The sequence below is a fragment of the Synechococcus sp. Tobar12-5m-g genome (genome assembly GCF_024345415.1).
Classification (GTDB): domain Bacteria; phylum Cyanobacteriota; class Cyanobacteriia; order PCC-6307; family Cyanobiaceae; genus Regnicoccus.
In genome coordinates this window covers 165,065-212,398 of the sequence record NZ_JAGQBB010000002.1, presented here as the reverse complement: position 1 = coordinate 212,398, position 47,334 = coordinate 165,065, and the positions used below count along the sequence as shown (strand labels likewise).

The 47,334-nt window shown below is 68.4% G+C and carries 48 protein-coding genes, 3 pseudogenes and 1 riboswitch (1 of these 52 running past the window's edge); of the genes and pseudogenes, 25 read left to right on the top strand and 26 right to left on the bottom strand.

What is annotated here, in order from left to right; translation table 11 throughout:
* The 5 genes and pseudogenes from KBY66_RS02885 to nadA form a co-directional block, all read right to left on the bottom strand.
* Positions 1-358, bottom strand: a pseudogene (locus KBY66_RS02885) (IS3 family transposase); the annotation flags it as partial.
* Between the two features lie 56 nt (positions 359-414).
* Positions 415-924, bottom strand: a complete 510-nt coding sequence (locus KBY66_RS02880) for a tyrosine-type recombinase/integrase (RefSeq protein ID WP_255087628.1) — start codon at positions 922-924, stop codon at positions 415-417.
* A 38-nt stretch (positions 925-962) separates the two neighbouring features.
* A pseudogene (locus KBY66_RS02875) lies at positions 963-1,052 on the bottom strand (phage integrase N-terminal SAM-like domain-containing protein); the annotation flags it as partial.
* Between the two features lie 183 nt (positions 1,053-1,235).
* Positions 1,236-2,291, bottom strand: coding sequence for a ligase-associated DNA damage response exonuclease (locus tag KBY66_RS02870; RefSeq protein ID WP_255087652.1), 1,056 nt, complete (start codon positions 2,289-2,291; stop codon positions 1,236-1,238).
* 31 nt (positions 2,292-2,322) lie between these two features.
* Complete coding sequence (gene nadA, locus KBY66_RS02865) at positions 2,323-3,285, bottom strand: quinolinate synthase NadA (protein WP_255087627.1); 963 nt, start codon at positions 3,283-3,285, stop codon at positions 2,323-2,325.
* A gap of 55 nt (positions 3,286-3,340) precedes the next feature.
* Here nadA and KBY66_RS02860 point away from each other — a divergent pair, with 55 nt between their 5' ends.
* The 3 genes from KBY66_RS02860 to KBY66_RS02850 all read left to right on the top strand — a co-directional run bounded on the left by KBY66_RS02860 (position 3,341) and on the right by KBY66_RS02850 (position 6,552).
* Positions 3,341-4,192 (top strand): TIGR04168 family protein, encoded by an 852-nt coding sequence (locus tag KBY66_RS02860; protein WP_255087626.1) that lies wholly within the window; start codon positions 3,341-3,343, stop codon positions 4,190-4,192.
* Complete coding sequence (locus KBY66_RS02855; RefSeq protein ID WP_255087625.1) at positions 4,186-5,256, top strand: hypothetical protein; 1,071 nt, start codon at positions 4,186-4,188, stop codon at positions 5,254-5,256. Before KBY66_RS02860 ends, KBY66_RS02855 begins: the two co-directional genes overlap by 7 nt.
* 537 nt (positions 5,257-5,793) lie before the next feature.
* Positions 5,794-6,552: a glycoside hydrolase family 104 protein gene (locus KBY66_RS02850; RefSeq protein WP_255087624.1), complete on the top strand. Its 759-nt coding sequence runs from the start codon at positions 5,794-5,796 to the stop codon at positions 6,550-6,552.
* A 28-nt stretch (positions 6,553-6,580) separates the two neighbouring features.
* Here KBY66_RS02850 and KBY66_RS02845 read toward each other — a convergent pair whose 3' ends face one another.
* The gene (locus KBY66_RS02845; protein WP_255087623.1) at positions 6,581-7,438 is read right to left on the bottom strand and encodes a TPM domain-containing protein; all 858 of its coding nucleotides are present in this window, start codon (positions 7,436-7,438) and stop codon (positions 6,581-6,583) included.
* Positions 7,439-7,485: 47 nt separating this feature from the next.
* Here KBY66_RS02845 and KBY66_RS02840 point away from each other — a divergent pair, with 47 nt between their 5' ends.
* Together KBY66_RS02840 and KBY66_RS02835 are read left to right on the top strand one after the other, a co-directional pair.
* Complete coding sequence (locus tag KBY66_RS02840; RefSeq protein WP_255087622.1) at positions 7,486-8,742, top strand: class I SAM-dependent methyltransferase; 1,257 nt, start codon at positions 7,486-7,488, stop codon at positions 8,740-8,742.
* 37 nt (positions 8,743-8,779) lie between these two features.
* Entirely contained in the window at positions 8,780-10,219 is a 1,440-nt protein-coding gene (locus tag KBY66_RS02835) for an NAD(P)/FAD-dependent oxidoreductase (RefSeq protein WP_255087621.1), read from the top strand.
* Between the two features lie 4 nt (positions 10,220-10,223).
* Here KBY66_RS02835 and KBY66_RS02830 read toward each other — a convergent pair whose 3' ends face one another.
* A complete protein-coding gene (locus tag KBY66_RS02830) occupies positions 10,224-10,961 on the bottom strand; it encodes a metallophosphoesterase family protein (RefSeq protein ID WP_255087620.1) in 738 nt (245 codons plus the stop codon).
* Positions 10,928-11,098: a hypothetical protein gene (locus KBY66_RS02825; RefSeq protein WP_255087619.1), complete on the bottom strand. Its 171-nt coding sequence runs from the start codon at positions 11,096-11,098 to the stop codon at positions 10,928-10,930. Before KBY66_RS02825 ends, KBY66_RS02830 begins: the two co-directional genes overlap by 34 nt.
* 87 nt (positions 11,099-11,185) lie before the next feature.
* Between KBY66_RS02825 and KBY66_RS02820 the strand changes: the two genes are divergently transcribed.
* The 4 genes from KBY66_RS02820 (at position 11,186) to KBY66_RS02805 (ending at position 13,087) form a co-directional block, all read left to right on the top strand.
* The gene (locus KBY66_RS02820) at positions 11,186-11,695 is read left to right on the top strand and encodes a DUF1993 family protein (RefSeq protein WP_255087618.1); all 510 of its coding nucleotides are present in this window, start codon (positions 11,186-11,188) and stop codon (positions 11,693-11,695) included.
* A 52-nt stretch (positions 11,696-11,747) separates the two neighbouring features.
* Positions 11,748-11,978, top strand: coding sequence for a chlorophyll a/b-binding protein (locus KBY66_RS02815; RefSeq protein WP_255087617.1), 231 nt, complete (start codon positions 11,748-11,750; stop codon positions 11,976-11,978).
* A gap of 31 nt (positions 11,979-12,009) precedes the next feature.
* The gene (locus KBY66_RS02810; protein ID WP_255087616.1) at positions 12,010-12,327 is read left to right on the top strand and encodes an L-rhamnose isomerase; all 318 of its coding nucleotides are present in this window, start codon (positions 12,010-12,012) and stop codon (positions 12,325-12,327) included.
* Between the two features lie 79 nt (positions 12,328-12,406).
* Positions 12,407-13,087, top strand: a complete 681-nt coding sequence (locus tag KBY66_RS02805) for a DoxX family protein (RefSeq protein ID WP_255087615.1) — start codon at positions 12,407-12,409, stop codon at positions 13,085-13,087.
* Between the two features lie 9 nt (positions 13,088-13,096).
* Here the strand turns inward: KBY66_RS02805 and KBY66_RS02800 are convergent, their stop codons facing one another.
* Positions 13,097-14,692, bottom strand: a complete 1,596-nt coding sequence (locus tag KBY66_RS02800; protein ID WP_255087614.1) for a B12-binding domain-containing radical SAM protein — start codon at positions 14,690-14,692, stop codon at positions 13,097-13,099.
* 766 nt (positions 14,693-15,458) lie between these two features.
* Here KBY66_RS02800 and KBY66_RS02795 point away from each other — a divergent pair.
* From KBY66_RS02795 to KBY66_RS02775, 5 genes are all read left to right on the top strand, one after another.
* The gene (locus KBY66_RS02795; protein ID WP_255087613.1) at positions 15,459-16,640 is read left to right on the top strand and encodes a CobW family GTP-binding protein; all 1,182 of its coding nucleotides are present in this window, start codon (positions 15,459-15,461) and stop codon (positions 16,638-16,640) included.
* Between the two features lie 7 nt (positions 16,641-16,647).
* Positions 16,648-16,839: riboswitch (cobalamin riboswitch) on the top strand.
* Positions 16,840-16,866: 27 nt separating this feature from the next.
* Positions 16,867-17,523 (top strand): HupE/UreJ family protein, encoded by a 657-nt coding sequence (locus KBY66_RS02790; RefSeq protein WP_255087612.1) that lies wholly within the window; start codon positions 16,867-16,869, stop codon positions 17,521-17,523.
* 76 nt (positions 17,524-17,599) lie between these two features.
* Positions 17,600-17,749: a hypothetical protein gene (locus tag KBY66_RS02785; RefSeq protein WP_255087611.1), complete on the top strand. Its 150-nt coding sequence runs from the start codon at positions 17,600-17,602 to the stop codon at positions 17,747-17,749.
* 154 nt (positions 17,750-17,903) lie between these two features.
* Positions 17,904-18,959 carry an extracellular solute-binding protein gene (locus KBY66_RS02780; protein WP_255087610.1) on the top strand — a complete coding sequence of 352 codons (1,056 nt, stop codon included), beginning with the start codon at positions 17,904-17,906 and terminating at the stop codon, positions 18,957-18,959.
* 9 nt (positions 18,960-18,968) lie between these two features.
* The gene (locus KBY66_RS02775; protein WP_255087609.1) at positions 18,969-20,549 is read left to right on the top strand and encodes an ABC transporter permease; all 1,581 of its coding nucleotides are present in this window, start codon (positions 18,969-18,971) and stop codon (positions 20,547-20,549) included.
* Here the strand turns inward: KBY66_RS02775 and KBY66_RS02770 are convergent.
* From KBY66_RS02770 to KBY66_RS02720, 11 genes and pseudogenes are all read right to left on the bottom strand, one after another.
* A complete protein-coding gene (locus tag KBY66_RS02770) occupies positions 20,529-22,700 on the bottom strand; it encodes a PhoX family protein (protein WP_255087608.1) in 2,172 nt (723 codons plus the stop codon). The genes KBY66_RS02775 and KBY66_RS02770 overlap by 21 nt on opposite strands.
* Positions 22,697-23,740: an esterase-like activity of phytase family protein gene (locus KBY66_RS02765; protein WP_255087607.1), complete on the bottom strand. Its 1,044-nt coding sequence runs from the start codon at positions 23,738-23,740 to the stop codon at positions 22,697-22,699. The genes KBY66_RS02770 and KBY66_RS02765 overlap by 4 nt, the downstream gene beginning before the upstream one ends.
* A gap of 13 nt (positions 23,741-23,753) precedes the next feature.
* Complete coding sequence (locus tag KBY66_RS02760; protein ID WP_255087606.1) at positions 23,754-24,350, bottom strand: Crp/Fnr family transcriptional regulator; 597 nt, start codon at positions 24,348-24,350, stop codon at positions 23,754-23,756.
* 215 nt (positions 24,351-24,565) lie between these two features.
* A complete protein-coding gene (locus tag KBY66_RS02755; RefSeq protein ID WP_255087605.1) occupies positions 24,566-26,683 on the bottom strand; it encodes a glycogen debranching N-terminal domain-containing protein in 2,118 nt (705 codons plus the stop codon).
* Positions 26,676-27,407 carry a glycosyltransferase family 4 protein gene (locus tag KBY66_RS02750; protein WP_255087651.1) on the bottom strand — a complete coding sequence of 244 codons (732 nt, stop codon included), beginning with the start codon at positions 27,405-27,407 and terminating at the stop codon, positions 26,676-26,678. The genes KBY66_RS02755 and KBY66_RS02750 overlap by 8 nt, the downstream gene beginning before the upstream one ends.
* Positions 27,408-27,461: 54 nt before the next feature.
* A pseudogene (locus KBY66_RS02745) lies at positions 27,462-27,758 on the bottom strand (glycosyltransferase); the annotation flags it as partial.
* Positions 27,759-27,895: 137 nt separating this feature from the next.
* Positions 27,896-28,375: a Fur family transcriptional regulator gene (locus KBY66_RS02740; RefSeq protein WP_255087604.1), complete on the bottom strand. Its 480-nt coding sequence runs from the start codon at positions 28,373-28,375 to the stop codon at positions 27,896-27,898.
* A 74-nt stretch (positions 28,376-28,449) separates the two neighbouring features.
* Positions 28,450-29,457: a lysylphosphatidylglycerol synthase domain-containing protein gene (locus KBY66_RS02735; RefSeq protein ID WP_255087603.1), complete on the bottom strand. Its 1,008-nt coding sequence runs from the start codon at positions 29,455-29,457 to the stop codon at positions 28,450-28,452.
* Positions 29,457-30,689 (bottom strand): nickel pincer cofactor biosynthesis protein LarC, encoded by a 1,233-nt coding sequence (larC, locus tag KBY66_RS02730; RefSeq protein WP_255087602.1) that lies wholly within the window; start codon positions 30,687-30,689, stop codon positions 29,457-29,459. Before larC ends, KBY66_RS02735 begins: the two co-directional genes overlap by 1 nt.
* A 4-nt stretch (positions 30,690-30,693) precedes the next feature.
* The gene (locus tag KBY66_RS02725; protein ID WP_399224693.1) at positions 30,694-31,383 is read right to left on the bottom strand and encodes a hypothetical protein; all 690 of its coding nucleotides are present in this window, start codon (positions 31,381-31,383) and stop codon (positions 30,694-30,696) included.
* A gap of 9 nt (positions 31,384-31,392) precedes the next feature.
* Entirely contained in the window at positions 31,393-32,184 is a 792-nt protein-coding gene (locus KBY66_RS02720) for a hypothetical protein (protein ID WP_255087649.1), read from the bottom strand.
* Positions 32,185-32,267: 83 nt separating this feature from the next.
* Here KBY66_RS02720 and KBY66_RS02715 point away from each other — a divergent pair, with 83 nt between their 5' ends.
* A complete protein-coding gene (locus KBY66_RS02715; RefSeq protein ID WP_255087601.1) occupies positions 32,268-33,155 on the top strand; it encodes a tetratricopeptide repeat protein in 888 nt (295 codons plus the stop codon).
* On the opposite strand, the gene KBY66_RS02710 is transcribed toward KBY66_RS02715, so the two are convergent.
* Positions 33,085-33,417 (bottom strand): hypothetical protein, encoded by a 333-nt coding sequence (locus KBY66_RS02710; protein WP_255087600.1) that lies wholly within the window; start codon positions 33,415-33,417, stop codon positions 33,085-33,087. The genes KBY66_RS02715 and KBY66_RS02710 overlap by 71 nt on opposite strands.
* A 63-nt stretch (positions 33,418-33,480) precedes the next feature.
* Here KBY66_RS02710 and xth point away from each other — a divergent pair, with 63 nt between their 5' ends.
* Together xth and KBY66_RS02700 are read left to right on the top strand one after the other, a co-directional pair.
* Positions 33,481-34,323 (top strand): exodeoxyribonuclease III, encoded by an 843-nt coding sequence (xth, locus tag KBY66_RS02705; RefSeq protein WP_255087599.1) that lies wholly within the window; start codon positions 33,481-33,483, stop codon positions 34,321-34,323.
* A 53-nt stretch (positions 34,324-34,376) separates the two neighbouring features.
* Positions 34,377-34,892, top strand: coding sequence for a hypothetical protein (locus tag KBY66_RS02700; RefSeq protein WP_255087598.1), 516 nt, complete (start codon positions 34,377-34,379; stop codon positions 34,890-34,892).
* A 39-nt stretch (positions 34,893-34,931) separates the two neighbouring features.
* Here the strand turns inward: KBY66_RS02700 and grrA are convergent, their stop codons facing one another.
* Genes grrA through KBY66_RS02685 form a run of 3 tightly spaced genes read right to left on the bottom strand, consistent with a single transcriptional unit; the run spans position 34,932 to position 37,895 of the window.
* Entirely contained in the window at positions 34,932-35,348 is a 417-nt protein-coding gene (gene grrA / locus KBY66_RS02695) for a GrrA/OscA1 family cyclophane-containing rSAM-modified RiPP (RefSeq protein ID WP_255087597.1), read from the bottom strand.
* Positions 35,345-36,316 carry an extracellular substrate binding-like orphan protein GrrP gene (grrP, locus tag KBY66_RS02690; RefSeq protein ID WP_255087596.1) on the bottom strand — a complete coding sequence of 324 codons (972 nt, stop codon included), beginning with the start codon at positions 36,314-36,316 and terminating at the stop codon, positions 35,345-35,347. The genes grrA and grrP overlap by 4 nt, the downstream gene beginning before the upstream one ends.
* A 31-nt stretch (positions 36,317-36,347) precedes the next feature.
* Positions 36,348-37,895 carry an FAD-linked oxidase C-terminal domain-containing protein gene (locus KBY66_RS02685; protein ID WP_255087594.1) on the bottom strand — a complete coding sequence of 516 codons (1,548 nt, stop codon included), beginning with the start codon at positions 37,893-37,895 and terminating at the stop codon, positions 36,348-36,350.
* A 162-nt stretch (positions 37,896-38,057) separates the two neighbouring features.
* On the opposite strand from KBY66_RS02685, the gene hemL reads away from it, so the two are divergent.
* Genes hemL through KBY66_RS02655 form a run of 6 tightly spaced genes read left to right on the top strand, consistent with a single transcriptional unit; the run spans position 38,058 to position 43,916 of the window.
* The gene (gene hemL, locus KBY66_RS02680; protein ID WP_255087648.1) at positions 38,058-39,344 is read left to right on the top strand and encodes a glutamate-1-semialdehyde 2,1-aminomutase; all 1,287 of its coding nucleotides are present in this window, start codon (positions 38,058-38,060) and stop codon (positions 39,342-39,344) included.
* A gap of 5 nt (positions 39,345-39,349) precedes the next feature.
* Positions 39,350-40,585: an ABC transporter substrate-binding protein gene (locus KBY66_RS02675; RefSeq protein WP_255087593.1), complete on the top strand. Its 1,236-nt coding sequence runs from the start codon at positions 39,350-39,352 to the stop codon at positions 40,583-40,585.
* A 22-nt stretch (positions 40,586-40,607) separates the two neighbouring features.
* The gene (locus KBY66_RS02670) at positions 40,608-41,540 is read left to right on the top strand and encodes a branched-chain amino acid ABC transporter permease (protein WP_255087591.1); all 933 of its coding nucleotides are present in this window, start codon (positions 40,608-40,610) and stop codon (positions 41,538-41,540) included.
* Positions 41,537-42,424, top strand: coding sequence for a branched-chain amino acid ABC transporter permease (locus KBY66_RS02665; protein ID WP_255087590.1), 888 nt, complete (start codon positions 41,537-41,539; stop codon positions 42,422-42,424). Before KBY66_RS02670 ends, KBY66_RS02665 begins: the two co-directional genes overlap by 4 nt.
* The gene (locus KBY66_RS02660) at positions 42,421-43,203 is read left to right on the top strand and encodes an ABC transporter ATP-binding protein (RefSeq protein ID WP_255087589.1); all 783 of its coding nucleotides are present in this window, start codon (positions 42,421-42,423) and stop codon (positions 43,201-43,203) included. The genes KBY66_RS02665 and KBY66_RS02660 overlap by 4 nt, the downstream gene beginning before the upstream one ends.
* Positions 43,200-43,916, top strand: a complete 717-nt coding sequence (locus tag KBY66_RS02655; RefSeq protein WP_255087588.1) for an ABC transporter ATP-binding protein — start codon at positions 43,200-43,202, stop codon at positions 43,914-43,916. Before KBY66_RS02660 ends, KBY66_RS02655 begins: the two co-directional genes overlap by 4 nt.
* A 1-nt stretch (position 43,917) precedes the next feature.
* Here KBY66_RS02655 and KBY66_RS02650 read toward each other — a convergent pair whose 3' ends face one another.
* Entirely contained in the window at positions 43,918-44,409 is a 492-nt protein-coding gene (locus tag KBY66_RS02650) for an Rrf2 family transcriptional regulator (protein WP_255087587.1), read from the bottom strand.
* Positions 44,409-45,971 (bottom strand): UbiD family decarboxylase, encoded by a 1,563-nt coding sequence (locus tag KBY66_RS02645; protein ID WP_255087586.1) that lies wholly within the window; start codon positions 45,969-45,971, stop codon positions 44,409-44,411. Before KBY66_RS02645 ends, KBY66_RS02650 begins: the two co-directional genes overlap by 1 nt.
* A gap of 54 nt (positions 45,972-46,025) precedes the next feature.
* Between KBY66_RS02645 and KBY66_RS02640 the strand changes: the two genes are divergently transcribed.
* Positions 46,026-46,784 (top strand): 2-phosphosulfolactate phosphatase family protein, encoded by a 759-nt coding sequence (locus tag KBY66_RS02640; protein WP_399224686.1) that lies wholly within the window; start codon positions 46,026-46,028, stop codon positions 46,782-46,784.
* A 71-nt stretch (positions 46,785-46,855) separates the two neighbouring features.
* A protein-coding gene (locus tag KBY66_RS02635) for a carbon-nitrogen hydrolase family protein (RefSeq protein ID WP_255087584.1) crosses the window boundary here: on the top strand, positions 46,856-47,334 show its 5' portion. 340 nt of this gene lie beyond the right edge of the window; only the first 479 of its 819 coding nucleotides appear in the window; it begins with the start codon at positions 46,856-46,858; its stop codon lies off the right edge, out of view.

Sequence of the window (47,334 nt, the reverse complement as noted above, 5' to 3'; positions counted from 1 at the left end):
TGAGAGCTTTGATCTCCCGCTGGTCCTGGGCGCGGAGCTTCTCGAGCTCCTTCTGCTCTTTCAAGGTGAGCACTGGCTTTTCATTGGCATCCTGGGCGGCCTGCCGCCAACGGCTCACCTGCTCAGGGAACAGCCCGCGCTCGCGGCAGTAGGCGCTGAGCTCGGTGGCGTTCAGCCCTGCCGTCTCCAGTACCACCGTGAACTTGTCGGCAGCGCTCCAGCCTTCTGGTTCCTTCTCGGATGCCGGCACCACTTCCCCCTGCAACCGCCAGGTCTTCCTCCATTTGTAGAGGGTGATCATGTGGATGCCCAGCTCCTCGGAAATCCTGGCCACGCTCTGCCTGTGCGGCGGGCTCATCCGCCTTCTCACATCAGCCTTGACGGCCTCGCTGTAGCGACGCATCGGTCATCTCCTCAAGCCCCCGGGTGTACGGATGAAAGGGGTGACATCTTTCCTGAACCCGGGGGCTGCACGGCTTTCTGCACCACCGTCGGGTCAAGGTGATGGCGACCTTCCTGGTCAGTCCTGGGATCTCGCCACCGGCGTGCTTGTGGGAACACCCACTGCCTTGCCCATTCCCGATCGGCTCTCGGATCCTTCCTGGCCAGAGCTCCGGGCAGCACCACCCGACCCCAGCCCGCCTCCACGGCGGCCCGGTGCAACTGGCGCAGCTCCTCCAGCTGGCACTGCAGCGGAGAAACCATGTTCTGTGGCAGCAGTGTGACCCGATCCTTGCCCCCCTTGCCGTCTCGAACCAGCAGTTCACGACGCCCGAAGTCCAGATCTTTCACCCTCAGCCGCAATGCTTCCATGAGCCGGAGCCCACTGCCATAGAGCAAACCCACCACCAAGGTTGGAGTCCCCTCCCGCTGCTCCCTCTCTGCCCTGACCACGCCCTCCAGTTCCACGTCATGCTGCAGCACTCGCGGTAGAGGAAGAGCAGCGACGCCAGGGCCTGGTTCTGGGTGGAACCGCTCACCTTCATCTCCACGGCCAGGTGGGTGAGAAACGCCTGCACTTCCGTTGAGCCCATCGAGCGCGGATGGCGCAGACCGTGGAAGAGCAGGAACCGCCTAAGCCACAGGACAGAGCTCCTCCTGGTCGCACTGCACGAGACCAGGAGGCTGCGATTCGGTGGCCATGGGATTCCGGGAAGGGGATGCTTTGAGGGTTTCCGCTTCGGACCACATTGAGCATGCTGAGTTCGGCAGCAGAACCTGAACGACTCTCCCCTTCACACCAGTCCCACAGGCCCGTCAATCCCTGCTCCGGCTGTCTCCCCGTCATCGCTGAACTCCCCCTCTCCCGCCAGCTCCGCCGCAAATCCGCCAGCCAGCGGATCGGCGCTGATCCCCTCCACCTCCCGCAGGTAGCGGGCCAGCACATCACCCTGGCCGTGGGTCACGTACACCTGCTGGGCCTGGCTCTGGCGCACGGTGGCGAGCAGGCCGTCCCAGTCCGCATGGTCGCTGAGCACGAAGCCCCGCTCGTAACCGTGCCGCCGCCGGGCGCCGCGCACCGCCATCCAGCCGCTCACGAAGCCGGTCTGGGGCGACTTGAACCGCTTCATCCACACCGAGCGGTGGGCCGAGGGCGGCGCCAGCACCAGCCGGCCCGCCAGCGGCTCGCTGCGGGGCAGCTCGCTCACGGGCCGCGTCGGCAGCATGGCGATCCCCTGCTGCCGGTAGGGGGCCATCAGGGTCTGCACGGCGCCGTGCAGCAGCACCTCGTCGGCCAGGCCCAACTGGCGCAGCTCCGCCAGCAGCCGCTGGGCCTTGCCGAAGGCGTAGCAGAACAGGATCGAGGTCCGCTCCGGCGCCGCCTTCCACCAGGCGGCGATCTCGGCCGCCACCTCCTGGCCCGGCCGCCAGCGGTACACCGGCAAGCCGAAGGTGGCTTCGGTGATCAGCACGTCGGCGGGCACGCTCTGGAATGGTTCGCAGCTGGGGTCGGGGTCGCGTTTGTAGTCGCCGCTGATCAGCCAGGTTTCGTCGCCGGCGCTGATGCGCACCTGGGCTGAACCCAGCACATGGCCGGCGCTGTGGAACGACACGGTGGCCTCGCCGATCTGAAGCTCCTGGCCGTAGGGCACGTCCTGCAGCGCAATCCCCTGGCCCAGGCGCTGGCGCAGCACCCCTTCGCTGCTGGCCACCGCCCAGTATTCGCCGCTGCCGGGGCGGGCATGGTCGGCGTGGGCGTGGGTGATCAGGGCGCGGGGCACCGGTCGCCAGGGGTCGATCCAGGCGCCGGCGGCCGGGCAGTAGAGCCCTTTGGGTGTGAGTTGAATCAGACCGCCTGGCGGGAGCAATGGCGGACCCGGATCAGGCGCTCATCGCCAGCATCCGCTGGATCGGGGCAAGGGCCCGCACGCGAATCTCCTCGTCGAGCTCGATCGCCGGCTCCAGGGTGGCAAGGCAACGCCACAGCTTCTCGAGCGTGTTCAGCCGCATGTACGGACAGGCGTTGCAGCTGCAGCCGTCCTGCCCGGGCACCTCATGGAAGGTTTTCTGGGGCAGCTTCCGGCGCATCTGGTGAAGGATGCCTGGCTCGGTGAGCACGATGAACGCGCTGGCCTCGCTGGTGTCGGCGCGCTGCAGCAGCTTGCTGGTGGAGCCGATGAAGTCGGCCAGATCCAGCAGGTTGGGCAGGCATTCCGGGTGGGCGATCACCTCGGCGCCGGGATGCTCCAGCTTCAGGGCCATCACGGCCTGCTCGCTGAAGGTTTCGTGCACGATGCAGCTGCCGGGCCAGAGGGTGAGCTCGCGGCCGCTCTGCTGGGCCACCCAGCGGCCCAGGTTCTGATCGGGAGCAAACAGGATCGGCCGGTCCGCCGGAAGCTGCTGCACCAGGCTCACGGCGTTGCTGCTGGTGCAGATCAGGTCGCTCTGGGCCTTCACGGCCGCCGAGCAGTTGATGTAGCTCACCACGATGTGGTCGGGGTGCTGGGCGCGGAAGGCAGCGAAGCCGTCTTCGGGGCAGGCATCGGCCAGGGAGCAGCCCGCCTCCAGGTCCGGCAGCAGCACGGTTTTGCCTGGGTTGAGGATCTTGGCGGTTTCGGCCATGAAATGGACGCCGCAGAACACGATCACCTCGGCGTCGGTGGCGGCGGCCTGGCGGGAGAGGTCGAGCGAATCGCCGATGAAATCGGCAATGTCCTGAATTTCAGCGTTCTGGTAGTAGTGCGCCAGGATCACGGCGTTGCGCTCCCGGCGCAGGGCGTCGATGGCCTGCGGCAGGGCGTGCCGGGGCGGAGCTGACAGGGTTCGGGTAGCCGCGAAAACCAACCGGATGCTCAGTTGAGGCAGGATGCCACCAGCCTAGGGATTCGACACGGCCCAGATGCGCATTGCCATTGCCGGGGATCTGCACGGGCAGTGGGATCGGGCCGATGTGGCTCTGCTGGGCATCCTGGCTCCCGATGCGGTGCTGGTGGTGGGGGACCTGAGCGATGGCCAGGAGCGGATCGCCGCCAGCCTGGCCGGCGTCGAGCAGCCCCTGGCCTGCATCCTCGGTAACCACGACACCGGCAAGGACGACAGTGGCCGCAAGCTGCAGCGGCAGATCGACCTGCTCGGCGAACGCCACTGCGGCTGGCGGCGCTGTGAGCTCGATCCCCCGGGCCTCGCGGTGGTGGGGGCCCGTCCGGCCAGTGCCGGTGGCGGCTATCGCCTCTCGATGGGGGTGAAGGCGCTGTGGGGTCCGGTCACCTCGGAGGACTCAGCCGGACGGATCTCCGCCGCCGCGCTCGGGGCGGATCCAGCGATGCCCCTGGTGGTGCTGGCCCATTCCGGCCCCAGCGGGCTGGGCAGCGAAGCCAAAGACCCCTGCGGCCGTGACTGGAAATCACCGGCCCGCGACTGGGGCGACATGGACCTGGCCCAGGCGATCGATCGCATCCAGCGGCAGCGGCCCCTGCCGCTGGTGGTGTTCGGCCACATGCATCACCAGCTCCGGCGGGGCCGAGGTGAGCGACGCAGCTTCCTGCTCGATCGCCGCGGCACCGCCTATCTCAATGCCGCCTGCGTGCCCCGCCACGGCATGGATGCCCAGGGCCGGCACCTGCGCCACTTCTCCTGGGCGGAGCTGGATGGTCATCGCCTGGTGCATGCCAGCCACCGCTGGTACAGCCCCCAGGGCCAGCTCCTTTATGAGCAGACCCTTGTGGAGCAGGCCCTGGCCGTGCCGTGCTGATCTATGCCTGCGTCAGTGGCCATGGCTACGGCCATGGCTCGCGGGTGGCCTCGGTGCTGCTGGCGCTGGCGGCCGTTCAGCCGCAGTGGCGGCTGGTGATCTCCAGCTCCCTGCCGGCCGCCTTCCTGACCGGCGCCTTCGGACCGGTGCCGTTTGAACACCGCCCCTGCGGCTGGGATGTGGGCACGGTGCAGGCCAACGCCCTCGGCGTGGAGGCCGCCGCCACCCTCGCCGCCCTGGCGGCCCTGGAGCGGCGCTTGCCGGCCCAGATCGCCGCCGAGGCCGCCTGGCTTGCTGCCCAGGAGGGCCCGGCGATCCTGCTGGGGGATGTGCCGCCGGCCGCCGCCCAACTGGCCGCTGCCGCCGGCCTGCCGTTGATCTGGATGGGCAACTTCGGCTGGGATGACATCTATGAACCGATGGGCGGCGAATTCCTGGCCTGGGCGGAGCTCTATCGGGCCCTCTACCGCCGGGGCCAGCGGCTGATCCGCTGCCCCTTTTCGCTGGCGATGGACTGGGGCTTGCCTGAAACGCAAGTGGGCCTCACCGCCGCGGCGCCCAGGCTGGATGCCGAGCAGCTGCGACGCCAGCTCGATCTGCCGCTGGATCGGCGGCGCAGCGTGCTGGTGAGCTTCGGCGGCATGGGCTTCCCCCTCAGCCCGGACCTGTTCGGCCGCTGGCCGGACTGGTGCTTCATCAGTTCCGATTCCACCAGTGCCGCTGCCCCCAACGTGCGACGGCTGCCCCCGGGGGTCCGCCCCCTGGAGGTGATGCCCCTGTGCGGACGACTGATCAGCAAGGCCGGCTACAGCACTTTCTGCGAGGCTCTCAGCCATGGGATGGGCATTCACTTGGTGGAGCGGCAGGGCTTTGCTGAGGCGGCGGTGATGGAGGGGGAGCTGCAACGCCACGGTCCCCACCGGCTGCTGAGCCAGGCCCAGCTGCTGGCCGGCGACTGGGAGCTTGACCGGCCCCTGCTTCCGGCCCGTGGGGACGCCCTGGCCACGGGTGGGGCCGAGCAGGCGGCCGCGGCGATCACATCCTTCGCCTCCTGCAACGCCTGACCCTGGGGTGGCAGGGCTGCAGCGCAAGACTTCTGGTGCGATCCACGACGGATTTATGGGTTCAATCAGTAGTTCTGATCATCAGCAAAGATGGCGAGCAGAGCATCAGAAATCCCTGTGGGGGTCGATGATGTGAACCCCTTGTGCCAGTTCTGATAACGAGTGGACGGTTGTGCGACTGTCACTAATCACAAGGCAGGCCTGAAGATCGTTTGACAAGTTATCGGGCGACGAAGCCCGCCGCGATGTATCCATTCATCCCCACGACGGCCCCCGGATCGTTGTTTCCTCCCTTGATTGTTCGCTGAGCTTCCATTCGTTCCGAATCAGCGCTCATCCAGGTTCAACCAGCTTTTTCAGTTCATCTTCCCTGGATGTCTGTCGCATTCACGACACCATTCCCTGGATTTCTTCGTCATGGTCCGCGGGTTGATCCTCGTGATCAGGTCCAAGTCAATCCCCATCACCATCCAACCGACCCGGCCCAGTCACCCCCTGGTCGGCCCACCCTCCCGTCCCTTTCCCCCCGATCCCGGTTTGCCCAAACGTCTCTCGCCCTCCCTGCGCCTGTTGATTCCGGCCCTGCTGTTCGGCTTGATCGCACCGGCTAAGGCCAGCGGCTGGGATGCCATCCGGCTCCCCAGTGTCAACGCGCCCCTTGAGGCCAATTCCGTGGCGGTGGTGGCACAGGAAGAAGCCGTGGACCAACCCAGTTCCTTCGCGATCACCGCCGAGCGCCGGGCGCTGCTCAACACGATCCGCTTCGCCGAAGGCACCTGGGCCAATGGCCTCGACCAGGGCTACTGGATCCTGTTCGGAGGTTCCTTGATGGCCTCCCTGGATCGCCATCCCAACCGGGTGATGCGCACCTCGGGCTACGTCAGCGCCGCAGCGGGCGCTTACCAGTTCATGCCCCCCACCTGGGCGATCGCCAGCCGCAAGCTTGGCCTCAACGGCTTCGGCCCCGACGTGCAGGACCAGGCAGCCCTCTTTCTGGTCCGCCACCGGGGCGCCCTGCACCTGGCCGATCGGGGCGAGATGACCCCTGAGCTGGCCGCCCGCCTGGCGCCGGAGTGGGCTTCCTTTCCCACCCTGTCCGGTCAGAGTTTCTACCGGCAGCCGGTCAAGCGCTTCGCCGAGCTCAAGCGCTTCTACGACGCCAACCTGGCCTTTCTGAGGGCCACGCTCGACAACCGCCGCGCCGACATCGCCAGGGCGCCGAAGTCCCAGTCCGAATCCTGCAAGCCCGGCTCCCTGGTCTGTGCCCTGCAGGAAGCCAGCTCCACCACGCCCTGATCCCCATGCGACGCCGAGATGGTTTCGCTCAGGCCTGATCGCCACCTGCCAGCGGTGGTTTCCCCACGGTTCTCTGGGCGATCAGATAGGCCAGCACAGCGCTTCCAAGGAAGCCCAGGCCGTTGCGCAGCACCGGCAGCAGATCGGCGGTGCGGGTGACCACCGGCCCGAGGCCGAACACCAGGAACAGCATCCCCCAGAGCGGCGAGAGCAGCAGCACCCAGCTCCAGGCCACCCGGTCGCCCTCCTTGCGGGGATAGCCGGCGAAGCCGACGATCAGCCCGCCCAGCACCGAGGTGCAGAAGGTGAGCAGCCACTGCTCCTGGGGCAGTCCCGGCACCACCTGGCAGCCACCCCGCTCCAGGCAGGTCTCCACGGCCCCCAGGGCATCCACGATCGCGCCGTCTTCGCCATGGTCGCGCACGTAGTACTGGTTGCCGAAGCGGGTCTGGAGTTCCACCCAGAAGGTGCGGGGCATAAGGGCGAACAGGGCGTCGCCCACGTTGAAGTTGAGCAGGTTGCCGCCGCGGGGATCGGCCACCAGCACGAGGCTGCGCTCATCGAGCCCCCAGAAGTCCTTCACCGCCAAGCCGGGGGTGCGCTCGTACTGGGTGAGCACCCGCAGTTTCCAGCCACTGCTGGTTTCGAACGCGGTGAGCTCCCGTTCCAGGCTGGCCCGCTGGCCATCGCTGAGTGCCCGGGCCAGGTCGATCACCGGGGTGAAGTGATCCGGCAGAAGCGCCGGGTTGTCGGCGGCCTGGACCTGCCCTGCCAGCGGAGTCAGCAGCAGCAGCACGGCGGCGAGCAGGCCTAGCACGGTGCCGAGGGCCCCGGCGGGGGGGATGGCACCGGCGGAGGGGAGGGGTGATCCGGCGGCTTGACCCATGCGGCTGCTTCAGTGACCCTGCATTCTCTTCGACCCGGGCGCCTGCCGTGTCCATTCCCGCCTGGCTGCACCAGCGCCTCACGGCGGCGGGCGGCAGCGTGCCGTTCTCCCTGTTCATGGCATGGGCCCTGCACGACCCCGACCACGGCGCCTATGGAGCGGGCCGGCTTCGTCTGGGCCGCCACGGCGACTTCGCCACCGCCCCGTCGCTCGGTGAAGACTTCGCCGCCCTGCTGGCTCCCCAGCTCGCCGAATGGCTGCAGGAACTGGCGCCGGATGATCCGGCGGTGCACTTGAGCCTGGTGGAAACCGGCCCCGGCGAGGGGGATCTGGCGGCCCAGCTGGCCGAGGCCCTGGCGGCCGGCTGGCCGCCGCTGGCGGCGCGCACCGAGCTGGTGCTGGTGGAGCCCAACGGGGGCATGGCGGCGCGGCAGCGGCTGCGGCTGCGGCTGCGCGGCTGCCCGCTGCCGGTGCGCTGGAGCGGCTTCGAGGAGCTGGCGGCACGGCCCGTGCTGGGGGTGGTGCTGGCCCATGAGGTGCTCGATGCCCTGGCAGTGGAGAGGATCGTGCGCGGCGGCGATGGCTGGCGGCAACAGCGGGTGGTGCTCCACCAGGGGGCGTTGCGGTTGGAGCAGGGCGAGCCCCTGGAGCCGGCGGCGGCGGCGTCGCTGCAGCCCCTTGGCCTTTGGCCGCCAGGGCAGCAGCGGCCCGATGGTTGGTGCACGGAGCTGCACCCGGGCCTGGCCCCCTGGCTGGAGGCCTGCGGCCGGGGCGTCTGGCGGGGCCGCCTCCTGGTGATCGACTACGCGCTGGAGGCCTGGCGCTACTACGGGCCCCAGCGCGCCAACGGCACCCTGATGGCCTACCGGGGCCAGCGGGCCAGCGCCGATCCCCTGGTCGAGCCGGGGGCCTGGGACCTCACCGCCCACCTCTGCATCGACAGCCTGCTGGCTGCCGCCGCCGCCAGCGGCTGGGCGACCCTGGGCCAGTGCCGCCAGGGGGAAGCCCTGCTGGCCCTGGGGCTGGCCGAGCGGCTGCATGGGCTGCAGCACCAGGAAGACGCCGAGCTGGGCGATCTGTTGAGCCGCCGCGAAGCGCTGCTGCGGCTGGTGGATCCAACGGCCCTGGGCGATTTCCGCTGGCTGGCCTTCAGCCGGGGCGAGGTGGCGCAGGAGAGCCAGGTCACCCATGGGAGCCCAGCCTCCCTGCCCCTGTTCCTGCGTGAGCCCAGTCCACCGAAGGCGGCAGCTGCGGAGGCGGGGCGTGCTGCAACGGAGACAGCCCCAACGCCCCCTGCCCCCTAGGACGGACACTGACCGTCTGCTCAGGCACCCGGAATCCATGGCGCCGGAACGTTTTTTCCTGAATCTCGAGCCGCACGCCGGCACAGATCCAAGCTGGCCCCATGTGGTGGTGGTTGGCGGCGGCTTCGCCGGGGTGCGGGTTTGCCAGGCCCTGGCCAACCGGCCGGTGCGGGTCACCCTGATCGACAAGCGCAACTTCAACCTGTTTCAGCCGCTGCTGTATCAGGTGGCCTCCGGGTTGGTGTCAGCGGCCGATGTGGCCTCGCCCCTGCGCCAGATGGTGGGCCAGGCCCCGAACGTGCAGGTGCTGCTCGGCGAAGTCACCGACGTCGACCTGGAGCGGCGCTCGCTGCTGTTCAACGGCCACCATTACGGCTACGACCAGCTGGTGCTGGCCTGCGGTTCAGGCAGCGCCTACTTCGGCCATGAGGAGTGGCGGCCCCTGGCACCGCCGATGAAGATCCTCGAGCACGCCCAGGAGATCCGGCGGCGGCTGTTGATGGCCCTGGAGGAGGCGGAGCAGACCACCGACCCGCAGCGGCGCCGCTTTCTGCAGACCGCGGTGGTGGTGGGGGCCGGCCCCGCCGGTTGCGAGCTGGCCGGTTCGTTGATCGAGCTGATGCATTCGGCCGTCCAGCGCGACTTCAAGCAGCTGGAGGTGGAGGGCTGCCGGGTGGTGCTGGTGGATGCGGTGGATCGGGTGCTGCCGACGATGCACCCCCAGCTTTCGGCGGCGGCGGCCGCCTATCTGGAACGCAATGGGGTGGAGCTGCGGCTGAACGCGATGGTGGAGTCGATCGAGCCCGGCAAGGTGCAGCTGAAGGGGGAAGCCGATCCCCCCTTCCTCGAGGCCGCCACCGTCTGCTGGACCGCTGGAGTGCGCGCCTCGCGGCTGGGCAAGTTGCTGGGGGAGCGCAGCGGTTGTGGCGTCGACCGGTCCGGGCGGGTGCTGGTGGAGCAGGATTTCTCGGTGCCGGGTCACCCGGAGGTGCGGGTGGTGGGCGATCTCTGCGCCTACAGCCACACGGCCGATGGGGCGCCGCTGCCGGGAATGGCCGGCCCGGCCGTGCAGATGGGGGCTTGGGTGGCGCGGGACATCCTCAACGGCCTCGAAGGAGAGGCCAGTCCCCCCTTCCGCTGGCTCGACCTGGGCAGCATGGCGGTGATCGGGCCCCTCTACGCTGTCGCCGATCTGCGCGGCCTGAGGGTGACCGGCCTGCTGGGCTGGCTGCTCTGGGGCCTGGCCCATCTCGCCTTCATCCCCGCCACGGAGAACCGAATCACCCTGCTGACCCGCTGGCTGTGGCAGATCGCCACCCGCCAGCGCTCCGCCTTGCTGATCACCGGCCGCCCAGATCAGCACATCGGCGTCGATGTGGGCCTGGCCCGGGCACCCCAGAGCGCGGCGATCCCGGCCCGATCAACCGGGCCGGCGCAGCAGGGCCCGGCCCTGGCGGTCGATGATCCGCGTCGGTAGGCCTTCACGTGCCACCGGTTGCATCGTTCGCAGGTTGATGGTGGTGTCGGTGGTGCGCCCGGTGCTCCAAGCGAGGTCGAGCACGGTGAGGGTCTGGAAGGGGGCGGCACCCCCCCTGCAGCAACGGCCGGGGGCCACTGCCGGTGGCGCCGAGGTTGAAAAGATCGAGCTGGCCCAGCCGGGCCGGGTAGTAGGCGTGCTGGTGACCGCTGATGTAGGCCGCCACGTCATGCCGTTCCATCAGCTGGCGCAGTGCTTCGGCCCCGGCGAGCACGGCACCAGCGCCGAGGAGGCGTCCCAGACCAGCAGGAACAGGCCGTCCTGCAGAATGGAATAGAAGAACGGAAAGCCGCTGGCGTCCACGAAGGAGAGGCCAGCGGCTGCTCTGACGGCGGCGCCAGAAGCGGGCCGCCTCCTGCCGCTCGCACTCGAACAGGTAGCTGCCGCCGGCACGGCTGGCCAAGGCGTCATGGTTGCCCACGGTGGGCGCGAAGGGAAGCCCGGCCCGCCGCAGCGGGGAGAGGATGCGGCGCTCGAAGGCCGCCCACATCGCGGTGAGCTGGGTGGTGGTGAGGCTGGTCTTCTGACCGGCCACCATGTCCCCGGCGCAGAGCACCAGATCGGGCCGCAGCGACGGGATGAGGGCGATGGCACGGTCCACTTCGGCGGTGTAGCTGGTGGAGCCGTAGCCGGCGTTGAGGTCGGAGATCAGCGCCAGACGCAGATCGGCCCGCGGCGGCACCTCAGGCCCGCCGCCACCGATCCCGCCACGACGGATCTGGCCCCGACGGTTCCGTATGCGCCGGCACCGATGGCGCCCGATCCCAACGCGCCGGCGGCGAGGCCCAGGAAGCGGCGGCGGGAGAGCGGAGGCACCATGGGCTGAAGCTACCAATGGCGGCAGGGATGGGAGACGGGCCGGGTGTTTCTAGGCTGACGGTGTCCCTGAAGGCTGAAGAGCAACCCATGGATCTCTCCATGCATGCCGTTGCGGTTCCACCCCTGAGGCGCACCCTGAGCAACCTGGCTGGGGTGTTGCGCAAGGGCCAGTCCCATGCCGAGGCCCGGGGCATCGAGCCCCAGGTGCTGCTGCAGAGCCGCCTCTTTCCGGACATGTTCCCGCTGGTGCGGCAGGTGCAGATCGCCTCCGACATCGCCCGGCGGGGCGTGGCCCGGCTGGCGGGAGGCGAGGCCCCAGCGATGGAGGACAACGAAACCAGCTTCGGCGAACTGATCGATCGGCTGGAGCGCACGATCACCTATCTCGACAGCGTTTCGGCTGAACTGCTGGAAGGATCGCAGAACCGGCAGGTGACGGTGCCGATCGGACGGGGCGAGACAATCACGATGGAGGGCTTGCCCTTCCTGACCACGTTCGTACTGCCCAACGTTTACTTCCATTGCACCACCGCCTACGACCTGCTGCGCCACAACGGCGTGGTGCTGGGCAAGCGGGATTTTCTCGGCGAACCCTGAGGCCCGCTCCCCTGGTACACGCTCCTGTTTCGCCTGTTTTCCCTTCCTCCCGATGCACGACGATCTCAAGCCCCAGGATGACTTTCACTACGAACCCATCGAGCGCTTCGGCTCCAGCATGACCGGCGATCTGCCCTGGAACATTGCGGCCCTGGCGGGGGTGGAGCGGCTCAACGGGCGGGTGGCCATGCTGGGCTTCCTGGCGGCGATCGTCGGGGAGCTGCTCACCGGCGAAGGCATCGTCGGGCAGTTGCGGCTGGCCCTGCGCTCGGTTCTGGGCTGAGCGGCAGCGGGCCCTCAAGGCCTTGCCCGGCATGATCGACCTCCATTGTCATGATTGCGTCCATGCGCTGCTGGGCAGTGGATTCACCCTTCACGATGAGGCTTTCGTGGTGGGATTCACGATGGGTAATGACCTACGAACCAATCATTTTCACCTTGCCATCTTCAAGATCTGCTCGTTGTTGTTCTATCCAGAGCCCTATCGGTTTCAGCGGGACCATCTGCCCACTTTCGATTCCCGGCTCGCCCAGGGCAGAAGTGCCAAGGTGCGCAACATCAACCAGCTGGATTTCTGCGCCCTCGAAGATCAACCCCTGAACACCCTGCGCGCCTGGATCGGCATCTCCTGAAAGCGGGGGCCTCGCCGCCCGGCCCGGCTTCACGCTTCGTTACACGGCTTGTCAGAATCGACGGGTCGCCCTCCCAGTCTTGACAACCCTTCTCCTTCTGGAACTGTTCACCGGGTTCATGGCCGCCGGCCTGGCCCTCTGGTTTGTCGTTCTCAACCGTCCTTCCCCCAACGCTCGCCAGGCACGCTCCAGCGAGGGTTCCCGGGCCGATGCACCCCCCTTCAACCCAGCGATCCGTCGCGCCCTCGCCGGCTACGTCCTGCGGGATGGCCTGGCGGTGAACATCGGACTGCTCGTGCTGCGCCTGGCCATCGGCGTGCTGATGATTCACCATGGTCAGGAAAAACTCGCCGATCCGCAGCAGTTCGCTAACACCTACGTGGCCTCGCTGCATCTGCCCTTCCCCCTCTTCTTCGCCTATGCGGCCGGGTTTTCCGAGCTGATCGGCAGCTGGCTGCTGATCCTTGGGATCCTCACACCCCTCGGCGCCCTCGCCATCACCGGCACCATGACCGTTGCCGCCTACCAACACATCCTCACCGCCGGTCTGAACATTTACGTTCTTGAACTGGTGGCGCTCTATCTGGGCGGCAGCCTGGCCCTGCTGCTGATCGGGCCAGGGCGCTACTCCTTCGATGGCGGCATCGTGGCCGATCTGATCAGCGAGTCCTCGGATCAGCAGGAAGATCGCTCCAACGCGAACCCTGCAGCTTCCAGGCTGGTTCCTATCGTCGCGGAAGCCCCAGGCTCGCGGGGTTAAGTGTCTGATTCACAGCTTGGCAGCCAGCTCGGTTTCCACCGTTGTCGGCACCCCAATGCTGCTGTGTCTTTCCTGCTCGCGTTTGGAGGCGGCCAGTTGATTCTCGATCTGCCGGCGCACGATCTCCCGGTACTCCATGAAATGCTCATTGTGGGCACAGACGGCCAGATACTGCTCCGTCACCTTGGGGTTCGAGCGAAGAATGTCGATCAGGTGATGCCAGAAGGCCCAACGGGTGGAGCGCTGGATACCCTGGCGCCAGCAGACGATCAGCAGCGCCCGGATCACCAACGGATCGGGAAGCTTGAAGGCACTCTTCACCCTGGCTGGGCCGAGTTTAAGAAAATAGCGATGCACCCGGTCGAGATACTTGCGCGGCTCGTAGAGCTGGCAGAACGCTTCCACATACTCCTGGGCAATGTCTTCCACCGGCCTGGTCGGTACAAAGTTCATCAGGGTGGTCTGGTTGATGTTTCCGACCTTATCAATCAGCCTTCCTTCCTTCTCGAGCCTGTGCCAGAGGGCGGTATGGGGCAAGGCCTGAAGCATGGCGAAGGTGGTGGTGGGAATACCTGCGGCTTCTGAAAACTCGACGATCCGCTGGCCGGCGCCCACTTTCTCTCCGTCGAAGCCGATGATGAATCCGGCGATCACCCGCAACCCTGAGCGGGTCACCTTGTCGACAGAGTCGAGCAGGGGCGAGCGCATGTTCTGGAACTTCATGGTCGACGCCAGGCTGTCGGCATCTGGGGTTTCGATCCCCATGAAGACAGCGGCAAAGTTGCAGGCCAGCATCTGATCGATGAGTTCCTGATCGTCTGCCAGATCGAGTGAGGCTTCGGTATCGAAGCGAAAGGGATAACCCCGTTCTCTCTGCCACTGCTCCAGAGCCGTGAGCATCAGCTTGACGTTGCGTTTGTTGCCGATGAAGTTGTCATCGACCATGAACACACCACCACGCCAGCCGATGGCGTAGAGGCTGTCGAGTTCGCCGACAAGCTGTTCCGGTGTCTTGGTGCGAGGTTTGCGGCCATAGAGCACGATGATGTCGCAGAATTCACACTGGAATGGGCAGCCGCGCGAGAACTGCACGCTCATCGAGTCGTAGGCCTTGAGCTCCAGCAGGTCATAGCGGGGGATGGGTGTGGAGGTCACATCCGGCTTGACGCCATTGGAGCTGAACCGTCCTCCTTTATCGCCCCTCTCCCAGGCAGCCACGAACATGGGCAGGGTGATCTCCCCCTCATCGAGGATCAGATAGTCGGCCCCTGCGGCCACCAGTTCCTCGGGGGTGGAGGAGGGATAGGGGCCACCGACGGCCACGGGCTTGCCGTGCTGCCGGGCCAGGTTGATCTGACGGATGATGTCGTCTTTCTGAACGATCATCGCCGACATGATCACCAGATCGGCCCACATCCACTCTTGATCGGTGACTGGCCTGATGTTGACATCAGCCAACTTGAAGGTCCAGTCCTGGGGCAGAATCGCTGCCACGGTGATCAACCCGAGCGGGGGAAGCAACACCTTTCGGTTAACCAGTTCAAGTATCTTTTCGTAGCTCCAGAATGTTTTGGGGAACTCGGGATAAACCAGTAAAACATTCATTCGGTGGTATCCACGACTGGCGCTCAGTGTCTGCCAGGTCTGTCCCAGTGAGGGGACGATGACATGGCATGCCCCCCCCCTAGTATCTTTCGCTTCTTAAGCTAATGCATCCTGGCTTGATCAAGCCAAAAGGGAGCCGTTGCCTCCCTGATATTCAAGCTCAAGCCATCAGGATTCTCAAATCTTATACCCGGGTCTCTATAACAGCGTGAACTTGATCAAATGATGCGAAGGGCCTGGCCGGTGCCTTGCAGGCTGCCTGAACCAACTGGACCCCGCAGGAGCCTTGGCGAACCCCGCGGGGACTTTGGCCATAGCGGGTGAGAGGTGTCGCATCAGTTCACTCGAAGGGTCATCACCCTCCGCTCATGCGCCAGGGCCTTCATCCCGCCTTCGCTGCAGATCGGCTGATTCAACAGTCTCCTTGATCAAGCTTTGTGGATGCTTTCAAGGGGGGGTGTCGATAGGCTCACTGCGTCTGAGAGGGATAGTTGCCGTTTGCTTGGTGATTTAACTTCGGCAGAGCGCTCTGAGGGTTGTCTGCGGGTGAATTTGCCTGCCTCAAAGCCGCTCAGTCGCTACGCAGAGAGCGGCTTTGAGGTCATGGGATGCTCTATCCGACTTTTGGCAGGGACCACCTCAGACCAGACCACCGCCGGAAAGATTGGCGAAGCCCAGGGGCCCCCGGGGTGGTCCGCCAGGCCTCTGGCCAATCCGAGGCCTCAGACTGGGCGTCAAAGCAGCGACCTGACCCCCGCCCTCCCCCATGACCAGCACCGCCACCCCCTCGACCGCCGCAAGGCCCACCACGGCTTCCCTTCCCGCCAGCCTCGATCCAGGCGCCACCGGGCTGCCGGTGACGATCCTGACCGGCTTCCTGGGGGCCGGCAAAACCACCCTGCTCAACCACATCCTCAGCAACCAGGAGGGTGTGAAAACCGCCGTGCTGGTCAACGAGTTCGGTGAAATCGGCATCGACAACGACCTGATCATTGCCACCGGCGAGGACATGGTGGAGCTCAGCAACGGCTGCATCTGCTGCTCGATCAACGGCGAGCTGCTCGAGGCGGTCGAGCGAATCCTGCAGCGCCCCGACCCGGTGGATTACCTGGTGGTGGAAACCACCGGCCTGGCCGATCCCTTGCCGGTGGCCATGACCTTCCTGGGCAGCGAGCTGCGCGACAGCACCCGGCTGGATTCGATCATCACCCTGATCGACGCCGAGAACTTCGAGCAGGCCCTGGTGGAGAGCGCGGTGGGCCGGGCCCAGGTCGTCTACGGCGACATCCTGCTGCTCAACAAGACTGATCTGGTGACCGAAGAACGGCTTCAGGAGCTGGAGAAGCAGCTGCTCACGATCAAGCCGGAGGCGCGCCTCCTGCGCTCCGTGAAAGGGGTGGTGCCGCTGCCGCTGCTGCTGAGCGTGGGGCTGTTCGAATCGGATCGGGTTGTGGCCGACCAGCCCACTGCTCACGCGATTGGCGAGGGCCACAACCATGACCACAGTCACGGCCATGACCATGACCATGACCATGGCGCTCATCACCATCACGAGCAGGCCCACGCCCACAGCCCTGGGCATGACCACGGGGATCACGGCTCCCAGGCGCACCCTGCTTCCCACCCGGCCGATCACCTGGCGATCGAAGGGTTCACCTCCCTGTCCTTCGCCGCCGACGGCCCGTTCGGCCTGCGCAAGTTCCAGAACTTCCTCGACAACCAGTTGCCGGCGGGGGTGTTCCGGGCCAAGGGGATTCTCTGGTTCAACGAGAGTGAGCGGCGCCACGTGTTTCACCTGGCCGGCAAGCGCTTCTCGATTGACGACAGCGACTGGAGCGGCGAGCGCAAGAACCAGCTGGTGCTGATCGGCAAGGACCTCGACCACGCCAAACTTCGTCAGCAGCTCAAGGCCTGCGTCTCGAAAGATGCCGGCAAGGGATTTGCCTGAACAGCCTCCATACTTGTGACACGGTGGTTCTTCGGGTTCAGCCCGCAGAGGCAACGAGGAAAGTCCGGTGCAGGCCGATCGCCTTGGCGCTCAGCTTCCAGTCCGGCGCTGTCCCGCAGCTGTGATGGGCACTGGCAGATCCTTCGGCTCTGAATTGGTGTCTTCAGCCAGAACACTCGCCCCGTATCCACCCTCGAATCAAACCCGGCGCGGACCGGCGTTCCCCATGTCGCTCTTCTCGTTCAAGTCATCGTCCGGCCCGACTTGGCCAGGCCCGTCTTCCCCCGGCCGGGAGCTCGCCCTGGCCGCTTGCGCCGGCTTTGGCCTCAGCCTGCTGGGCGCCCTGCCCGCTTCCGCCCATGGCCTGGCCGGGCACGGCCTGGCCGGAGGCTTCAGCCATCCCCTCAGCGGACTGGATCACCTCTTCCTGCTGATCGGGGTGGGGGCCGCCGCCTCCTTCATCAGCGCCCGGCTGCTGCTGTTCGCCCTGGGCGGGGCGGTGGCCGGTGGCCTGTTCGGCCTCAATGGCGGCGGCCTGCCGGTTGCCGAGTTGCTGGCCGCCGTGGCTGTCTCGGTGCTGGGCCTGCTGATTCTGCTGAGCCGGCGCTCCGGCAAGCCCCCCTCGATCCCCGTCTCCGGCCTGGCGGTTGCGGTCTCAGTGGCAATCCACGGGATGCTGCATGGCCACGAGGCCAGCGGTGGCGGCAGCTGGTGGCTCGGGGCCCTGCTGGCCTCCAGCCTGGTGGTAGGCCTGACCTTCCTGGTGCTGCGTCGGCTCGGCACCAGCTGGACGGTGAGGCTCGCCGTGCTGCTCACCCTGGCGGGAGCCGTGCTGGCCCTCGGGCCGATCGGGTTGCTCGCCGGTGGAGCGGCCGCCGGATAACCGGCCCCCAACCGCAGCGTTCGGCACAATTCCCACGCCAAACCTGGTTACGCTGCTTCCACACTGAGCCGGGGCCATGGCTGAATTTCTTCTCTTCGCCGGCGTTCTCGTCTTGTTCGGCCTGGCCTTCTGGCTCACCACCGACTCCGATGACGACAACCCCGGCGGTGGGCTGATGCAGCCTTCCCTGGTTCCCATCCCCCTGCGCTCCCATCCGCGCGGTTGAAGGGCCTTGACCCTTGGGGCAACAACGGCTCCGGTCCCAAGGGACCCCGTAACAATGGTCACATCACCGCGAATCCTTTGATCGCGGCCTGGCCAGGACAGATTCCTAGCGTCCGGCGATGACGTTGGCGCCCCCATGGCGCTCCCTTCCCTGGATGAAGCTGTTTCCCATCACCCCCCTGCAGCTGGCCACCACAGGCCTGCTGGCCGTTTCGGTCGCCCTCGCCGTTGGGGCCAGCCTTGCCCAGCAACCGCCCGCCAAGGGCCAACCCGCTGAGATCGGCGTTTACTCGGCTCGCCACTACAACACCGACAAGGCGCTCTACCGCCAGTTCACCGCCAAAACGGGCATCAAGGTGAACCTGCTCGAAGCCAAGGACGACGCCCTGATCGAGCGGCTCAAGAGCGAAGGCAAGAACAGCCCCGCCGATGTGCTCGTGCTCGTCGACGCCGCCCGCCTTGACACCGCCACCGACCAGGGCCTGTTCCAGCCCAGCCGCTCCGCTGCCCTGCAACGGGACGTGCCGGCCAACCTGCGCGACTCCAAGGGACGCTGGTACGGCCTCACCCGCAGGGTGCGGGCCGTGATCGTCAACCCAAAGCTGGTGAATCCCGCCATGATCCGCACCTATGGCGATCTGGCCAAACCGGCCCTGAAGGGCAAGCTCTGTCTGCGGGAGCGCAAGAGCCCCTACAACCAGTCGCTGGTGGCCAGCCAGATGATCCTGCGGGGCGAGGCCGCCAGCCGTGCCTGGGTGCGCGGCATGGTGGCCAACGTCAGCCAGCCGTTCTTCACCTCCGACATCCCCCTGGCCCGGGCCGTCGCCAAGGGGGAGTGCGGGGTTGGGGTGGTGAACACCTACTACGTGGCCCGGATGCTTTCCGGAGAGGCCGGCGCTGAGGACAAGGCCCTGGCCAGCAAGCTCAAGCTCGTGTTTCCGAATCCGGCCCACGTCAACATCAGCGGGGCCGGCGTCACCCGCCACGCCCGCAATCCCAAGGGCGCCATCCAGCTGATCGAGTTCCTGGCTTCCCCCACAGGCGGCCGCGGCTACGCCGAAGCCAACAACGAGTATCCGCTCAAGGGCTTCGGCAACAACCCGATCCTCAAAGGCTTCGGCAGCTTCCAGGCCGACGGCGTCGCGATCGAGCAGATCGGAGCCAAGAGCAAGGCCGCCACTTTGATGATGGAAGCGAGCGGCTGGAAGTAGGGCAACAGGATGGCGTCACTGGCAATGCCCGAGCGGCCAATTCTTGACAAGGCCGTGGCAGCCAGGGCACCGGCCAGGCGCTGGCGTCTGACGGTGGCGGTTCTGCTGGTCTGCGGGCTGGCCCTGCTGCCGGTACTGGTGCTGGTGCTCTATGCCTGGCTCGGGCCCGGGATCAGCAGCCTGCGCCTCGGCGCCGAAGGCCTGGAACAACTGCTCAACACCCTGGCCCTGGTGCTGGGGGTGGGGCTGATCGGCGCCCTGCTGGGAACGGCCAACGGCTGGCTGACCGCCTGCTGCCGGTTTCCCGGGCGGCGCTGGCTGCGCCTGGCCCAGGTGCTGCCGCTGGCGGCCCCGGCCTTCGTGCTCGCGGCCGTGCTGGTGGACCTCGGCAGCCGCTGGGGCCTGCGGATCCACGGCATCGGCTGGGCGGTGCCGTTGCTGAGTCTCACCACCTACAGCTACGTGTTCCTGCTCTCCACTGAAAGCTTCTCGGTGAGCGGCCGCCGCCAGCTGGAGGCCTGCCGCAGCCTGGGGGTGGGCCCCTGGGGCAGCTTCCGGCGGGTGGCGCTGCCCCTGGCGCTGCCCTCGATCGGCGCGGGCGTGGCCTTGAGCGGCATGGAGGTGGTGAATGAACTCGGCGCCGTGGAACTGCTCGGCGTGCCCACCCTCTCGCGGGGCATCCTGCAGCGCTGGCAGGGGGAGGGCGACCTGCAGGGAGCGGTGGGGCTTGCCCTGCTGGCCCTGGTGATGGTCAGCCTGCTGGTGGGAGCCGAGCGCTGGCTGCGGCAGCGCAGCCGCCGCTGGAACCTGGGCAACGAGGGGGCCAGCCCGCTGCAATGGCAGCTGCAGGGCTGGCGGCGGCACACCGCCCAGCTGCTCACCCTGCTGCCGCCCCTGGCCAGCCTGGGGATTCCCCTCACCTGGGCCGTGGTGAGCCGCGACCACCTCCAGAGCGATTCGGCCGGTGACCTGCTGGCCCTAGGCCTGCGCAGCCTGGGCCTCGCCCTGGCCGCTGCACTGGTCACCGTGGCGGCCGCCCTGCTGCTGGCGATTGCCCGCCGCTGGATCCCCCAGCCGCTGCTGCAGAAGCTCACCTTCACGGCGGGCATGGGCTACGCCATCCCGGGCACCGTGCTGGCCCTGGCCCTGATGCTGATCGGCGGTCCCCTGGGCTTAAGTCCGCTGCTGCTGCTGCTCTGGGGCTATGGCGATCGGTTCCTGGCCGTGTCCAAGGGGGGCCTCGACGCGGCGCTCGAACGCATCCCCCCCAGCGTCGATGAGGCGGCCACCGGCCTGGGCTGCAGCTGGCTCCAGGTGCTGCGGCGCGTGCACCTTCCCCTGCTGCGGGGGCCCCTGCTGGTTGGCGGGCTGCTGGTGTTCGTGGACACAGTCAAGGAGCTGCCGCTCACCTTCGCCCTGCGCCCCTTCGATTTCGACACCCTGGCGGTGCGGGTGTATCAGTACGCCGGCGACGAGCGGGTCTCGGCCGCCCTGGTGCCGGCCCTGCTGATCCTGGCCCTCGGCCTGCTGGCCTCCCTGGCGTTGATGCCCAGTCTGGAGGAGCCCGGCTCAGGCCTTCAGCAACGCTGAGCCATCAAGCCTGCGGATCACCACCACCCCCGGCCGCGGCGGACGGCCCGGCGCGCCGGCGGGCCAGTTGGAGCCAAGCGGCACCTGGCGCAGCTGGGAGAAGCGGCCCCCGTCACGATCCACCAGGGTGAAGGCCTGGAATTCCTCCATGCCGGCCCGGTGGATGCCGTTGGCTTCCCCGGGGTGCTGCACCGCCAGCAGCAGGCTGCGCTCCTGGGGATCGAGGGCAAGGCCGCAGAGCTCGCATTCCATCGGCCCGGTGGCAAAGCAAAGGGCCTTGCCAGCGGCGGCCCCCTGGCGGGGCAGCAGCCAGCAACTGTTGTTCCCGAACAAATCAGCGGCTGATGAGCCCATGCTGCGGTCGGTCACCACCCAGAGGTTGCCGGCTTTGTCGAGGGCGAGGTTGTCGGGATTGGTGAAGCCCATGCCTCCCGCCCAGGGTTCACCGCCGGTGACCACCATGCGCCAGCGGAAACGGCCATCGGCCACCGGCCCGGCCTCGCTGAGCCGCATCACGAAGCCGTGGGGCCAGCTCGTTTCCCCATTCGGCCCCTGGAACATCGCCGGATCGGCGCCGCCTTCGGCATCCGGGCTGCCGGAGGTGAACGCAATCAGCAGGTCGCCCGTCACCGGATCCAGGTCCGTGTCTTCCGGGCGGGCGGTGGGGGTGGCCCCCACCGCATTGGCGGCCAGGTGGGCGTCGATCAGGATGGCCCCCTGCTGCTCTTCGCCGCCACCGGGGTACAGCGCCGTCAGGCTGGGGAAGCGCTGCGCGTAGGCCTGCACCTCCGCATCGGCTGTGAAGGTGACCCCACCGGGCTGCAGCCGGTCGGGGTTGGGCAGCATCACCGGCACCGGCAGGCCGGCGGCGCCGAAACCCGACGGCATGAATGGATCGAGTGGTGTGGAAGGCAGCAGGGGAATCCAGCGGCCGGTGCCATCGGCGCTGAAGCGGGCCACCTCGAGCCGCCCCTGGCCGAACAGGGCGGAGTTGCGCGGGTCGAGTGGATCCCGCACCACCCCGGCGCTCACGAAACGGTAGAGATGGCCGCCGCGACGGTCGTCGCCGGAATAGACCACCAGGGGAGATCCCTCCACCGCCTTCACAGCCACCGCCTCATGGCGGAAGCGGCCCAGGGCGGTGTGCTTGGTGCCCGGATCGGCGCGATCGGCCGGATCGATCTCCACCATCCAGCCGTACTTGTTGCCGGCCAGGCCATACACATTGCCGAGGCCCTCCAGGTCGCCCTCGCGGCAGACCAGGGGCCGCTCGCGGGGGTGCTGGGAGCTGCCATCGGCAAACACCGGCTCGCAAACCAGGCTTTGGAAGTTTTCCTCGGCACTCAGAACGGTGCCCCAGGGGGTCGTGCCGCCGGCACAGTTGGCGAAAGTGCCGATCACCCGATCACCCAGGCCGTCGTCGTAGCCCAGGCGCTGGCTGCGGCGGAACACGGCGGCGGCGGGCCCGCTCACCTTGAGGCGCTGCTCCGGCCGGCTCAGGCCGCTCAGTCCGGTGATCCGCCGGTCCAGGGGCCCGGCGCTGCGCACCCAGCCACCCCCCGGGGAGGCCGCCAGGGTGGCCACGCCAATGCCCAGGTCGGTCATGGCCTGGTCCGCCACCCCCCGCAGCAGGGGCCAGAGCGGGTCCGCCGCCGCCAGGGCGGTGCAGTCAATCCGCCCACCCCGGCTGGCCAGCGCCGTCACCAGCTCGGACCAGGGCAGGGGCTGGCCCACCACCTGGGCGAAACCCTCCAGCCAGGGGCGTTCGCTGATGTACTCGAAATTGATCGTCAGCAGGGCCCGCTCAGGCCCCTGGGGCGTGAGGGCAAGGAAATCGTTGTTGTAGCCCACCCGGCTGTCACCAAGCGGATCTCCCCAGGCCAGCAGCAGGTCGGCGCGGAAGCCCTCCGGCACCACCACCCGATCCTCGAGGGCGAGGCGGCCATAGCGGCTCCGCTGCTCGCTGGCCGCCAGGCCATCGCTGGCCAGGGGCAGGGGGGCCAGCACCGGCTCGAAGGGGAGCGCGGCGGCGGCCGCCCTGGGCCCTTGGCTGGCCGATCCAGGTCCCGCCGATGACCGCAGGCTGGGAGCGGCCAGGGTTCCGGCCCCAACTCCGAGCAGGGCAAGCAGCTGGCGGCGGCGAAGGTTCATGGGGTTGACGCGCAGCGGGGGGCGACGCGGGCGATCAGGCTGGCCTGGAGGGGGTTGAAATTGTCGTCGCTCACAAGCACCAGCGTCGGTCGTCCATCCGACAGGGGCGGGCCAGCGGCGAGACCTTCCCAGTTGTCCGGGGTGAGGCCGGCGGCCAGCAGATCCCACTGCCGCATCGGCCGCAAGGGCGCTGCAGCCTGGTCAGGCAGTGGCAGCAACACCAGCCGCGCCCACCAGCGCGCCGGGGCTTCGTAGCCGCGGATCAGGCCCAGCAGGCCGGCCGGGCCGCCTTCCCCGGGCCAGGCCAGCAGGTCGGTGAGGCCCCAGGCGGGGCCCTCCAGGGGCAGATCGAAGCTGCCGAGCGGGCGAAACGCCGGCTGGCCGGTCGGGGCCAGGGCAGAGGCCAGCGGGCCAAAGGCGAGCAGACGCACCTGGCCAGGGCGGTCCTGCAGCAGGGGCCGCTCGGCGGCCACCAGCAAAGACTCGAACCCGGGCGGCAGCAGGGTGAGCGATTCAGGGCCCTGATTCGCTCCCAGTCCACGACCCGGGGCGGTGCGCCAGTCCTCGGGAAGGTCCAGGGCTTCCCGCAGCCGGCCGCTGCGGCGATCAAAGCGCAGCAGCCGGGCCGGTTGCTCCACCGTACGGCGCCCCTCGCTGACGATCCACAGATCTTCGCCCCGCAGCACCATCCCCTCGCCATCGAGGGGATCGGGGAAGGGGTCCCCCGCCGTCGTGGTCAACGGCACCCGACGGCCGATGCGCAGGGGTGCTGAGCCCATGGTCTCCACCCCCCGCACCGGCAGCAGGTAGGGCCGGGGAGCATCGCTGAGCAGCCAGAGAATCGGGCCGGCAGCAGGGCCCGGCTGAGGCTCCGCCACGGCGGCGGAGAAGCCGCCAATGGGCTGGCCATCGAGGCCCTCACGGGGCAGGGTCGCCTGCGCCAACAGATCCCATCCGGCCGGCACCGGGCAGGGCCAGGGGGGCTGCGGCGACACGGGCACGGCCACCGTTGCCACGGTCAGCAGTAGGGGAAGGATCATGGCCTCCTGGGGATCAGGTCGCCGCCAGCGGCGCTGATTCCACCAGGGAAGGCGCCAGGCGCAACACCGTTTCTCCGGCGGGCGCTTCCAACAGGCGGGCCTGGCGAATCCGCGAAATCAGCCGCGTGGTGGTGACCCGGGTGGTGCCGATCAGCTCACCGATGCGCTCGTGGGTGAGGCGGAAGGGCAGGTCACACCAGGGGCCGCAGCGCCGCCCCAGGCGTCGCACCAGCAGGCCGAAGAGGGCATGGAGCCGCTGCTCGGCGCTGCCGAGGTGGCGGATGCGGAGCAGTTGCAGGGTCCATTCGTTGACCGGATCGAAGCCATCGAGGCTCTGCCGTTCGGCGTCGCTGCGGAAGCAGAGCGGGGTGAGCGCCTCGACGCAGACGCCCTCACTGCAGAGCCGGTCGGTGCGCAGCTGGTCGCCGGCCTGCAGAAAGGCGAGCGTCATGCCCTCGGTTTCCTCGCAGGGGCAATACACCCGGGCAATGCCCTCCAGCACCTCAAGGCAGCTGCCGCTGGGGCGCTTGGCTGGATCGAGCAGCACCGTCTGGCCGGCGGGCATGCGGACGGGGACGGACGGGCGATCGGGCAGGAAACGAAAGCTCACGAAACCAGGACTGTTGCGAATGACTCGCAATCTAAACAGTCGCCCCAGTCATTTGCAAGTGGTTCTCAATAGCAATTGACAGTTGCAACAACCACCTGTGCCATCGGATCGGTCGGCGGGTCAGATCCGCAGCCAGCAGGCGCCCCCCATGATCCGAATCCTTGGTGATCGCTCCAGCCTTCTGGCTGCCCTCACCGCCCACTGGGCCGACCCCCTCACTTCCGGATCAACACGTCGACCCCCGGCGTGCGGTGGCGCACCAGCACGCCGACATCGTGATCGCTGCGGTGCACCTGCAGATCGATCTCCTCCTCCCCAAGCCGCAGTCCGTTGATCTCCAGCAAGTTGAGGCCCTCGGGCAGAACGGGATTGCTCAGGTTCACCTGCACCCGGCCACTGCCGGTGTCCCGCTCGATTGTCATGCCGGTGACGGCCTCGAGCAGGCCGAAGACACTGCCACTCGCCCAGGCCTGGGGGCTGCAGGCCACCGGGTAGAAGGTGGGCCCCTCCTCCTCCCGGCGCGGAAAGCCGCAGAACAGCTCCGGCAGCCGGAACAACGACAACGCACTGGCCGTGTCGAACAGGCCAGAGAGGATGCGCAGCACTTCAGAGCGGTAGCCGTAGCGTGCCAGCCCCATGCCGATCAGGGCATTGTCGTGGGGCCAGACCGAGCCGTTGTGGTAGCTCATCGGGTTGTAGCGGGCCTCGCGCTCGTCGAGGGTGCGGACCCCCCAGCCGTTGAAGCTGGTCGGCGACAACAACTGACGGGCGATCGAGGCCGCCGCCTCCGGTGTGGCGATTCCGCTCCAGAGGCAATGGCCCGCGTTGGAGGTGCGCACGGCGCAGGCCTCGCCCTTGCCGTCGAGGGCAAGGGCATAGGAGTCGATCGACGGGCACCAGAAGGCCCGGTGAAAGCGCTGACGCAGGGACTGGGCTTCCTCCAGCAAGACCTCGGCTTCGGCGGCCCTGCCGAAGGACCGCAGCACCCTCGCCAGGGAGCGGCGGGCGCCGTAGGCGTAGGCCTGCACTTCGCAGAGGGCGATCGAGCCCTCGGCCAGACGGCCATCGGCATGGTGAACGGCGTCCTCGGAATCCTTCCAGCCCTGGTTGCGCAGCCCACCCTGGGCGGAACAGAGATAGCGAAGAAATCCATCGTCGCTGCGCCGCTCGGCCCTGTGGATCCAGGCCATGGCGGCGTCAAGGGCAGGCAGCAGGCCGGCGATGAAGTCACGGTCATCGCTGCGGCGCAGGTAGTCGCCGGCCAGAATCAGGAAGAGGGGGGTGGCATCCACCGCGCCGTAGTAACGGGCGAAGGGCACCTCGCCGAGGGCGGCCATTTCCCCCAGCCGCGATTCGTGCAGGATCTTGCCGGGTTCCTGGTCGTGGGAAGGATCGTCGCTCGTCGCCTGGGCGGCGGCCAGGTAGCCCAGCACGCCCCGGGCCAGGCGGGGCTCCACCATCAGCATCTGGCGGGCGGTGATCAGGCCGTCGCGGCCGAAGGGACAGCTGAACCACGGCACGCCCGCATAGGGATAGAGCCCATCCTCGACCGTGCTGGAGAGCAGGTGCACGTCCGAGAAGGAGCGCATCAACCAGCTGTTGAAGGCCTGGTTATCGGTGATCACCGCGGCGGCGCTGCGCCGGGCCTCGCGGAAGCGCTCGATCGTGGCCACCAGGGCCAGCTCGTAGTGCCGCTCCGGCGACAACGGCGAGGGACCGGGATGAAAATCCATGACCAGCCAGAGGCGCTGGGTCTGGCGTGGCTCCAGGTCCAACTCCAGACCGAGATGGCCCTCACCCACCTCCCCCACCGGGGCGCTGAGACGCAACACCGTCACCCGGTCCTCCCCGTCGAGACCGTGGTACGAACACTCCAGATCGGAGAGGTTGGAGCTGCACACCCGCCGCCCATGCTGCGTACGGATGTAGCCCCGGACTTCGAAGATGTCGCAGAAATCGGCGTCAAAGCGCAGGGTCAGCGGCATCCGCAACGGCAGCATCCCATCGTTGGTGAAGCAGAGCTGCTGCAGGCAGGCCGAAGGGGTCAGCACCGTGCTGCGCTCCAGGTGCACCGTCATGGCGGCGGGACCCGGGGAGGCGACCCCGTCATTGGCGAGGTGGCTCACCTGCAGGCCGACCGCCCCCCGTTCGGTGGAGCTGAGCACCACCGGCGGACGGTCCCAGAGCAACAGCTGCAGCCGACTGACGTGGCGGGCGCCCCGGTGGAAGATGCCGGCATCGTGCTGGCTCTCGGGGCAGATCTCGCCCCGGGAGTCGAGCATCGCGAAGGTTTCCCCGTCCTTGAGAACAAAGGGAGGGAGCTGGTCAGGCATGGGCCACGGGGGCGTGGCGGGAGCGGTGGGCGGGCGAATCGCTGCGGCCCGCCTGGATCAGGTGGCGGTAAAGCTGTTCGTAGTCTTCGGCTTGGCGGGTGGCGGAGAACCGCACCTCGAAGTGGCTGCGCACCCGGCAACGGTCGATCTGGTTGAGGCGATGCACCGCCGCCGTGGCCGCCTCGATCGACTCCACCAGGTAGCCGTTGACCCCGTGGTCGATCAGCTCGGGGGTGGAGCCGTTGCGCCAGGCGATCACCGGCGTACCGCAGGCATTGGCCTCGATCATCACAAGCCCGAACGGCTCCTGCCAGTCGATCGGGAACAGCAGGGCCAGGGCGTTGCCGAGCAGCTCCTGCTTGGCGGCATCATCCACCTCGCCGATGAACTCCACCTGGGGGTTGTCCCGCAGCAGCGGCTCGATCCGCTCGCGGAAGTAGGCCTGATCGGCGGCGTCCACCTTGGCGGCCACCTTCAGGGGAAGACCCGCTTCCCTGGCGATCTCGATGGCGCGATCGAGGCGTTTCTCCGGCGAGATGCGGCCCACGAAGGCCAGGTAGTTCTGCGGCACGGCCTGGAGGCGATACAGATCGGTGGGAAGGCCGTGATACACCGTTCCCACCCAGTTGGCCGCGGGCACCGGCCGGCGTTGGGAATCGGAAATCGACACCAAGGGGAGCTGGTCGAAGTGGCGGTAGAGCGCGGCCTGCGGCGGGGCGGTCAAGGGGCCATGGACGGTGCTGAGGTGCGGCCGACCCAGCCGACTCATCAACGGAAAATGAACATGGCCGACGTGAAAGTGCAGGATATCGAACTGATCCAACTGGGCGACGACATGGTCGAGCTGAATCACTTCGTGGATGGTTGGATCCCCCTGGTGCCCAGCCGATCGCAGCGCGGTGGGCACACAGGCACAGAGATGTGCGCTGGTCCGGGAATCACCACTGGCGAACAGGACGACTTCATGGCCCCGGCGCACGAGTTCCTCGGTGAGGTAGTGAACGACCCGTTCGGTGCCTCCATACCGCGCCGGTGGAACACTTTCGTAAAGGGGCGCAATCTGAGCAATTCGCATGTCAGGTCTTCTTATTCGGTTTCTTCATCTTTTTTAGGTTAGTTGCACCCGTTGATCTGCGCTGCCTTGGTTGATGCATTGAGCAGATCTGCTGAATGAATGCGGGATTCCTCACCGCAGCCCGGACTCCATTCCGATCAGCTGGCGGGCTCCGCTGCGCAGCGCGGACAGAGCGCCCGCACATTGAGGACGCATTCAATCAGGCGAAAGCCATGGCCGCCGGCCGCCTGCTCGCCTGCCGCCAGCACCGCCGCGCTATCGAATTCCTCGGTGCGACCACAACCCACGCAAACCAGATGGTGATGGTCGCGATGGGTGTCGCTGGCCAGCTCGAACCGCCGCCCCCCCTCCGGCAGCTCCAGCTCCCGAAGCAGCTCCATCGAGCTCAGCAGCCGCAGGCTGCGGTACACCGTGGCCAGGGACACCCGTTGCTCCGCCCCCAGCAGGCGCTGGTGCACCTCCTCGGCACTGAGGTGGCTGCCTTCGCCGATCCGCTTGAACAGCCCCAGCACACGCTGGCGCTGGGGGGTCAGCCGCTGGCCGCGACCGTGGAGGGAGGTGCGCAGCTCGGTGGAGGCCAGCGGCTCGCTTGAGCGGGGGGAGGAACTGGCAGCCATGGACAGGGACACGGACTGGGAAGGCGCAAAGCCAGCCCTCGGGTCTTCTCAACAATAGAAGCAGTTGCGAAGGATCAGGCCCTGGCCGCCGCCGCCAGGGCCCCATCCAGCCGGGCCGTCAAGGCCGCCAGCAGATCGGCGAGGGTGGCCACGAGGCGATAGCTCAGGGCCACCGCCAGCAGGGGTGCCTCCGGCAACTCCGCCCCGAGCCGCAGCAGCAGCACCGCTTCGAACACCCCTAAACCCCCGGGGGCACCGGGCACCACCAGACCCACGGTCCAGGCCAGCAGAAAACCGGCCAGCCAACTGGGCCAGCCCAGGCTCAGTTGCTGATCGAAGGCCAGCACGCAGCAGGCGAAGCCACCGAAGCGGAGCAGCACAAAACCAAACTGCGGCAGCAACGGCAGCAGGGGGTAGCCCGGCAGGGCGAAGGGCTGGGCGGCCCCGTTCGCCTGGTCCAGCTCCTCCAGGCCCAACTGACGGGCTCGCCGCCGCTCCATGCGCCCGAGCAGGGGATTGAGCCAGCGGGGCATCAGCACAACGATGGGAACCAGGGCCAGCAGGGCCAGGCCGTTCTGCCAGCCCCCCAGGCCCAGCAGCAGCAAAGCCGCGCTGGCCGCCAGTACGGGATCGAGCAACACGGCCACCAGGGCCTGCGGGGTGGGCAAGGGGGCCGACAGGAGCGGCCCCGCCCCGCCCGGGGAAGGATCAGCTGCCTGGCGCAGCAGCTGCACCCGGGCGGCCAGGTGCCAGATGCCGCCGGGCAGGTACTTGAGCAGGTTGCTACGCAGGTAAAATCTCAGGCAGGCGGCCCAGGCGGGCCGAAACCCCAGCCAGCGCAGCCCCACCGTCCAGGCCAGTCCATTGACGGCCAGGCTCAGCAGGCTGATGCCGACGCCGATCATCAGCCACAGCCAGCCCTGGGGATCGAGCCGCAGGGCCAGAAGCTGCTGCCCATTCCCCAGCAGGGCGGCGAAGACAAAGCCGAAGCTCAGCAGACTCACCCAGAGCCGCGCTCCCCCCGGCAGGGGCGGCAGCGAGAGGGAAGGCAATTTCAGCGAGAGCGGCGGCAGTTTCAGCATCAGGGGCCTTCGCTTCGCGGATCTGGATTGTCGCTGGCCAGCGCGAGCAGCACGGTGTCACGCACCTGGCGCAGGCTCAGGCCATGGGCACGGGCCAGGGCCGCCAGGTCCTCGAACTCGGGCTTGGAGCGGCGGCTGCCATCCGGCAATTCGGCCTCCTTGATTCGCACCGGTCCCCAGACCGTGCTCAGCTGCCGCTGCTGGCGCGGCAGGCACCAGCGCTGCTGCAACTGCTCGCGGACCCCCAGGCTGCTGCCCTGGCGCCACCAGATCGCCCGCAGCGGCGCCGCCCGCTCGGGGGGCGCCACCACGGTGAGCAGCACACCCGAGCGCTCCTTTTTCATCTGGATGGCCTGGCTGTACACCTCCAGGGCCCCGCCGGCCCGCAGCTCCTCCACCAGGAAGGCCAGGTCCTCGGCGCTGGCGTCATCGACCTGGGCCTGCTGAAGCACCACCGTTTCCAGGTTCGGCCCAGTCCCACTGGCCAGTTCAGGCTCCGTTGACGCGTCAGCCAGCCAGAGCCGCAGCAGGTTGGGGCGATCCAGCTGGCGATGGCCCAGACCGATCCCCACCGCCGCCGGCACCATGGCGGGCGCCGCGCCGAAGCCAGCGGCCCAGGCGGCGACCAGGGCCAGGCCCGTGGGCGTGGTGAGTTCCCCGGCGGGCCGCCCCTCCACCGCGGCCAGGGGCACCCGATGACGGCGGGCCAGCTCCAGCACCGCCGGCGCCGGTAGGGGGAGCAGGCCGTGGGCCGTGGCCACCGATCCATGGCCCGCCGGCGGCGGGGCGCTGATCAGGCGGCTCACCTCGAAATGGAGCAGCCCGGCGCACACCCCCACCACATCCACGAGGGCATCCACCGCCCCCACCTCGTGAAAATGGACGGCGTCGACGGGGTGGCCGTGCACGGCGGCCTCCGCCTCGGCCAGCAAGCCGAACACCTTTAGAACCCGCTGCCGCAGGATCGGATCCATTGCGCTGGAGTCGATCTGGCCGCGTAGATCACCCCAGCGGCGGTGGGGGGGCTGGGGCTCCAGCAGATCCACGCTGAGCCGGCGGCCGCGAAGGCCGCCGCTGCGGCTCTCCTCGACCCGCAGCCGGTAGGCGCCGGTGAGGCCAAGGGCGGCCAGGGGTGCCTCCACCGCCGCGAGGGGAAGGCCAAGGTCGAACAAGGCGGCCAGCAGCATGTCGCCGGCCACGCCGGTGGGGCAATCGAGGTAGGCCAGGGTCATGGCGTCAGCGCAACAGGCGGGGGGCCTCGGCCAGCAGTTGTTCAGCGCGGTGCTCCAGCTGCTGCCGCTCGTGCCGCAGCCATTGCTCCACCTCCCGCCGTGCCCGCCGTTGCTCCCGCTGGGCCATGGCCACGTCGAAACCCGAGAGACCCCAGAGGCGCCCGAGCAGGGCCCTGTCATCGCCGCCACCCCTGGACTGGCCGAAGAGCAGGCGCTCCGCCGCCATGCCGGCCTGCAGCACCCGGCTCCAACGACGCAGGTCGTCAGCGGCCAGCTTGGCGTGGGAGGGGAGTTCGAATTCCGTGCTGCCGTTAGCGCGCAAGCCGGCCCGCAGGCAGGCGAGGCTGCCGACCAGCACCCGGCGGATCGGCAACCCGTCCTGCTCGGCGAGCAGGGAATGGCCGGCCTCATGGATCGCGATCCGCCGCAACCGCCGGCGTCCGCCCGGCAGGGCCTCGGCCAGCAGATGGCCGCCGCGGCCACCGAAGCGGGCGGCGTCGATGGTGAGCCCGGCCAGGGCTCCGCCCACCGCCAGGCTGATCAGCCAGGGGGAGATCCCCAGCACCGGCCCCAGAACGGCGAGGCCGGTACCGCCGGCCACCACAACGCCCGCTGACAGGGTGGCAATCGAACCATCGCCGGAGTCGGGCGCCGGGCCGGGCCGAACCGGGCCGGAGGGATCAGGGGGCTCCACGGTGCGTCCTCAGCCCCCCGGCCGGATGATCGCCGTGCGCTGGCTGCCGCGGGAGGGAGCCTCGCCCCGGCTGAGGGGGCCGCGCGGTGACTTCGGCTCGACCCTGGTCAGGCCAGAACGGTCAGGGCCACCACGGTCCTTGGCACCCCGTTCCTTACCGACGCGGTCTTTGCCGCCTCGGTTGCCGCGCTGGGCCACCGGAGCGATCACCTCGCAGCGCTCCAGTTGCAGCTGGCTGGCCTGGCGCCGCAGATCAAGGGAAACGAAATGGCGCAGGTGCTCCAGGGGGATCTGCCCGCGCAGCTGCAGCTTGAAGGGCTGGACGCGGCTGCCGTCGGCCCGGGGCTTCTGGCGCACCTTGATCACCAGCTCATCGCTCTCGGGGCGGGTGAAGATCAACTCTCCGCGCACGGAGAAGTAGTCGTCGCCTTCCGGGAGCTGGTCACCCAGGGGCTGGTCACTGGGGGGCTGGAGATCGACGGGCTGGTCCTCGGTGGCGGGTCCGCAGGCGGCATCGAGGGTGCTGGGCTCCCACACGCCCATGATCTGCAGATGGAGGCTGCCGGGCTCGCGGATGCGGGGATAGACGACCCAGAGGTGGGGGCTGGCCATGTCGAGGTGGCGGCGCACCAGGCTCAGCACCCTGCCCAGCACCACCGCTTCGATCTCGGTGCCGTCGGCGGTGCGGATCAGGCCGCGGGTGGGTTGCTCGGCGTCGGTGGGAACGTACTGGCCGCGCACCACGCCGATGGCCCGGTACTGCAACGGTTCGGTGACCGGGGAAATCGGATGGTGACGCATCTTGGGGAGGGGCAACCATTGGCCCACTGCCCAATCTAGCCAGGCCTTCCAGGGGGCAGACTTCAAGCAGCACCGCTGGATCCATGGCTCCCCGACTGTCCGTCGGCCGCATCGTCAACGCCCGCCGGGGGCTCTGGCTGGCCGCAGCTGGCCTGGCCCTGGCGCTCGGCGGGCTGCTGGCGGGCTGGTGGCTGGGCCAGCGCGGCGTCGGCAGCACCGTTACCGACCGTTCCCGGATCGAGGCCCAGAAGCAGGTGAACCTGCTCAAGGACGACGTGGCCCGCGGCACGGCCACCCAAGGCCAGCAACAGCGGTTGCTGGAGCTGCTTGTGGCCCTGCAGTCGAACGTCGAAGCCACCGCCCTGCTGGAGCGGATGGCGGATCAGCAACCCGACCGCTGGCCGCTTCGGTTGATGCTGGCTGAACTGCGTCGCGCCCAGAACGATCACAGCGGCGCCGAGCGGGAGGTGCGGCAGTTGCTCAACATGAATCCCGAGCGGATCGAAGCCCTCCAACTGATGGCGCTGCTGCAGTGGGAGCAGGGCCGTGGGGAGGCCGCCCAGGCCCAGCTGCAGGCGCAGTACCAGAAGGCCTCGGTGCCCCAACTGAAAGCCCGGGCCCTGCAGATCGGCCTGCTGCTTGCCGATCTGCAGCGGCGGCTGGGAAAGCTCAGCGAAGCCGATGCGCTCTACCAGACCCTGAGCCGGAGCTTTCCGGCCGACCCCAGGCCGGTGCTGGCCAGGGCGCTGCTCAAGCAGCAGCAGGGCCATACCCCAGCAGCCCTGGAGATTCTCCAGGAGGCGCGGCGACGCCAACCGAATGGCCAGGATCCCCGGCTCGATCATGTGGCGGCGGCCTGGGGGCTGGCCCCGCTCAGGGACCCTGCCGCGGGGAGCGGTCCTAAGGCCCCTTCACCCCCGCTGAACCCGGGGTCTGGGGACCCGGTACCGACTTCACCTCCAGCTCCCTGAGGGCCTGATCGACGGCATCACCGGGGTTGGTGGCGTTGTCGAGGGCCTGGCCACGGCGGATCCGGTTCATCAGTTCGATCGGATTGCTGGTGCCCAGGACTCCCTTGTTCTGCTCGGGGCCGTAGTCGTAGAGCTGCTTCTCCTGAACCGACTGGCCGCCTCCGAGCCCATCGGCACGGGCCTTAGGAGCGAGCCAGGCCACACCAGCCGTGGTCACGGCCGCGATCATGGCAACGGCTCCTAGGGCCAGGGAACGGGCCATGGCGTGAAGGAATTCAGCGGAGTTCGATGCTAGGGCTCTTTGCCAATGGATCAGCCGCTTGCCATGCGCATCGCCACCTGGAATGTGAACTCGGTCCGCAGCCGCCTTGATCAGGTGGTGGCCTGGCTGGAGCGTCAGCAACCCGACGTGCTCTGCCTGCAGGAAACCAAGGTGGAGGACCACTTGTTTCCTGAAGGGGCCTTTGCGGCCCTGGGCTACGGGAGCGCGATCAGTGGCCAGAAGGCTTACAACGGCGTCGCCATCCTCAGTCGCCTGCCCCTGGAGGATGTCCAGGTCGGCCTGGAGGCCCTGCTGCCGGGGGACAACGCGGCGGGGGCATTGAGCGAGCAGAAGCGGGTGATCAGCGCCCTGGTGGAGGGGATCCGGGTGCTCAACCTCTACGTGCCGAACGGCTCGGGGCTCAAGAGCGAGAAGTATGGCTACAAGCTGGAATGGTTGGCCTGTCTGGGCCGTTACCTGGCCGCCCAGGCCGAGCAGGGGGAAGATCTCTGCCTGGTGGGGGATTTCAACATCGCCCTGGAGGATCGCGACATCCATGACCCGGCCCGCCTCAGCGGCGGGATCATGGCCAGCGAGCCTGAACGGCTGGCGCTGCGGACGGCCCTGGGGGAGCGCCTGCACGACGTGTTCCGGCTGTTCGAGCCGGCCAGCGATCACTGGAGTTGGTGGGATTACCGCAGCGGGGCCTGGGACCGGGACCGGGGCTGGCGCATCGACCACATCTACCTCTCGGACGCGCTGCTCGCCTGCGCCACCGGTTGCGCGATCGACAAGCAGGTGCGGGGCCAGGAGCAACCCAGCGACCATGCCCCCGTGGTGGTGAACCTGCAGCTCCCCGAGCAGGATGCCGAGGACGGCTTTGCCGAGGTGAGGGAGTTGGGCTGAAGAGGAATCAGGTCGTGGGTTCGGACCTAGGTTGGCGGGAGTTGAAAGCCCCCATGACCATCCCTGGCGCTTCCGTTCCTGCCGCTTCGGTGCCTGGGGCCGTGGGCCGGAGGTTTGGAGCCTGGTTGGGCTTCGGCGCCGCCCTGGCGATCAGCGGGGCGGCGACCGCCCAGGCCCAGCCGGTCTGCTCGTTCCTGCTGCCCGTGGGCGGCAGCGGTGATCCGGTGGTTTCGAAGCGGGTGGGTCCCGGCCGCCTGCTGGGCCGCACCAACTGGAACACCGATTTCATCGTGGACCGACCCTTCAGCAGCTATCGGTTCTTCTTCACCGCCACCTCCACCGACCCCGCCACCTACCCGGTGCGGGGATACATGATTTTCACGGATCGCACCAGCCTACGCCTGTTCGATGTGACCATCTCTCCACCTGAGGGGACCGGCCGCATGTTCGGACCGTTCCCCACCATTCCCGGCCGCCGCACCAGCCTGATGAACTTCCACATCGGCTCGAGCTCCCAGCCCGGCGCCCTCGGCTTCAGCTACCGCATCTCAGTGCAGGGCTGCAACTGAGGGGGGGCTGATCGAAGCGACAGCCGTTGGAGAGGACAATCACCAGTTGCGGAACACGCCGCCGCGGGGGGCGGCGTTCAAGAACCCGCCGCCGCCATAGGCGCCGTTGACGAAACCACCACCGCCATTGACGAAGCCCCGGCTGGCGCCCCCGTAGTAGGGGTGGCCATTGACGAAGCCGCCACCGCCCGGCCCCCGGACCGCACCGCCATAGCGTCCATTGACGAAGCCGGCAGCGATGTGCTGATCAGGCCCTTGCCGATGAGCAGAGGCCGGCGTCGGGCCATCGATCCCGCCCTGCCGCTCCCGCAGGGCTGTGGCGATGCGGCTCAACCTGGCCTCGATCGTTCCCGTGGCGGCAGGGTTGCCAGTGCCGGTGGCCCAGGCCGATGGAAGGGCCAGCACCGTGAGCGAAATCAGAACGCCGAGCATGCCGGCACGGGAGGTGATCGTCATGGGGCTTGAACCGAGGGGGCAGGGGTGGGGGCCGGAACCTGGATCTGCTCATAGGTGAGCAGGACGTTCTGAAAGTAATCCTTGATCAGCTGGGGCGGAAGGTCCAGCAATCCCTTTGGGCCCAGCCAGCGGTTGACCAGATCCTGATCGGCCTTGTTGTCGTTTAGGTAACCCTGCAGCAACTTGGCGACCGCCAGGTTGGCCAGGTTGCGGAAGGTGGAGTTGTTCTCCGGCAGGATGCAGCCCACCGCGTAGCGGGCCAGGGGTGCTTCCGGCACGAGCCCATAACCCTTGGCGCCAGTGCGCTGGAGCGCAGCCGCCAGCAGCAGCGAATCGCCCGCCACCGCATCGAGCTGGCCGGCGACCAGCTGGCCGACCCCCTCGCTGAGACCCTGGATGGGCACCCGGAGGGCCCTCGGTTGCAGGGCCTTGATGGCCCGATCCCCCAGGGAATCCGGCACCACCCCGACCCGCTTGCCGACCAGGGAATCGGCGCTGCCGCTGAGCCGACCCTGCGGGGTGAGCATGCGGATGCCGGACAGGCTGAAGGGCAGGGTGAAGTCGACGAACATCTCCCGTTCCCAGGTGAACTGGGCGCCGCAGGCGAGATCGAGTTCACCGGTTTTCACCTGCCGGAAGAGGGTGGCCGGATCGTTGACGGGCTGCGCATCCACCGTGATCGGCTTGCCGAGGTAGCGGGACAGCTCAGCGGCGATCCGCTCCGCCACCTCAATGCCATAGCCCGTGGGCTGCTTCTGATCGGTGAGGAAGGAGTAAGGCGGCAGGTTGGTGGGCCCGGCCACGTTGATCACACCGGTGCGGGCCGCCCTTTCGATCACCGTTTCCGCCCGGGCCAGCGACGGGGTCAAGAGGGGGAGAAGGATTGCCGTCAGGGCCACGGCAACGTTGCGTGGAGCGTGACTCAAGCGGCGCCGGAGCTTCAGCACATCAGGAAGGGCGAGGACCATCGGGCCCATTGTGACAAGCCGTTGGGGGGACTCAGAACACCTCCACCGTCTCGCTCACGGCATCGGCCCCGTTTCCACCGATCGCAGCGGACCCCACAAGACCACCAGGGAGACCATCCTCGCTGGGTAGGCGGAGGGTGCGGCCCCGGCGCGCTGACTCCCCACAGCTGCGGGGGGTGGGAAACAACTTGCCGGGATTGGCACGGCCTTCCGGGTCAAAGGCCCGGCGCACCAGCTGCATGGTGGCCAAATCCTCCGGGGTGAACATCCAGTCGAGGTAGCAGCGCTTGTCGGAACCCACGCCATGCTCGCCGGTGATGCTGCCGCCGGCGTCGATGCAGAGGCGCAGGATCTCGGCGCCCAGATCCTGAACCCGCGCCAGCACTCCGGGGGTGCTGGCGTCGTAAAGGATGAGCGGGTGCAAATTGCCGTCGCCGGCATGGAACACATTGGCCACCGGCAAGCTGTAGGCAGCGCTGAGCGCCTCGATCGCCGCCAGCACGCCTGGCAGGGCGCTGCGGGGCACCACACCGTCCTGCACGTAATAGGTGGGGGTGATGCGGCCCACGGCGGCGAAGGCGGATTTGCGGCCTTTCCAGAGCTGGGCGCGATCGGCATCGCTGCGGGCCCGGCGGATCGAGCGGGCGCCCGCCTGGCGGCAGAGTTCATTGGTGCGCTCCGCCGCCGCCCGCACCTCCTCGCTGCGGCCGTCGAGTTCGATCAGCAGCACCGCCGCCGCATCGCGGGGATACTCATCGACGCCGAACAGATCATCAACGGCGTTGATCGTGAAGTTGTCCATGATCTCCATGCCCGCCGGGAGAACCGCCGCGGCCGTGACGGTGCGCACCGCTTCGCCGGCCGCCTCCATCGAGCTGAAATCGGCCAGCAGCACCTCAACGGTCTGGGGCGCAGGCAGCAGCCGCAGGGTGATGGCGGTGGCAATGCCGAGGGTGCCCTCGCTGCCGATGAACACGCCGCGCAGGTCGAGTCCCGGCATCTCCGCCAGCGGCCCGCCGAGGCGGGTGACCGTGCCATCGGGCAGCGCCACCTCCAGCTCCAGCACATGGTTGCTGGTGACGCCGTACTTGAGGCAGTGCACCCCACCGGCGTTCTCGGCCACGTTGCCGCCGATGCTGCAGACCACCTGGCTGGAGGGGTCCGGGGCGTAATAGAAGCCCTCGCCACTCACCGCCCGGGTGACCCAGCTGTTGATCACGCCCGGCTGCACAGTGATGCGCTGGTTCTCGAGGTCCACCGCCAGAACCGAACGCATGCGGCTGGTGACCACGAGCAGGGCCTCCTGTTCCACCACCGCCCCGCCCGAGAGACCGGTGCCGCTGCCGCGGGCCACGAACGGCACTCCCAGCTCACAGCAACAGCGCAGGATGGCAGCCACCTGCTCGGTGGTTTCCGGCAGCACCACCAGGGGTGGCTGGTGGCGGTGCAGGGTGAGGCCGTCGCTGTCGTAGGTGAGCAGCTCCTGGCGCCGTGCCACCACCGACCGCTCGGGAAGGAACCGGCGCAGGTGTCGTTCGATCCGCACCCAGGGCAGGCTCGAAGTGCTGGGCGTATCCACCAACGGAAGCAGGTTCAGCCATCGGGACTTTACCGAGCCGGCACCGGCTGGACGGATTGGTCGGATCCTGCGTAAGGATGGGAAATGGCTGTTGCAATCAAGCGGCCGCCCCCAACACCCGCGGAGTGCGCTTTGACATCGGCCCCCGTCTCGGCTCCAGCCCTGAACACCACCCGTTCCCAGGACATCTTCCGTGCCGCGCTGAACCTGATGCCGGGTGGGGTGAGTTCGCCGGTGCGGGCCTTCCGCTCGGTGGGCGGCCAGCCGATCGTCTTCGACCGGGTCAGTGGGGCCTACGCCTGGGATGTGGATGGCAACCGCTACATCGATTACATCGGCAGTTGGGGGCCAGCGATCTGCGGCCATGCCCACCCGGAGGTGATTGCCGCCCTCCACCAGGCGCTCGAGAAGGGCACCAGCTTCGGCGCCCCCTGCGCCCTGGAGAACACCTTGGCGGAGATGGTGATCGAGGCCGTGCCGAGCGTGGAGATGGTGCGCTTCGTGAACTCCGGCACCGAAGCCTGCATGTCGGTGCTGCGCTTGATGCGAGCCTTCACCGGCCGCGAGAAGCTGATCAAGTTCGAAGGCTGCTATCACGGCCACGCCGACATGTTCCTGGTCAAGGCGGGGTCGGGCGTCGCCACCCTCGGCCTGCCCGATTCTCCTGGTGTGCCGAAGAGCACCACGGCGAACACCCTCACCGCCCCCTACAACTGCCTGGAATCGGTGAAACAGCTGTTCGCCGACAACCCCGGAGAGATCGCCGGGGTGATCCTCGAGCCGGTGGTGGGGAACGCCGGGTTCATCACCCCCGAACCCGGCTTCCTTGAGGGGCTGCGGGAGCTCACCACCGAGCACGGCGCCCTGCTCACCTTCGATGAGGTGATGACTGGTTTCCGGATCGCCTACGGCGGCGCCCAGGCGAAGTTCGGAGTCACCCCCGACCTCACCACGATGGGCAAGGTGATCGGCGGCGGCCTGCCGGTAGGGGCCTATGGCGGCCGCGCCGACATCATGGCGCTCGTGGCCCCCGCCGGGCCGATGTACCAGGCGGGAACCCTCAGCGGCAATCCCCTGGCGATGACGGCCGGGATCAAAACCCTCGAACTCCTGAAACAGCCCGGCACCTACGAGCGCTTAGAGGCGGTCACCCAGCGGCTCTCCGCCGGCATCCTGGCGGCCGCCCGGGAGGCCGGCCGGCCGATCAACGGCGGTTCGATCAGCGCCATGTTCGGCTTCTTCCTCTGCGAGGGCCCCGTCCACAATTTCGAGGACGCCAAGGCGGCAGACACCGCCCGCTTTGGCCGCCTGCACCAGGCCATGCTCGAGCGCGGCGTGTATCTGGCGCCGAGCGCCTTCGAGGCTGGCTTCACCTCCCTGGCCCATTCCGACGAGGACATCGACATGACCCTGGCCGCCTTCCGCGCCAGCTTCGCCGCGATCGCCTGAGCGGCATGGGCTCTCGTCTGGTGTCTCTTCCCGCCCTGGCCGCGGCGCTCCTGGGGGTCGTTTCGGTGCTGGCGGCCTGTGGCTCCGACGGCAGCCAGCAACCGCTGAATCTCAGCGGCGGGGTGCCGGTGGGAGCGGTGCTGGCCCTCACCAGCAACGCCAATGCCTACGGCCAGGATCAACAGATCGGCCTGGACCTCGCCCAGCGCTGGTTCAACGGCCCTGGCCTGGGAGGCCAAGCCGGAGGCATCGGCGGCAAGCCGGTGCGGCTGCGGATCGAAGACGGCGGCGGCGATGAGCAGGGTGCCAGCCAGGCCTTCAACCTGCTGATCGATGCCGGCGTGGTGGCTCTGATTGGCCCCACCCTCTCCCAGCAGGCCTTCGCTGCCGATCCGATCGCCCAGCGCCGAGGCGTGCCCGTGGTGGCCCCCTCCAACACCGCCGTGGGGATCCCCCAGATCGGCAGCTTCATCAGCCGGGTGTCGGCGTCGAGTGCGGTGATCGCACCGCTTTCGATTGCCAAGGCCTTGGAACTGAATCCCGGCATCAGCCGGGCGGCGGTGTTCTATGCCCAGGACGATGCCTACAGCACCTCCGAAACCACCATCTTTCAGAAGGCCCTCACCACCAAGGGGCTGAAGCCAGTCACGGTGCAGCGCACCCAGCTCAACGACCAGGACTTCCAGAATCAGATCACCGCCGCCCTGCGGCTCCACCCCGATCTGATCGTGATCTCGGCCCAGGCGGTGGATGGCGGCAACCTGATCCGCCAGTTGCGGGAACTGGGCTACAAGGGCGCGATCGTGGTGGGCAACGGCATGAACACGCCGAACATCTATCCGATCTGCCAGGCAAGCTGTGACGGCATCCTGATCGCGCAGGCCTACAGCCCCGAACTGGCCACGCCGATCAACCAAACCTTTCTCAAGCTTTACAAGCAGGCCAAGGGGGGGGCGATCCCGCCCCAGCTCACCGCCCAGGCCTTCACCGCCTTCCAGGTGGTGGCCGAGGCCCTGGAGCGGCTGAACCGGCGGCAGCCCCTGGGCGCACTCAAACTGGCGGAGGCCCGCACGGCCCTGATGGCCGAGCTGCTGGGTGGCCGTTACGACACCCCTCTGGGAGAAATCAGCTTCACCCCCGACGGCGAGGTGGTGCAGAAGAACTTCTATGTGGCCCAGGTGCGGATGCAACCGGATGGCCGCAGCGGACGCTTCGCGCTGCTGAACGGATCCCCGCCCTAGCCGCAGCCGCAACCCCTCCCCCTTGGACCACCTGCTCCAGATCCTGGTCAACGGCCTCTCCGCCGGTGCGGTGTACGCCCTGTTTGCCCTCGGCTACACCCTGGTGTTCTCGGTGCTGGGGGTGATCAATTTCGCCCATGGCGCCGTCTTCACCCTCGGGGCCTACTTCACCTATCTGCTGATCGGCGGGCCGGTGGGCGCCAACGGCGCCCTGGCCGGCTTTCGGTTGCCGTTCGCCCTGCCCTTCTGGCTGGCCCTGGCCGTGGCCGGGCTCGGCGCCGCCCTGGTGAGCCTGCTGGTGGAGGCCACCGCCTTCGCCCCCCTCCGCCGGCAACGGTCCGACCCCCTGCTCACCCTGATCTCCAGCCTTGGCGCCGGCGTGGTGCTGGTGAACCTGGTGCAGATCCTGATGGGAGCCGAGAGCTACGCCATCCCGGCCGGCACCCTGGCGGGGTTGCCCGCCGCCGTGAACCTGGGGGGAGCGACGGTGCGCACCGTGCAGCTGCTGCTGATGGGCATCGCCGCCCTGGTGCTCGTGGTCCTCACCCTCTGGCTGGAGCGCAGTCGCAGCGGCAAGGCGTTGCAGGCGGTCTCGGAAGATCCGCTGATGGCCAGGCTGCTGGGCATCCCTGCCGGGTCGATGATTCGCCTGGCCTTCGCGATCAGCGGCTTTCTGGCCGGGGTGGCAGGCGGCCTGGTGGGCCTGAGTGTGAGCATCGCAGGGCCCTACTTCGGCATTGGCTTCGGCCTCAAGGGCCTCGGGGTGCTGGTGCTGGGCGGCCTGGGCAGCGTGCCGGGGGCCGTTCTGGGGGGCCTGGTGGTGGGCCTGGCCGAGGCGCTGGTGCCGGCCGAGTTCTCCGGCACCAAGGACGGCGTGGCCTATGCCTTCCTGTTCCTGATGCTGATGCTTCGGCCCCAGGGGCTGCTGGGCAGACCCCAGAGCAGCAAGGTGTGAGCGGGCTCTCCCTGCTGGTGCAGATGGGCCTGGCTGCCCTGCTGGCGCTCTCGGTGTCGCTGCCGCTGCGCTGCGGCCAGCTCTCGCTGGCCACGCCGGGCTTCTACGCGATCGGCGGCTACGTGGCGGCCCTGCTCTCCACCCGCTGGCAGGCGCTGGGCGGAGCGGCAGCCACGTACCCACTGCCCTCCCTGCTGCTGGAGATGGGGGTGGCGGCCCTGGTGGCCGGGGCCGTGGCGCTGCTGGTGGGACGGCCGGTGTTGCAACTGCGCGGCATCTACCTGGCCATCGCCACCATCGCCCTGGTGGAAATGCTGCGGGTGCTCAACCTGAATCTGGAATGGAGCGGTGGAGCGGTGGGGATCTTCGCCATCCCCCAGCCCTTCGCCGGACCCGGCGGCTATCTGGCCTTCACAGTCCTGCTGCTGGCGGCCTGGTGCTGGATCTGCGCCCGGCTGGATCGCATGCGCCTGGGACGGGCGATGGCCGCGATCCGGGAAGATGAGCTGGCTGCCCGTTGCATGGGGATCGCCACCACCGAGGTGAAGCTCACGGCCTTCGTGCTCAGCGCTGTGATCGCTGCCCTGGCCGGGGTGGTGGCGGCCCACTTCCTCAACACCTGGAACGCCCGCCAGGGCAGTTTCGACGCCAGCATCACCACCCTGGCCTTCGTCGTCTTCGGCGGCTCCCGCACCTGGTTGGGGCCGGTGGTCGGCGGGCTGGTGCTCACCGCCCTGCCGGAGCTGCTGCGGCCGGTGGGCGACCTGCGCCTGATCGTCTTCGGGCTGGTGATCCTGATCGGCCCGGCCCTGTTTCCTCAGGGCCTGATCACGCCGGAGCGGCTGGACTGGCTGGGGCGGGCATGGAAAAGCCAGGGCCGATGACACCCCCACCACCGCCGCCCCTGCTGGAACTCGAGGACATCAGCCGCCGCTTCGGCGGCCTCCTGGCCCTCAACCGGGTGTCCGTGCGGGTGGAGGAGGGGGAGATCCTGGGGCTGATCGGCCCCAACGGCGCCGGCAAGACCACCCTGTTCAACCTGATCTCCGGCGTCACCCCGCCCAGCGCCGGTCGGATCCTCTGGCGGGGAGAACCCATCCGTGGCCTGAGCGAGGACAGGGTCAACCGGCTGGGGATCGCCCGCACCTTCCAGAATCTGCGCCTGTTCGGCCCGCTCAGCTGCCTGGAGAACGTGCTGGTGGGGCTGCACCACAGGGGCCGCTCTTCCCTGGTCGGCGCCCTGCTGGCCCGGCCGGGCTTCCGACTCCAGCAGGCGAAGCTCCGCCTTCAGGCCCTGGAGCTGCTGGAATTGCTGGATCTGGCGGAACAGTTCCATCAACCGGCCGCGAGCCTGCCCTATGGGCTGCAGCGCCGGCTGGAGATCGCCCGGGCCCTGGCCACCGCCCCGCGCTTGCTGCTGCTCGATGAGCCGGCCGCCGGCATGAACCCAGGCGAGAAGGAGGAGCTCTGCGGCCTGATTCAGCGGCTGCGCCAGCAGTTCGCCCTCACCGTGCTGGTGATCGAGCACCACGTGCCGCTGATGATGCGCCTCTGCGACCGCATCGCCGTGCTCAATTTCGGCGAGCGGATCGCCGAAGGCCCCCCGGAAGCCGTGCGCCGCGATCCGGCCGTGATCGCCGCCTACCTGGGGGTCGACGGATGAGCGGCACTCCCCTACTGGCCCTTACTGGCCTGGCGGTCCGCTATGGGAACGTCCAGGCCCTGCGCGAGCTGGATCTGGAGATGCACCCGGGCGAACTGGTGGCCCTGCTGGGCTCCAATGGCGCCGGCAAGAGCACCACCCTGCGGGCGATCTCCCGTCTGGTGCGCCCCTCGGCAGGTGGGATCACTTGGCGGGGGAGGCCCCTGGCCAGGGCGTCCACGGAGGGCACGGTGCGCCTGGGCATCGGCCACTGCCCGGAGGGGCGGCGGGTGCTGGCACGCCAGAGCGTGGCCACCAACCTCGAGCTGGGCGCCTATCTGCGCCGCGATCGGCAAGGCATCCGCGCCGATCTGGAGCGCTGCTACGAGCGCTTTCCCAGGCTGGCGGAGCGGCGCGGACAACGGGCCGGCAGCCTCTCCGGCGGCGAGCAGCAGATGCTTGCAATCGCCCGGTCGTTGATGGGCCGCCCAGAGCTGCTGCTGCTGGATGAACCCAGTCTGGGGCTCGCTCCCAAGCTGGTGGCGGAGGTGATGGCGATCCTGGCGGAGCTGCGCCGCGACGGCCTCACGATCCTGCTGGTGGAGCAGAACGCCCTCGCCGCCCTGGCCATCGCCGATCGGGGCGTTGTGCTGGAGGCGGGCAGCGTGAGCCTGCGGGGGAGTGCCGCCGAGCTGCTCGCCAATGACGCCCTGCGGGCCAGCTACCTGGGCTGACTCAACCCAGCATGAGCCCACCGTCCTCCCGCAGACATTCCTGCCAACTGCGCAGATCGAAAACGAGTTCCTCCAGGGTGAGTTCGGCGAGTTCCCGCTGCAGGGCCTGACGCAGCCGGCGCTCCAGCGCCATCACCACCCGATCACCTGCCCGTGAGAGGTCGCCTGGATTCCAGCCAGGCCAAGCATCGAGGGGCTCTGCGATCTCCACCGCCGGGTCCATCGCAAGATCCACCGCAGGATCCGCAGACACCGCCTGGAGCAACTCGGCCAGGGGGATGGACGCAGCCGGGCGGGTGAGGCGATAGCCGCCGCTGCGGCCCCGCCGCGCCTCCACCAGGCCGGCCCGCCGCAGCTGCAGCAACAGCTGCTCCAGCATGGGGGCAGGGATGGACTGAGCGGCGGCAAGCTGCTGGACGGATCGCCAGGCCCCGGGATCGAGGGCCAGCTCCAGCAGGGCCCGAAGGGCATAGAGGCCGCGCCGCTTCAGCATCAGCGCCGGACGGCCAGCCGCTCCAGCACGTGCTCCAGGGTGTAGCCGAACAGAACGGGGTCGGGGTCGCCGGCGCCCAGGTCGGCCAGGCCAAGTTCGGCCCAGCGCCCATCGATGTGGGCCTCCAGATCTCCCGGGCGGCTGAGCGGTTCGCCCCAGGCGTGGCGCTTCTCCGGACCGATCTTGGTGGTGGCGTCAATCGCCAGTCGGCCGCCCAGCCCCAGCCGCTCACTGGCGAAGTCGAGCGAGTCGAAGGGGGTGTCTTCGAGCACGAACAGATCCCGCTGGGGATCCACCTGGGCGCTGATCGCCCAGATCACCTGGCGCGGGTCGCGGATGTTGATGGCCTGATCGACCACCACCACGAATTTGGTGTAAGTGAACTGGGGCAAAGCGCTCCAGAAGGCCATCGACGCCCGCTTGGCCTGACCTGGATAGGCCTTGTCGATGGCGATCACGGCCAGCTTGTAGCTGAGCCCCTCCATCGGCAGGAAGAAATCAACGATCTCGGGAATCTGCTGGCGCAGGATCGGCGTGTAGATGCGGTTCAGGGCGATCGCCAGCATCGCCTCCTCCTTGGGGGGCCGGCCGCTGAAGGTGGTGAGGAACACCGGGTTCTTCCTTTGGGTGACGCACTGGAAGCGCACCAGAGGCGAGGCTTCCACACCGCCGTAGAAGCCCATGTGGTCGCCGAAGGGGCCATCGGGCCGCTCCTCGCCGGGGCTGATCGTGCCCTCCAGCACCACTTCGCTGTGGGAGGGCACCTCCAGATCCACGGTCTTGCACTTCGCCAGCCGCACCCCCTCGCCGGCATAGATCCCGGCGAACAGCCACTCGCTGAGCTGCACCGGGATCGGAGTGGCCGCCGCCATCACCAGCAACGGGTGCACGCCGATCGCCACCGCCACCTCCAGGGGCCTGCCCAGGGCCGCCGCCTTGCGAAGGTGCCGGGCTCCGCCCCGCACCGAGAGCCAGTGCACGGTCATCGTGTTTGCCGACTGGCGCTGCAACCGGTAGACCCCCACGTTGGGCACGCCGGTTTCGGGATCCTTGGTGATCACCAGGCCGAGGGTGATCACCCCGCCGGCATCACCCGGCCAGGGGCGCAGCAGCGGCAGGCTGTCGAGATTCACCGCCTCACCCTTGAACACCTGCTGGTGGCAGGGGGGGATCAGGTCGCGGTCGGGACGGGCCTTGATCACATCCCAGAGCACGCCCCCGAAGCGCATCGCCTCCTTGAGCCCCTTCGGTGGGCGGGGCTGCTGCAGCAGGGCGAGTCGTTCACCCAGGTCTTCGAGTTGCTCAGCCCGCTCCATCCCCATGCTCCACACCACCCGCTGCACGGTGCCGAGCAGATTCACCGCCACGGGCATCGGGCTACCAATCACGTTCTCAAACAGCAGACCCGGTCCGCCCCGGGCCAGCACCCGGTCGGCGATCGCGGCCAGCTCCAGATCGGGGTCGACGGGGGCGGTGATCCGCCGCAACTGGCCCCGCTCCTCGAGCAGGGCGAGAAAGCCGCGTAGGTCGCGTGTTGCACTCTTCGGCAACGCCACCGTCATGGGCCTGGGGTCGGTTGCTGCTTACTGTGACGCACCTCCCCCATCGGCCGCGCCGTGCAGATCCACACCTTCCACAGCTCGGAATCGGTGCCGCCGCTTGGGTCCGCTCCCGACACAGCCACTCCCGACGCAGCCGTGGTGATCGACGTGCTGCGCGCCACCACCACGATCGCCTGGGCCCTGCAGAACGGCGCCGAGGCGATCCAGGCCTTCGCCGACCTGCCGAGCCTGGAGGCGGCGGCGGCGGCCTGGCCTGCCGAGAAGCGGCTGAGGGCCGGCGAACGGGGCGGGGCCATGGTGGAGGGATTTGATCTGGGCAACTCCCCCCTGGCGGTTACGGCGGAGCGGGTGGGGGGGAAGCGCATTTTTCTGAGCACCACCAACGGCACCCGCTCCCTGGATCGGGTGCGGGCCGTGCCGCTGCTGCTCACGGCCTGCCTGCCCAACCGCCGCGCCGTGGCGCAGCGGTTGCTGGAGCAGGGCGCCCAGACGGTCTGGATCGTGGGCAGCGGCTGGGAGGGGGCCTTTTCCCTCGAGGACACCCTGGCGGCAGGCGCGGTGGCGGCCGCGGCGATCGAGCTGGGCCGAAGCCGCGGCGTTGCGGTGCGGGAGGGCAATGACGAGATGGTCGCCGCCCTGGCGCTGTGGGAACAGTGGAAGAACGATCCCGAGGGCTGCCTGAGGCTGGCCAGCCATGGCCAGCGGCTGATCGGCCTGGGCGACCATGACGCCGACTTCCGCTGCTGCGCTGCGGTGGACAGCCTGGAGATCGTGCCGATCCAGACCGAGCCCGGGGTGCTCAAGGCCAGCTGATCCCCAGCCATCCGCCCCGAGCCGGGCCTGCCCTCCTCCCCTACAGTTCCGCCGATCTTTCTTCTCCCCCCGTGCCCAGCTTCCTTGCAGCCGCCCTGCAAATGACCAGCACCCCGGATCCGGAGGCGAATTTCACCGCCGCCGAGGAGCTGATCGAGCTGGCGGCCCGGCGGGGTGCCGACCTGGTGGGTCTGCCCGAGAACTTCGCCTTCATGGGCGACGACGACCGCCGCCTGGAGCTGGCCCCGACCCTGGCGGAGCGTTGCAGCCGCTTTCTGGTGACGATGGCGCGGCGTTACCAGGTCACCCTTCTGGGCGGAGGCTTTCCGGTGCTGGCCGGTGAGCGGGTCACCTACAACCGGGCGGAGTTGGTGGGCAAGGACGGCCAGCTGCTGGCCCGCTACGACAAGATCCACCTGTTCGACGTGGACCTGCCGGACGGCAACACCTACCGGGAGTCGGAAACGGTGCAGCCCGGCAACGCCCTGCCGCCCGTGGTGGATGTACCAGGTCTCTGCCGCATCGGTCTGTCGATCTGCTACGACGTGCG

Coding starts and splice junctions, on each gene's coding strand:
- KBY66_RS02675 (WP_255087593.1), top strand. CDS start 39,350: ATGGGCTCTCGTCTGGTGTCTCTTCCCGCCCTGGCCGCGGCGCTCCTG.
- KBY66_RS02785 (WP_255087611.1), top strand. CDS start 17,600: ATGGCTGAATTTCTTCTCTTCGCCGGCGTTCTCGTCTTGTTCGGCCTG.
- KBY66_RS02810 (WP_255087616.1), top strand. CDS start 12,010: ATGATCGACCTCCATTGTCATGATTGCGTCCATGCGCTGCTGGGCAGT.
- KBY66_RS02800 (WP_255087614.1), bottom strand. CDS start 14,692: ATGAATGTTTTACTGGTTTATCCCGAGTTCCCCAAAACATTCTGGAGC.
- KBY66_RS02835 (WP_255087621.1), top strand. CDS start 8,780: ATGGCGCCGGAACGTTTTTTCCTGAATCTCGAGCCGCACGCCGGCACA.
- KBY66_RS02700 (WP_255087598.1), top strand. CDS start 34,377: ATGACCATCCCTGGCGCTTCCGTTCCTGCCGCTTCGGTGCCTGGGGCC.
- KBY66_RS02775 (WP_255087609.1), top strand. CDS start 18,969: ATGGCGTCACTGGCAATGCCCGAGCGGCCAATTCTTGACAAGGCCGTG.
- KBY66_RS02765 (WP_255087607.1), bottom strand. CDS start 23,740: ATGATCCTTCCCCTACTGCTGACCGTGGCAACGGTGGCCGTGCCCGTG.
- KBY66_RS02715 (WP_255087601.1), top strand. CDS start 32,268: ATGGCTCCCCGACTGTCCGTCGGCCGCATCGTCAACGCCCGCCGGGGG.
- KBY66_RS02795 (WP_255087613.1), top strand. CDS start 15,459: ATGACCAGCACCGCCACCCCCTCGACCGCCGCAAGGCCCACCACGGCT.
- grrA (WP_255087597.1), bottom strand. CDS start 35,348: ATGACGATCACCTCCCGTGCCGGCATGCTCGGCGTTCTGATTTCGCTC.
- KBY66_RS02660 (WP_255087589.1), top strand. CDS start 42,421: ATGACACCCCCACCACCGCCGCCCCTGCTGGAACTCGAGGACATCAGC.
- KBY66_RS02845 (WP_255087623.1), bottom strand. CDS start 7,438: ATGGGTCAAGCCGCCGGATCACCCCTCCCCTCCGCCGGTGCCATCCCC.
- KBY66_RS02790 (WP_255087612.1), top strand. CDS start 16,867: ATGTCGCTCTTCTCGTTCAAGTCATCGTCCGGCCCGACTTGGCCAGGC.
- KBY66_RS02645 (WP_255087586.1), bottom strand. CDS start 45,971: ATGACGGTGGCGTTGCCGAAGAGTGCAACACGCGACCTACGCGGCTTT.
- KBY66_RS02655 (WP_255087588.1), top strand. CDS start 43,200: ATGAGCGGCACTCCCCTACTGGCCCTTACTGGCCTGGCGGTCCGCTAT.
- KBY66_RS02820 (WP_255087618.1), top strand. CDS start 11,186: ATGGATCTCTCCATGCATGCCGTTGCGGTTCCACCCCTGAGGCGCACC.
- KBY66_RS02780 (WP_255087610.1), top strand. CDS start 17,904: ATGAAGCTGTTTCCCATCACCCCCCTGCAGCTGGCCACCACAGGCCTG.
- KBY66_RS02815 (WP_255087617.1), top strand. CDS start 11,748: ATGCACGACGATCTCAAGCCCCAGGATGACTTTCACTACGAACCCATC.
- grrP (WP_255087596.1), bottom strand. CDS start 36,316: ATGGTCCTCGCCCTTCCTGATGTGCTGAAGCTCCGGCGCCGCTTGAGT.
- KBY66_RS02735 (WP_255087603.1), bottom strand. CDS start 29,457: ATGCTGAAACTGCCGCCGCTCTCGCTGAAATTGCCTTCCCTCTCGCTG.
- KBY66_RS02720 (WP_255087649.1), bottom strand. CDS start 32,184: ATGCGTCACCATCCGATTTCCCCGGTCACCGAACCGTTGCAGTACCGG.
- KBY66_RS02825 (WP_255087619.1), bottom strand. CDS start 11,098: ATGGTGCCTCCGCTCTCCCGCCGCCGCTTCCTGGGCCTCGCCGCCGGC.
- KBY66_RS02770 (WP_255087608.1), bottom strand. CDS start 22,700: ATGAACCTTCGCCGCCGCCAGCTGCTTGCCCTGCTCGGAGTTGGGGCC.
- KBY66_RS02650 (WP_255087587.1), bottom strand. CDS start 44,409: ATGCTGAAGCGGCGCGGCCTCTATGCCCTTCGGGCCCTGCTGGAGCTG.
- larC (WP_255087602.1), bottom strand. CDS start 30,689: ATGACCCTGGCCTACCTCGATTGCCCCACCGGCGTGGCCGGCGACATG.
- KBY66_RS02860 (WP_255087626.1), top strand. CDS start 3,341: ATGCGCATTGCCATTGCCGGGGATCTGCACGGGCAGTGGGATCGGGCC.
- KBY66_RS02740 (WP_255087604.1), bottom strand. CDS start 28,375: ATGGCTGCCAGTTCCTCCCCCCGCTCAAGCGAGCCGCTGGCCTCCACC.
- xth (WP_255087599.1), top strand. CDS start 33,481: ATGCGCATCGCCACCTGGAATGTGAACTCGGTCCGCAGCCGCCTTGAT.
- KBY66_RS02755 (WP_255087605.1), bottom strand. CDS start 26,683: ATGCCTGACCAGCTCCCTCCCTTTGTTCTCAAGGACGGGGAAACCTTC.
- KBY66_RS02710 (WP_255087600.1), bottom strand. CDS start 33,417: ATGGCCCGTTCCCTGGCCCTAGGAGCCGTTGCCATGATCGCGGCCGTG.